This is a genomic window from Cobetia sp. Ld8 (assembly GCF_045066615.1).
Lineage (GTDB): Bacteria > Pseudomonadota > Gammaproteobacteria > Pseudomonadales > Halomonadaceae > Cobetia > Cobetia amphilecti.
The window spans coordinates 572,835-629,835 of sequence record NZ_JBISHF010000008.1; the positions used below are offsets into that span (position 1 = coordinate 572,835).

Genomic DNA, 57,001 nt, shown 5'->3' on the forward strand with positions numbered 1-57,001 from the left:
TCGGCAGTTCACTGACCGCCTCGACATCGCTCAGCGCGCGCGACAACACGGCCTGCTTGTCGGTCCCCGTGAGATGAAGCACGGTACGACGCGTCTGGCGCAGACGCTCGAGAGACAGCGTGATACGCGCCTGCGGCACGCTGGGTGCACGCATCGGCACACAACAATCCGCACTGGTCAGCGCTTCCTGCAGGCGGTCGCCATCCGGGAACAGCGAGGCCGTATGGCCATCGCCGCCCATGCCGAGAATCAGCGCGGAAGCCGGCCAGGGGAGCGCCGCGATGCGAGCACTCACTTCTGCGCAACCGTCTTCCGGCTCTGCCTCGGCATTGGTCAGCGGATGGAAGGTGGCGGCACTGGCCGCACCGCTCAGCAGGTGCTCACGCACGAAGCGTGCATTGCTGTCATCGGCGTCTTCGCTCACCCAACGCTCATCGGCGAGGGTGATATCGACCCGCGACCAATCCAGCGGCTTGTCGCGCAGCGCGGCAAACAGCGGCTTGGGCGTGGAGCCGCCGGAAACCACCAGCAGCGCACGCGCTGACGGATCAACGTCGAGATCAGCACGCAAGGCGGCGGCCAGATACTCGGCGAGAGAGTGTGCGGTCTGTACGCGCGGGTCCTGCTCAGTCACGGTGGCGCTCATCTCAATACTCCTCATACCAGCTGCGACCGTCGCGCGTGATCATCGCGATCGAGGAGACGGGCCCCCAGGAGCCGGCCGGATAACGGCGCGGCGTGGCGGCGCGGGATTCCCAACCATCGATGAGGGTATCGACCCAACGCCAGGCGTGTTCGATCTCGTCACGACGCACGAACAGATACTGCTGGCCCTTGATGACCTCCAGCAGCAGACGTTCGTAAGCTTCCGGAATACGGCGCTTGGGGAAGGCGCTGTTGAAGTCGAGATCCAGCGGGCCCGGGCGCAGACGCATGCCCTTGTCGAGACCGGAGTCCTTGGTCAGCACCTGCAGGGAGATACCCTCGGACGGCTGAAGACGAATGATCAGCTTGTTGGCCGCCAGCGAGCGCTGGTCCGGATCGAAGATGTAGTGCGGCTGCTGACGGAAGTGGATCACGATCTGTGACAGCTTCTCCGGCATGCGCTTGCCGGTCCGCAGGTAGAACGGCACACCGGCCCAGCGCCAGTTGGAGACTTCGGTCTTGAAGGCCACGAAGGTCTCGGTCTGGGATTCCGTGTTGGCCCCTTCTTCCTCGAGGTAGCCCGGCACGTGCTGACCGTCGACGGCGCCCGCGATGTACTGACCACGCACCAGATCCGTGTTGAGACGCTCGCCGGTGATCGGGCGCAACGCCTTGAGCACCTTGACCTTCTCGTCACGAATGGCGTCCGCGTCCAGGTTGGACGGCGGATCCATCGCGATCAGACACAGCAGCTGCAGCAGGTGGTTCTGCACCATGTCACGCAGCTGACCAGCCTGATCGAAGTAACCCCAGCGGCCTTCGATGCCGACCTTCTCCGCCACGGTGATCTCGACGTGGGAAATCTGGTTCTGATTCCACTGGTTGCCGAACATCGGATTGGCGAAGCGCAGCGCGATCAGGTTCTGGACGGTTTCCTTGCCCAGATAGTGATCGATACGGTAGATCTGGGATTCGTGGAAGACGGCGCCGATCGCGTCGTTGACGACGCGCGAGCTCTCCAGATCAGAACCGATCGGCTTCTCGACCACGACACGCGAGTGCTCGTCGAGGCAGCCAGCCGCCTGCAGATTGCTGCTGATGTCGCCGTAGATACGCGACGGTACGGAGAGATAGATCATCAGCGGGCGCGGCGACGGCTTGCCCTTTTCATCCACACGCCAATCGGCAACTGCGGAATAGCCTTCCACGGTGCTGAAGTCCAGCGCCGCATAGCTGATGCGAGAGAGGAAGCGCTCGATGCATTCCTTCTCGAGGTGTTCCGGCTTGACGCGCTCCTTGAGCGCCGCCTGCACGGTGTCCTTGAAGGATTCGAGGCTGACATCCTGACGCGCCAGACCGATCAGGCGGGTTGCCTTCTCGAGCAGACCGTCACGGTCGAGGTGATAGAGGGCTGGATATAGCTTGCGCTTGGCGAGGTCGCCCAAGGCGCCGAACAGGGCAATATCCACGCCCGGAATGATGTCGGAACTCATGCCGCCGATTTCTCCCGTCGAAACTGCCCTGTATGCCGAAATGACCGACAAGGTGGGCGACTTCGAACCCGCTTCCTGGAAGGCTGCGCAGGCTGGCGCGGCGAGGAGAGGCTCGAATGACACACGGCACCGGGAAGGCGTTGGCGATACATGGCTGGTTATATTAACAACAAATGTAGCGATAACGCCGCTGTCACTCAAGACAATTCGCCCCACAAATAGGTAAACTTACCTAAAAGTGGTAGTCAGCGGCGCTTCCGCTTTCACCTCGTCCTTCGCGCCCCTGGATCAGCAAGTGACCCAAAGAGATGCTTGGCCTACCAGACGAGTGAGGCTAGGATGCCCAGATTACGTAGTTATTTCACTACACAATGGCAGGGTAACAGGCGAATGGCAGTACACGACCTCATCAATCGCATCCGTGAACGTCTCGACGAGCTCAATCGCTCCGAGCGCAAGGTCGCCGACGTCATTCTGGCGGACCCGGCTGCGGCCACCGGCATGAGCATCGCGGCGCTCGCTCAGGCCTCACTGGTCAGTGAGCCGACCGTCAACCGCTTCTGTCGCAACTTCGATGCCAAGGGCTTCCCCGACTTCAAGATCAAGCTGGCCCAGAGTCTGGCCGGCGGCACGCCCTATGTGTCACGCAGTGTCGATCAGAACGATGATGCCGCGGCCTATGGCGACAAGATTCTCGGTGCTACCGTGGCCGCGCTCGACGATGCCCGTCGCGCACTGGACCCCAGACGCATCGAACGCGCCGTCGACTACCTGAGCCAGGCCAAGCAGATCTGCTTCTTCGGCCTTGGCGCTTCAGGCCCGGTCGCGGCGGATGCCCAGCACAAGTTCTTCCGCTTCAACCTGCCGGTCATGGCCTATGAAGACGTGCTCATGCAGCGCATGGTGGCCGCCGCCTGCCATACCGGCGACGTGATCGTGATCATCTCCTACACCGGACGCACCCGCGAGCTGGTCGATATCGCCAAGCTCGCACGCAGCAATGGCGCCGCGGTACTGGGCATCACCGCACCGGACTCTCCGCTGGCACGCGAGTGCACCGAAGTGCTGGAAGTCATGGCCCCCGAAGACACCGATATCTATATGCCGATGACCTCACGCATGATCCACCTGGCCCTGATCGACGTGCTGGCCACCGGCGTGACGCTGCGCCGTGGAGAAGACTTCCAACAGCACCTCAAGAAGATCAAGGACAGCTTGAAGGACACCCGTTTCCCACCGGAGTCTTGAGCACTCGCCATCAAGTCATCAGCCCCAGCCACGGCAATGAGCTCTTCCTGCGCAGCCATTCAACGCGCTACTGACTCTTCAGCGTCACTTGAGCGATCCTTCAGGCATGGCGCGGGGCTTGCACCCGCGTGATCAAGACACAACAATACGCGCCATACCCCCTGACATGCGGTGCTCGCCGCATGATGTCTCATGTCGTGAATGCTGAGGATGCTTCCCATGCGCTGGCTGGCCACTGCTGCTCTGACCCTGATTTCCGCCCTTCCCGTGACCATGAGTCTGGCTCAGGCCGACACCTTCAAGTTCACGGCGATTCCGGATGAAGACGAGTCACGCCTGGTCGAGCGTTTCGACAAGGTCGCCGACTATCTGGAAGAGAAGCTGGGCGTCGATGTCGAGTATGTGCCGGTCAAATCCTACAGCGCCGCCGTCAGCGCCTTCCGCAATGATCAGATCCAGATGGCCTGGTTCGGCGGCCTGACAGGCGTTCAGGCACGTCAGATGGTGCCGGGCTCCGTCGCCATCGCCCAGGGCGTGGAAGACGCTGCCTTCCGCAGCTACTTCATCGCGCGTCGCGACCTCAAGCTGGCCGGCGATGCCGCCGAGCCGCTGGACGCCTTGCCCGACTCCGTCGAAGGCCACTCCTTCACCTTCGGCGCCAAGACCTCCACTTCGGGCCGCCTGATGCCGGAATACTATCTGCGCGAGCAGTTCCAGCAGGCGCCGGACGCCCTGTTCAGCCGCGTCGGTTTCTCCGGCGACCACTCACGCACCATCGCACTGGTCGCGGCCGGCACCTATGACGTGGGCGCGGTCAACTTCGCGGTGTGGGAAGCGGCCGTCAAGGACGGCAAGGTCGACCCGAGCAAGGTGCAGGTGCTGTGGCAGACGCCGGCCTACCCGGATTATCAATGGACCATTCGTGGCGATGCCGACAGCCACTTCGGCGCGGACTTCACCGCCCATGTCACCACGGCTCTGCTGGACATGAAGGACCCGGACCTGCTCGAGAGCTTCCCGCGCTCCGGCTTCATTCCGGCCAGCAACGATGACTACGCGCCGATCAAGACCGTCGGTGAACAGCTCGGTCTGCTGCGCTGAGCTCATGACCCAGGAAACACCCTCTCCACTGCTGCACCTTTCGCAGGACCACCTCGGCCATGGAGCCGAGGTGGTCCTGCGTGATCTGGATATTCGCTTCCTGCCGGGCGAGCGCATCGCCCTGCTCGGCGCCAGTGGCGCAGGCAAGTCCACGCTGCTGGAAGCCCTGCGCGCCGCGCTGCAACAGCGCGACGTAGCGGCCGCCTGGTGCCCTCAACGCCAGGGGCTGGTACCGCAATTGTCGGTCTACCACAACATCTTCATGGGCCGGTTGGACCAGCACTCACGGCTGACCAACCTGCTCAATCTGCTGCGCCCGAAACCGGCTCATTGGCAGGCGGTTGCCACATTGTGCGAACCGCTGGGTATCGCCGGCCTGATGGAGCGCTCCGTCGAGGCGCTTTCCGGCGGTCAGCGCCAGCGTGTCGCCATCGCACGTGCGCTCTATCAGGGTCATGATCTGTTCCTCGGTGACGAGCCCGTCGCAAGCGTGGATCCGCATCAGGCCAGCCAGTTGATCCAGCTGATTCATGCCCGTCACGCCACCAGCGTGGTAGCGCTTCATCAGCGCGAGTTGGCGCTCACTTACTTCACGCGTGTGATCGGGCTTGGCAAACAGGCTGACGGTCAGGGGCACGTGCTGCTGGATGTCGCGACCGACGGACTGACACCCGCCGACCTGGACTTCCTGTACCCCGCAGCGGCGACCCGCGAGTCATCCGATGTCAGCTGACCCCTCCACCATGACGGCAGAGCTGCGCCATCCTCCTCGCTGGTGGCAGGCACGCAGTGACGGTGCGCGCCTGTTGCACCTCGGTGGTGGTCTGGTCATCGCCATGCTGGTACTGGTGCCCTTCGCCGATCTCTCCGTTACCTCGCGCGATCCCTGGCAGGAACTGGGCCGCATGCTGACGGGTCTGGCGTCGCCGGCTCCCGGCGCGCTGGAATCCCCGCTGCACGCTCTGATCCTGACCATCGCTTTTGCGCTGTGGGGCACCCTGCTGGGTGCGCTGATCGGGCTGCCATTGGCATTGATCTACTCTCGCTCGCGCCTGCTGCGGGGTGTCTGCGCCGGGCTGCGTGCGGTGCATGAGCTGTTCTGGGCGCTGCTGTTGCTGCAGGTGTTCGGGCTTTCGGCCGCCACGGCGCTGGCGGCGATCACGATTCCCTATGCGGCGACCTTCGCCAAGGTCTATGCCGAGATTCTCGAACAACTGCCGCAGGCGCCTCTCAAGGCACTGCCCTGGGCCAGCTCGCGCGCGATGCGCTTTGTGTATGCAGAACTGCCGATGGCGTGGCGACGCATGGCCAGCTATACCCGCTATCGCTTCGAATGCGGACTGCGCGCCAGCGTCCTGCTCGGTTTCGTCGGCTTGCCCACGTTGGGCTTCTATCTGGAAAGCGCCTTTCGCGAGGGCCGTTACGCCGAGGCGGGCGCCCTGCTGTGGATCTTCTATCTGCTGATCGCCACGCTCCCATGGTGGGGGCACCGTCGAGCATTGCCGGTACTGGCCATCGCCAGCCTCTGGTGGCTGGGGCCATGGCCCGATGTCAGCCCGACCCTGCTGTGGCGCTTCATCAGCCATGACATCTGGCCGGCGCCGCTGGTCAATGCATCATTCGAGTCACTGACCTCGGGCGAGCTTGCGACAGGCCTGCTGCAGTGGGCCAGCCACCTGCCCGACCTGCTGCCCGCCATCGGCAATACCTTGCTGCTCGGCCTGCTGGGCACCGCCGGTAGTCTGCTGATCGCCATGCTGCTATGGCCACTGGCCAGCCGCCATGTGGGCAACCGCCTCTCGCAACGCTCGACCAACGGCCTGCTGATCTTCCTGCGCACCACGCCGGAGCTGATTCTGGCCTTCATCCTGTTGCTGCTGCTGGGGCCCTCTCTGCTGCCCGCCTGGCTGGCGCTGGCACTGCACAACGGCGCAATAATCGCCTTCCTGTGTGCTCGCCATGCCAACCAGATTCAGCTGCCGCCCAGCCGCCCGCAGGGCAAGTTCGAATGCTGGCTCTATGAGCTCAACCCGCGTGTCGCTCCCGGCATGTTCGCGCTGCTGCTCTACCGCGCCGAGACCATCATTCGCGAGACAGCCATTCTCGGCATGCTGGGGGTGGTAACACTGGGCTTCCATATCGACTCGAGCTTCGAATACCTGATGTTTGATCAGGCATTTGCCTTGCTGGTGCTCACCGCCATACTCAATATTTGCGTTGACAGCCTCGCGCGGCGCCTGCGCCCCAGCGGCGAGATCTCTGAAGACAGCTGCGTGCGCTGACTCCTGCCCTGCCTGCGCAGGAGTAGGCGCTGACTTCATGACGCCCCCGACTCCCCTTTGAGCGAGCCTTCCCATGCCTCAATCGTCACCCGCAGATACCGCCAGCACGGCAAGCGCCAAGCGTGAAGCGCAGCGCATCACCTTGATCGGCGCGGCGCTGGATGGCGTGCTGGGTGTCGCGAAGCTCGTCATCGGCAAGCTAGTCGGCTCGCAGGCACTGATCGCCGATGGCATCCATTCCCTGTCAGACCTCGTGACGGATGCCTTCGTGTTGGTGGCGACTCACTACGGCCGCCAGGCGCCGGATCGCTCACATCCGTGGGGGCATGAGCGCATCGAGACGCTCGGCACCCTGGTGCTTGGCAGCCTGCTGCTGGCCGTGGCGGGCGCCATTGGCTGGGAGGGCATCCTGCGCAGCGGGGAGCTGATGTTCGGCTCACTGACCATCCCGCTACCCGGCGCGCTGGGCATCGGCATCGCGATCATCTCGCTGCTCGGCAAGGAAGGTATCTTTCGCGCCACGCTCAAGATCGCGCGCAAGCAGAAATCCAAGCTGCTGGAAGCCAATGCCTGGCACTCGCGCAGTGATGCGCTCTCCACTGTGGCGGTGCTGATAGGTCTGATCGGTACCCAGCTGGGGGCCAGCTGGCTGGATGGCATCGCGGCGGTCGTCGTTGGCGTGATGGTGGGCAAGATCGGCGCCTCATTGGCCTGGGAGGCCTCACGCGAACTGATCGACACCGCCCTGCCACGTGAACAACAACACGCCATGCGTGAGTGCTTGCTGTCACTGCCGGAGGTGCGTGGCGCACATGACCTGCGCAGCCGCACGCTGGCCGGCCGTATCGTGCTGGAAGTCCACTTGCTGGTCGCGCCACGCATCAGCGTCTCGGAAGGCCATGCCATCGGTCATCATGCCGTGGCTCGCCTCAAGGCCGAATTCCCCCAGCTCAGTGATGTGCTCTATCACATCGATCCTGAAGACGACTCGCATCTCGGCCAGGCCAGCCTGGCGCAGCCCACGCTGAAGCAGCCCCTGCCCCTGCGTAGTGACATCATCGTCGCACTCGATGAATGCTGGCAGCAGTCGCCTCTCTGGCAGGCGCGCAGCGGCCTCACCCTGCATTACGTCAACCATGTCGCTACATCTGCTGGCACCGACTCGTCAGCCCCGCATGTGGATATCCTGCTGGAGTTGCCGGGTTGTGCTACGCAAGCCATCTCGGAAACGGCTCAGCAATGTAACCACGACGCTGACTCACGCAACACATCAATCGCCGAGATGGAACGCCTCGCAGCGGGTATTGAGTGGTTTGGCCAGCTGGAGATTAGCGTGATGTCACATATCCACCAGCGCTGACGTGTGGGTTACACTGCAGGCAAAGGCAGGCATGGCATCCTGCACTTCAGAGGCAGGCTTGGGTTGATCCCACATCGTTCAAAAGCGCTCAAAGGCGTTCCAGGTATCGTCATCAAGACCAGAATTCACCCTCGAACTCAAAGACAGACATCCACCAGACAAGGAGCACGCCATGAGCAACGCATCCGGCGAAATGCACAAGACACGTATCATCAGTGAGCTGAAAGGTTTCATCCGCAAGCTGCTGCAAGACCCGAAGATTCTCGAGCAGTCACTGGTCGTGGCGCGAGCGCGCCTCAAGGAAGGGGCAGAACAAGGAAAGAATGAGCAAGCGGTGCTGGCCATCATCGCCAACGAGATTTCTGACACTACCAGCATCCATATCCCGGAAGATCCCACAGAGCACTCCGATGCAGACAAGCTGTTCCTGGAGCTGCTGAAGGATGTGGTTGAGGAAGAAGAAGCTCTTTATTAAATAACCAAGCAATAAAGCCACCCAGGGGTGGCTTTATTTAACTACTTATGTCTTAACCGCGGCAATTTTGGGGCAGATACTGATCTTCAACAGTAGAAGCTGTGCAGTTCCATGTAATAGACCCCAGCTCTGCACCAGCAGCGTCGGTAACTACAGGCGTAAGTACCACAGTATCTGCGTCGACGGCAGCACTAGCATCAACACCCATAGTAGCAGTAATAACGCCTTCATCTACTGCAACCTGTGAGACATAAGCACCATTAACAGTAGCAGCTGCTGGAATGCCATTAGTTTCGCTATCAATACCAGCCAAATCACCGGTATTAGCGTAAATTTCAGCGACAGCTGTCTTCAAGCCACTTGCCAAATTGAATGCTTCAGTAACCTGTGAGCGCGCCACGTAATCTTGGTAACGTGGAATTGCGATGGCCGCCAGAATACCGATAATCGCCACAACGATCATCAGCTCGATCAATGTAAAACCAGATTGCTTGCGTGTCATGGTGTGACTCCCTTGCATTTGCGTAGTGAGATCAGGTCGTACGTCCTGAAACCCCGGTTACCTTCCCTGACCAGCAGGATGTTACAGAAGAATGTCAGTATGGGCGTTTGTTTCTAATATTCCCAACAACATTTTCATCAGCATAACATCTTGATATCACGGGGTGTCGACCGGACGGGACGAGTGATACCACAGCCACAGTTCAGGTGCCATTGCCATGTCGCAAGACGCTTGCTTGGCGGCGCTGACGGCTGCTTGTTTGTTACAATAGATTACACTCGGTGACATTGCAAGCAACGAACACAAAAACTTTGTGATCGAGATTCAGGCTCTCTTCAACGTTACTCCCGACCCAACAGTGTTTGGCCAGCTCCTTCCACTCACTCTATCCCCTTCTCATGTCACGAATGCGCCATTCCTAGCGCTGGGCAATCCAGCTACACTCTTCTGCAAGACGATGTTTGTAATACGATGGCTGCCGCACCACAGTTCACGCACAGCGCATCAGTGCCTGCTTCATGTTTGAAGCAGCGAGAGTAGCCCCATCGGCAACTGCAACAGGAAGAGTGTCATGCCCCAGTCAGAACACACGCTAAAAGGATTTGCCGCCCGACTGGTCGACTCTGGCCTGCTCGAACCACAGGCAGCACAGCTGGCTGAACAGGAAGCCAATGAGGCCGGGGAAAGCCTGTTGCTGCATATTATCGCGCATGGCCTGGTGACGGCACGTGACGCGACATTGGCAGCCGCTTGGGAATACGGCCTACCGTATGTGGATCTCGATGCCCTTCGTATCGACTCGCTGCCCTCCATTGATGAGCTGCCCGAGAAGGTCCTGCGCAAGCTGGGGGTATTGCCACTCTATCGTCGCGAGCATCGCTTGACCGTCGGCGTGCCCTCCCCATCGACGCTCACGCATCTTGATGAACTGCAATTTGCCACCGGCTTGTCGATCGAGAGTGTCCTGGTCGCTGCCGACCAGCTGACGCCAGCACTGGAGCAATACCTGGAAGCCGGCGAAGAAAGCGCCATGGACATGCTGAGCGAAGATGGCGAAGCACTCGATGGGCTGGATTTCGAAGGCGAAGAAGATAACAACAACGATCTGGCCATCACGGCCAGCAGTGATGATGCGCCAGTGGTGCGCTTTGTTCACAAGGTGCTACTGGATGCCATCAAGCGCGGCGCATCGGATATCCACTTCGAGCCCTACGAATCCACCTATCGTATTCGTTTTCGTATCGATGGCATGTTGGTCGAGAATACCCGCCCGCCCTTCAATATGCGCAACCGGATCTCGGCGCGCCTGAAAGTCATGTCGCGCATGGATATTTCCGAGCGCCGTTTGCCGCAGGACGGCGCGATCAAACTGCGTCTGTCCAAGTCCCGCTCCATCGACTTCCGTGTCAACACTCTACCCACTGTGTACGGCGAGAAGCTGGTGCTGCGTATCCTTGATCCCAGCTCTGCCAAGATGGGCATCGAGGCGTTGGGTTTCGAACCTGAACAGCGCGCCATGTTCGAGAAGACGCTGGATCAGCCGCAGGGCATGATTCTGGTCACTGGGCCTACCGGTAGCGGCAAGACCGTAACGCTCTACACCGGGCTGAATATCCTCAATACTCCGGAGCGCAATATCTCGACGGCGGAAGACCCGGTCGAACTCAAGGTAGAAGGCGTCAATCAGGTCAACGTGCTGCCCAAGATAGGCCTGGATTTCGCCTCGGCCCTGCGCGCCTTCCTGCGCCAGGATCCCGATGTGGTAATGGTGGGGGAAATTCGTGACAAGGAAACCGCCGAGATCGCCGTCAAGGCAGCCCAGACCGGTCACCTGGTGCTTTCTACCTTGCACACCAATTCTGCCCCCGAGACACTGACACGCCTGAGCAACATGGGGATTGCCCCTTTCAACATCGCGAGCTCCGTTTCGTTGATCATCGCTCAGCGCCTTGCTCGCCGCCTGTGTACCCACTGCCGCCAGCCCGCGGAGATTCCACCTGAGGCGATGGCCTCGATGGGCTTCAGTGAAGACAATGGCTTCAGCGCAGCAGAACTCGAGGCGGCGACCATATTCCGTCCCGTCGGTTGCAGCCAGTGCACGCTGGGTTACAAGGGGCGAGTCGGCATCTATGAAGTCATGCCGATCTCGGATGAGATGAGCCGCTTGATCATGCGTGAGGGCACCGCCATCGAGCTGGCAGACCAGGCGCGCAAGGAAGGGCTTTCAGACCTGAGGCGTAGCGGCTTGCGCAAGGTGATGTCGGGCATGACCTCGCTGGAAGAAGTCAATCGCATCACCAAGGACTGAGCCACTGCAACTGACCGAGCATGTAATGGTTGTCCATGCTGGCGACAGCGATCAATACGCCAGATAGCTGACTTTTGCTCAGTCATCAGGCACATTGAAGACAAGATGACCCAGGCATTGATCATGGCTCGACCTTCAATGCCTGCTCCCCATTTATCAGGGAACGATAACTGACATGGCAACTCCCAGAACTGCCAAGAAAGACAAGAAAAAAGCGGGCATTGAAACTTGGCAATGGTCGGGCAAGAACTCGCGCGGTGAAAACGTCAAGGGCGAGCTGATGTCGGCCAACGTCGATCAGGTCAAGAACACGCTGGTCAGCCAGGGGATCGTGCTCAAGCGCCTGCGCAAGAAGTCCTCCCTGTTTGGCGGCAGCAAGAAGGTCAGTGGCAAGGATGTCACCATGTTCGCCCGTCAGATGGCGACCATGATCCGTGCTGGCGTACCGGTACTTCAGGCATTTGGCATCGTGGCTGAGAGCATGAAGAGTCCAGGCATGCGTCATCTGGTCGAAGACATGATGAATCAGGTGGGAGCAGGCGCCAGCTTTTCGGAAGCCTTGCGCAAACACCCCCAGCATTTTGATAACCTGTTTGCCAATCTTGTCGAAGCCGGCGAACAAGCTGGCGCCTTGGACAAGATGCTTGACCGTGTCGCGACTTATAAAGAAAAGATTGATTCTCTCAAGGCGCGCGTCAAGAAAGCCCTTTATTACCCTATCGCCGTGATCGGTGTCGGGATCGGGGTAACAGCGATCCTGTTGATCAAGGTAGTTCCGCAATTTGAAAGCCTTTTCCAAGGCTTCGGCGCAGAGCTGCCAGCATTCACCCAGCTGACGATTACCTTATCCGAGTATGCACAGAATTATTGGTATGTGGCATTAGGCGCGATAATCCTGACCGTCGTTCTTATTGCACAGGGAATCAAGCGCTCTGAGAAGTTTGCCTACGCCAGTCACCGCTTCATGCTCAAGGTACCGGTGCTCGGCGATATTCTGGATAAATCGTCTGTCGCTCGTTATTCACGCACATTGGCTACGACCTTCCAGGCAGGTGTGCCCTTAGTGGAATCACTTGATACTGCCGCCGGCGCCTCAGGCAACAAGGTCTACGAGCGCGCCATTGCCCAGATCAAGGAAGATGTCTCTACTGGCCAGCAGCTGAACTTTGCCATGCGCAATACCCAGTTATTCCCGACACTGGCAGTACAGATGGTGGCGATTGGCGAGGAATCCGGCTCACTGGATGCCATGCTCAACAAGGTTGCGGATTTCTACGAAGAAGATGTCGACAACAAGGTAGATGCCCTGACCTCACTGCTGGAGCCCTTGATCATCGTGGTACTAGGCACCCTGGTGGGCGGGCTTGTAGTCTCGATGTATCTTCCCATCTTCGAGCTGGGCAACGCGATCTAGAACGCCGCCTGTATCTCGAAAGAAGCTTTCATGCCAAGCGGCCGCGCCACCAAAAGGACGCGGCCGTGTCATTTACTGACAAGGACGACTCGTGGAATCACTCGCCCAACTCTCCCCCACACTGCAAGCCTGCCTGGCCGGTATATTCGGTTTGCTGGTCGGCAGCTTTCTAAATGTCGTCATCACCCGCCTGCCAGTGATGATGATGCGCCAATGGCGCGCCGAGGCCCGCGAGGCATTGGAGCTGGAAGCCGAAGACACACCGCGCTTCAATCTACTGGTGCCAGCATCACGCTGCCCGGGCTGTGACACGCCGATCAAGTGGCACGATAACCTCCCTATTCTCGGCTGGCTGAAGCGGCGTGGTCGCTGCGCCAGCTGCAATACGCGCATCAGCGCGCAGTACCCGCTGGTGGAACTGGCCGGTGGCGCGCTTGGCGCTTCCATCGCGTTGATCTACGGCCTGGAGGCACAGAGCCTGTGGATCTTCGGCGCCTGCCTGACCCTGCTGGTGCTATCGGTCATCGACTTCCGCACCCAGCTGCTGCCAGATGCCATCACATTGCCACTGCTGTGGGCAGGCCTCGCCTATCAGTTGCTGTTTCAGCCTCTGATGCTACCCAGTGCCGTCATCGGCGCGATGGCGGGCTATCTGGTGCTGTGGAGCTTCTACTGGCTATTCAAGCTGGTCACCGGCAAGGAAGGCATGGGCTACGGTGACTTCAAGCTGCTCGCCGCTCTCGGCGCCTGGCTCGGCTGGCAGTGGTTGCCGCTGTTGCTGATTCTGTCCGCCGGTCTCGGGGCCATTCTGGGCATCCTGCTGCAACTGCTGGTACCGCGTCTGCGCGGCGCACCGATGCCCTTCGGGCCTTACCTGGCGGTTGCCGGCTGGATCGCTTTGCTGTTTGGCACGCCCTTGATGAGCCTCTACCTGAGCGTGATCGGCGCATGACGACGACTTCTTTGCCCCAAGGCCCCATCATCGGTGTCACCGGCGGCATCGGCAGCGGCAAATCGAGCGTCGCGCGGCTGTTCGGCGAGCTGGGCATCCAGTGGGTGGATGCCGATGATGTCTCGCGCGAGATCGTGCGTCCCGGCGAAACCGCACTGGCCGAGATCATCGCCCACTTCGGCGAGTCGATCGTCACGGCGCAGGGCGAGCTTGATCGCGCCGCGCTGCGCGAGCGGATCTTTGCTGCCCCCGAGGAGCGCCAGTGGCTGGAGCGCTGCACCCATCCGCGTATCCGGGAGCGGATCATGCAGCACCTAGCGGCCATGACTAGTCCCTATCGCCTGCTGGTCTCTCCTCTGCTGTTCGAGTCCGGCCAGGACAGCCTCGTCTCACGCACCCTGGTGGTGGATGTCAGCCAGGATATCCAGCTGGCGCGCACGCTGAGCCGCGATGGTGTCAGCGAAGCGCAGGTACGCGCCATTCTTGCGGCCCAACTGCCGCGCGAGACACGACTGGCCAAGGCCGACGATGTCATCGACAATGACGGAAGCCAGGCGCATCTTCGTGAACAGGTAGTGGCCATGGATGCCTACTATCGATCACTGAGCGCCCCCCACACACCGTTTCAGGACACCCCTCATGTCTGATGCCACCGCTCCCCACAATGGCAAGACACCATTGACCGTCGCTTGCCCGCAATGCCGTACCGACGTGGTATGGAGTGCCGCCAGCGAGTTTCGCCCCTTCTGCAGCAAGCGCTGCCAACTGCTCGATCTTGGCGCCTGGGCTGACGAATCCCACAGCATCGCCGGTGAGCCCGCCATGGATGAGACCAGCATCGATGAGATGGTGGCGCGCATGGAGCGCGACATGCATCAGCAGTAGCGCTCGAGAGAGCCCTGCTGGTTCAGACTGATGCAGAGCTAGACACTCAAGACGCTGGGCATAAAAAAGACCCTCGAGGCTAGCCTCGAGGGTCTTTTTCGTTCAGACAACTGCCATCAACGCGCGATCATCACTTCCAGAAATCACGGATCGATGCGATACCCTGGGCACCGACAGCGCGTGCGTGATCGCTGTCATAGCGGGACATGCCACCCAGCGCATAGACCGGCATGCACGCCTGCTCGACCAGCCCCTGGAAGTCATGCCAGCCCAGCGGCGGACGCTCCGGGTGCGACGGCGTCACACGCAGCGGCGACAGTGACACGAAGTCACACGCCACACGACCGGCCTGGTCCAGCTGCTGCTGATCATGGGTAGAGGCAGACAGCCACTTGTTGGCGGCAATCGGGCGCTCGCCCTTTTCCGCCAGCTCCGCCAGACGCACGCTGGTCAGGTGGATACCATCCGCATCGACCTTGCCGAGCATGGACGGTTCGGCGTTGAGCAGCAGACGAGCACCACGCGCATGACAGATCGCCAGCGCCTTCTCGGCACGCGCGATATAGGCCGCCTCATCCAGCTCCTTGGCGCGCAGCTGGACCAGACGCACCCCGTCCTCATCCAGCGCACGCGTCAGACGCGTCTCGAAGACGTTCTCATCGGCCTCTTCCGGCGTGATCAGGTACTCGCGCGGCAGCGAGACCGCCCGCAGAATCGGCAGATTCGCCGCCGGGAAGGCGTACTTGTAGAGATCCTCGATCTCGACCCAGCGCACTGCCTGCCCTTCACGGCCAAAGGGCTCGCCAGTGAACTGACGCGTTTCCCACACATCCAGCAGGATGTGCTTGTCCGGGTATTCGTGATGAATACGGATCAGCGGCTGAGCACGAATGATCTCGATGCCCAGCTCTTCGCACAGCTCACGCTTGAGCGCTTCCAGACCGGTTTCGTAAGGCGCCAGCTTGCCACCCGGAAACTCCCACAAGCCGCCCTGATCCACCGTCGAGGGACGACGTGCAATCAGGACCTGGCCCTGTTCGTTTAAGATGGCGGCAGCCGCCACGTGAACCCTTCGCTTCGGCATGATGCCTGTACCTTTGACTCGCGTTGTACATCCGACTCCGCCTCGAGAGGCGAAGCCTGCGGGAGATATTGCATTACCGTTTCAGCGTAAGCCTCCGCCCTGGGGCGTCAGCTACGATAATCAGCGTTGATCGAGACGTAATCGTGGGACAGATCCGATGTCCAGATGCGAGCTTCCTGCTGTCCACGTCCCAGGCGGATGCCGATCACCAGCTCTTCCTCGGCCATGGCGGCACTGCCGGCGGCTTCGGTGTAGCTGTCGGCACGGCCGCCCTGTTCGACGATGGTGACGCCATTGAGCGTGATCGCGACACCCGTGACGTCCAGCTCTTCCAGCGGCGCACGCCCGACGGCCGCCAGAATGCGACCCCAGTTGGCGTCGCTGGCATAGAGCGCTGTCTTGACCAGCGGCGAGTGCGCGACGGTAAAGCCGACGGCACGCGCCTCTTCCTGTGAACGTGCCTCGCTGACCTCGATGGTGACGAACTTGGTCGCCCCCTCGCCATCACGAATGATGGCCTGAGCCAGCTCGAGCATGACCTCCGCCAGGGCGGCCTCGAACGCGATCAGGTCTTCACCCTCGACACGCCCGGCCTGCCCCGTGACAGCCAGCACGCAGGCGTCATTGGTGGAGGTATCGGAATCGACGGTGATGCTGTTGAAGCTCTTGACCACCACCCGGCGCAGCATGGCATCGAGCGCCGCCTGATCGATGGCGAGATCAGCATCGGTGGCCACGAAGCCCAGCATGGTCGCCATGTTCGGGCAGATCATGCCGGAGCCCTTGGAGACACCCGCCAGCGTCACGCTCTCGCCATTGCTCAGCGTCAGTGTCCGCCAGCTGCCCTTGGGCCGCGTATCGGTGGTCATGATGCCATGCGCCGCAGCAGACCAGTCGCCCTCGCCCAGATTGGCAAAGGCTGTCGGCAACGCCGCCGTCAGGCGATCCATCGGCAGCGGTTCACCGATCACGCCGGTCGAGAACGGCAGCACTGCCTTTGCATCACAGCCGGCGATCTCCGCCAAGGCCTGACAGGTCGCGCGAGCATCGGTCATGCCCTGCTCGCCAGTTCCCGCATTGGCATTGCCGGTGTTGATCACCAGATAACGCGGCCCTTCGACGCCTGCCGTGAGGTGCTCACGTGCGACATGGACCGGCGCCGCACAGAAGGCGTTGCGGGTAAAAGTGCCTGCAAGACGCGACCCTGCCTCGAGGGCCATGATCACCAGATCACGACGACCCGGCTTCTTGATACCGGCTTCAGCAACCCCGATCTGAAAGCCGGCAATCGCCGGCATGTCAGCGGGAAAAGTGGAAGGCCCTACCGCCATCGCTCACGTCTCCAATCATGGTGTTCTGTGACAACTGCTCCCTGCGAGCCGAATCGACGTGACGCGCAGGGAGGCTGTTTGGCGCAGTGTCAGCTCAGCTTGCCGTGGCACTGCTTGTATTTCTTGCCGGAACCGCATGGGCACGGGTCGTTGCGACCGACCTTGGGCACATCGCGGCGCATCGGCTCGCCATCGCCCTGGGCCTGAGGCTGCGCGCCGTACTGTGCCTCGACGACCTCTTCGGCCGCCTGGACACCGTCTTCACTGACCGCATCGTCATCGACACGGCGCGTTTCGGCGCTGGCCTGCTCACGCTCGAGGTTGGCACGACGCTCTTCTTCCAGCGTGTCGACCTCTTCCTGGCGACGCACCTGCACGTGGCTGAGAATGCGCACCACGTCGGACTTGATGTTGACCAGCAGCGTCTGGAACTGCTCGAACGCTTCGCGCTTGTATTCCTGCTTCGGGTTCTTCTGGGCATAGCCGCGCAGGTGGATACCACGACGCAGGTTGTCCATCGCCTGCAGGTGCTCCTTCCAGCGCGTGTCCAGCACCTGAAGCATGACCTGCTTCTCGAAGCGGCGCATCAGCTCAGGGCCAACGGCCTCGACCTTGTCGGCGTAAAGCGCTTCATGGGCAGCCTGCAGACGTTCGCGCAGCGTTTCCTCATGGAAGTGCTCGTCCTCTTCCGCCCACTGCACCAGCGGCAGGTCGAGGTTGAAGTCGGTCTTGAGGTCGTTCTCGAGGCTCGGCAGGTCCCACTGTTCCGGCAGGCTCTGCGGCGGCACACGCAGGGAGATGGCGTCATCGAGCACTTCGCGACGGATGCCGGCGATGTTCTCGGCGATCTCGTCGGCTTCGAGGATGTCGTTGCGCTGCTCGTAGATCACGCTGCGCTGGTCGTTGGCGACATCATCGTACTCAAGCAGCTGCTTGCGCACGTCAAAGTTGCGACCCTCGACCTTCTTCTGCGCGCGCTCGACGGCATTGGAGACCATCTTGTGCTCGATGGCTTCGCCCTTCTCGAGCCCCAGCGCGCCCATCAGACGCTGAACACGGTCAGAACCGAACAAACGCATCAGGCTATCTTCCAGCGACAGGAAGAAGCGCGTGGAGCCCGGGTCACCCTGGCGACCGGCACGACCGCGCAGCTGGTTGTCGATACGGCGTGATTCGTGACGCTCGGAGCCGATCACGTGCAGACCACCCGCCGCCAGCACGGCTTCGTGACGCTCCTGCCAGCCATGCTTGATCTCGTTGATCTGCTCTTCGGTCGGCGCTTCCAGCTCGGCAAGCTCGGCTTCCCAGTTGCCGCCCAGCATGATGTCGGTACCACGACCGGCCATGTTGGTCGCGATGGTCACGGCGCCCGGACGACCCGCCTGGGCGATGATGGCAGCCTCGCTGACGTGCTGCTTGGCGTTCAGGACGTGATGCTTGACGCCCGCCTTGTGCATCATCTGCGACAGCAGCTCGGAGGTCTCGACCGAGGCGGTACCCACCAGCACCGGACGACCTTCCGCGACCTTCTCGCGGGCGTCCTCGATGATGGCGTTGAACTTCTCTTCCGCGGTCAGATAGACCAGATCATTCATGTCCTTGCGCGCGATGGGCTTGTTGGTCGGGATGACCATCACGTCGAGATTGTAGATCTGACGGAATTCAAAGGCCTCGGTATCGGCCGTACCGGTCATGCCGGACAGCTTGTCGTAGAGACGGAAGTAATTCTGGAAGGTCGTGGATGCCAGCGTCTGACTTTCCTTCTGGATGGCAACGCCTTCCTTGGCCTCGACCGCCTGGTGCAGGCCTTCAGACCAGCGACGACCGACCATGGTACGCCCGGTGTGCTCATCGACGATGACCACTTCGCCGTTGTTGACGATGTAATCCACGTCACGCACGAACAGGTTCTGGGCACGCAGCGCAGAGTGCACGTGGTGCAGCAGGCTCAGGTTCTGGGCCGCATACAGGGAATCCTCTTCCCCGAGCAGCTCCTGGGCACGCAGCAGCGCCTCGACCTTCTGGTGACCGAACTCGGTCAGTTCGACCTGCTTCTGCTTCTCATCGAGGGTGAAATCGCCGCTTTCCGGATCTTCCTCATCGCTGCACTGCTCGAGCTCGCGCGCCATGCGATCGATGATCTTGTAGAGGTCGGTATTCTCTTCCACCGGACCGGAGATGATCAGCGGCGTGCGCGCCTCATCGATCAGGATGGAGTCGACCTCATCGATGATGGCGAAGTGCAGCTTGCGCTGGACCTTGTCTTCCAGCGAGAAGGCCATGTTGTCGCGCAGGTAATCGAAACCGTATTCGTTGTTGGTGCCGTAGGTGATATCGGCCTGATAGGCGGCGCGCTTGTCTTCATTGGGCTGGCCGGAGTAGATGACACCGACACTCAGGCCGAGGAATTCATACAGCGGTCGCATCCAGTTGGCATCACGGGTGGCCAGATAATCGTTGACCGTCACCACGTGGACGCCTTCGCCGGTCAGTGCGTTCAGGTAGACCGCCAGCGTCCCCACCAGCGTCTTGCCCTCACCGGTCTTCATCTCGGCGATGCGACCTTCGTGCAGCGCCATGCCACCGACCATCTGGGTATCGAAGTGACGCATGCCCATGATGCGCTTGCTGGCCTCACGCACGGTCGCGAAGGCTTCCGGCAGCAGCTTGTCGAGGTGTTCCCCTTGCGCGAGACGCTCGCGGAATTCCGCGGTCTTGGCTGTCAGCGCCTCATCGGAGAGCGGTTCAAGCTCGCTCTCGAGCGCATTGATCGCGTTGACCCGCTTGCGCAGGCGCTTCACTTCGCGATCATTCTTGGAACCTACTACCTTGGTCAGGAATTTACCCAGCATATTCTGTCCTTGTACGTGACCCGGGGCCGGGTCACGCCTTCACATATCATGACACTCAAGCGCTGCCGCCAAACGCGATGACAGGCAGCTCGATGTGGCCCGGGGCCCATCAGGCATTACGCTCGAAAGAGAAAACGAACCTCATCATCCGCGGCGCGAACGATGAACGGGGTGTCAGGACAGAATGGGCGGCGCACGCGGCGCGATGGCATTGACGAGACCACGCAGCAGGACGCGTGTGCAGGAAACGAAGGAGCGCTGGCGCGGGAGGTTGGGACTGGCCTGGGGCGCACGACGCACCCGCTTGCGCAGGCAGCGTAGCCCCTGACGGCGACTCTCGGCACGAATCACCGCGGGTGCCAGCAACTGGATGCTGGCCAGCGTCAGATTGACGCGCTCGACCTGCGCCGCGCTCAGTCCAGCGGGGAACAGACAGCTGAGCAGCAGGCCTGCCAGCAGCCAGCGCGGCGCCGTGCGTACCGACCAGCGACGCGAAGCGCCGCTACCGGAATCCGGTAACGCACGAGGGCGTGCTGTGGCATCGACAGGGCTCATGCTGTTGCCGGACTCCCGCTCATGATAGATTGCCGGAAATCACTGAACCGGCATGCAAGCCCATGAGTATAAAGGCTAAGCGTTTCCGCGCCCAGCCCGCGGCGCGCCTGTTGAACGGCAAGGGGCAACTTGGCAGCGTCATGCGCCAGGCGCGCATGCTCGAGCAGGCCCAGCTACACCTGCGTGCTGCACTGCCCAAGGACATGCAGGAACAGGTCTTCGTCGGCGGCTATCACGATGACACCTTGACGTTGATCACCAGTCGCGCCTCTTGGCTGACCTGGCTGCGCTATGAACAGCGTCGCCTGATCAGTGTGCTGCGCGAGCTGCCAGAACTCGCCACCCTCGCCCGCCTGACCTTCAAGGTCCGCCCGATCCGCCCGGCCTTCGTGCCCGCACGCCAACCACGCCACCTGCCAGAGGCTGCCGCAGAACACCTGCTGGATTGCGCCTCACACACCCAGGACGAGCGTCTGCGACTCGCCCTGGAGCGACTGGCGGCCCACGCATCGGATTCGAGCGACGACACCGAGACGCCCTGAGCCAACTCAAGCATTTCTTGTCTTGCATGCAAACAGCCGCGCCGCCCTTTTGGGCGGCGCGGCTGTTGTCGTTTCCATCTCCGGCTGGCTAAGGCCGGAGCAGTGCTGTCAGGCTGGACGGGCTAGGTCACAGTGTTCTGCTCGTACTGTCTCTCTGAGTGCTTTTCTTCTGAAATACCTCGTCTTGCAGCTTTCGCAGATGTCATTGGCCTCGACTCAGACGGCAAGCGCCGGAGAGGCATAGGAAATCGGCATCGCATCGGAGTTCTCGAAGGTGACGATCTCGTAGCTGTCGGCATTTTCCAGCAGCGCGCGGCACAGCATGTTGTTGAGGCCATGACCGGACTTGTAGCCACGGAACTCACCGATGATGCTGTGACCCAGCTGGTAGAGGTCACCGATGGCGTCCAGCACCTTGTGCTTGACGAACTCATCGTCGTAACGCAGGCCTTCATCGTTGAGGATGCGATAGTCATCGACGACGATAGCATTGTCGAGGCTTCCGCCCAGCGCGAGGTTCTGGGAGCGCAGGAACTCGAGGTCACGCATGAAACCGAAGGTACGCGCGCGAGACACTTCCTTGACGAATGAGGTGGTAGAGAAGTCGACCGTGGTGGTCTGCTTCTGCTGCTCGAACACCGGGTGATCGAAGTCGATGGCGAAGGACACCTTGAAGCCGTTGTGCGGCAGGAAGGTCGCGACCTTGTCACCATCACGCACTTCGATCTCGCGCTTGATGCGGATGAATTTCTTGAGCGACGACTGCTCCTGGATACCAGCGGACTGGATCAGGAAGACGAACGGACCCGCACTGCCGTCCATGATCGGCACTTCCGGCGCGGACAGCTCGACGAAGCAGTTGTCGATGCCCAGGCCTGCAAAGGCGGACATCAGGTGCTCGACGGTCGTCACCTTGGCTTCACCGTTGGAAACGGCGGTGCACATGGTGGTGTCACGGACGCTCATCGCATCGGCACGGATATGAGCCTGCGGCTCGAGATCGGTACGGATGAAGACGATGCCGGTGTTGACCGGAGCAGGACGCAGCGTCAGGTAAACCTTGTCACCTGAGTGCAGACCAACGCCTGTGGCGCGGATCGTATTCTGGAGTGTTTTTTGTCGAATCATAGGGAGATAGCCAGTCAGCCTGAATTTGGAAACAGTGTTCATGATAACAGCAATGCAGGAATTCAACAAATTGTCACCTGCCGCTGTTAGGGAAATTCAACATTGCCTTTCGAGCACCATTGAGGCTGACCCGCGCGCCTGCTGGCCTCGTGCTGAGTATGAACACGCAATCACCAAACAGTTCTCACTCGCACTGCCATAAAACGATAATCAATGTGCAAGACAGCTTGAAGTACACCCTTCCTTACGCGCCCACGGCACTGCCGGATGCACCCGTGACGCACAGGCAGCGCCCCGCGCCGGCGGCGAAAGCCCCTTTTGTCTGCCCCGGAAACGACTTCACCCACCCGGGAAGCCCCGAATGGGTGAAGTCAGACTCACGATGAGCCGTGTCATCTCAGCCTCGTGCCGACTGGCACATGAGCGTCAATGACGTGTCAGTCAGTGCGCATCAGTCAGCCTGGCGACGCAGGAAGGCCGGGATATCGAGATAGTCATCCATATCACGCGACTTGCGCGGCTCCGACTTCTTGGCTGCCGCTTCCTGCTCTTCCTTGGCCTGACGGGTGACCGTCGGCGTCTGCAGGCTGCGGTAGTCCGCCGGCTTCTCGACGGTACGCTTGGCCGGTGCCGTTTCACGCGCCGCCGGCTTCTCGACGCGACCGTCGAGACCCGCCGCCACGACAGTGACACGCAGCTCGTCGGTCATGTCCATGTCGATGGACGTCCCGACCACGATGGTGGCATCCGGAGAAGCGAACTCCTGCACGGTGGCACCCACATCGTTGAATTCACCGATGGAGAGGTCCGGGCCTGCCGTGATGTTGACCAGGATACCGCGCGCGCCGTGCAGATCGATGTCTTCGAGCAGCGGGCTGCGAATGGCCTTCTCGGCGGCCTCACGAGCACGGTTCTCGCCGATGGCGTCACCGGTCCCCATCATCGCCATGCCCATCTCGGACATGACAGTGCGTACGTCGGCGAAATCGACGTTGATGATGCCCGGGCTGGTGATCAGCTCCGCGATCCCCTGCACGGCACCCAGCAACACGTCGTTGGCGGCGCTGAAGGCGCTCAGCAGGCTGGCGCTCTTGCCCAGCACAGACAGCAGCTTCTCGTTGGGGATGGTGATCAGGGAGTCGACGTGCTCGGAGAGCTCCTTCATGCCCTGCTCTGCCGCCTTCTGACGACGCGGCCCTTCGAACGGGAACGGACGCGTGACGACGGCCACGGTCAGGATACCCAGTTCCTTGGCGACCTGCGCCACGACAGGAGCACCGCCGGTACCGGTACCCCCCCCCATGCCAGCGGTGATGAAGACCATGTCGGCGCCTTGCAGCAGCTCGACGATACGCTCACGGTCTTCCATCGCCGCCTGGCGGCCCACTTCCGGGTTGGCGCCAGCGCCAAGCCCCTTGGTGATTTCACTGCCCAGCTGCAGGACAGTCTTGGCGGCCACGCGCTTGAGCGCCTGAGCATCGGTGTTGGCGCAGATGAACTCGACGCCTTCGATGTTGCTCTCGACCATGTGATTGACGGCGTTACCACCGCCGCCGCCAACACCGATCACCTTGATGACCGCGCTGCTGGAGGGTGCGTTATCTACCAGTTCGAACATATGCCCTGTCTCCTGGATCACAGTCTTTCTGTAATCCCTGTCAGAAATTTCCCTTGAACCAGCCCTTGATCCGCTCCAGCGTGGAGGTGTCGTGCTCTTGGCCGTGAACGCGTCGCGCGGCAGATTCCTCTCTGCGCACCGCGACGGTCGTCGACGATGGCGTGTGCCGCTCCTGTTTCATCCCATAATGTAGCAAACCCACACCCGTGGAATAAATCGGATTGCGGACCACATCCGCCAGTCCACGCACATTTTGCGGGCAAGCGATGCGAACCGGCATGTGGAAGATCTCCTCCGCCAGCTCAACGACACCTTCCATGCGTGACGTTCCACCCGTCAGAACCACGCCCGCAGCCACGAGATCTTCATAGCCACTGCGACGCAATTCATCGCGGACCAGGGTGAACAGTTCCTCATACCTGGGCTCGACCACTTCGGCCAACGCTTGACGGGACAGATCACGTGCCGGTCGGTCACCGACACTCGGCACCTTGATCGTCTCGTCGCTGGAGGCCAGCTGGGTCAGAGCACAGGCATACTTGACCTTGATTTCTTCTGCATATTGCGTCGGTGTGCGCAGCGCCATGGCGATGTCATTCGTGACCTGATCACCCGCGATGGGGATCACAGCCGTATGACGAATGGCACCTTCGGTGAAGACGGCGATATCCGTGGTACCACCGCCGATATCCACCATGCACACACCCAATTCACGCTCATCCTCGGTCAGAACCGCATGACTCGAGGCGAGCTGCTCGAGAATGATGTCGTCGACTTCGAGCCCGCAGCGACGCACGCACTTCTCGATATTCTGCACGGCATTCAGTGCGGCAGTGACCAGGTGAACGCGCGCCTCAAGACGCACCCCGGACATGCCCAACGGCTCGCGAATACCTTCCTGACGGTCAATGGCATATTCCTGCGGCAGCACGTGAAGAATGCGCTGACCTTCAGAAATCGCTCGAGCGCGCGCCGAGTCGATCACGCGTTCGATATCAGACGGCGTCACTTCGCGATCCTTGATCGCCACGACACCATCGGAATTCATCGAACTGATATGACTGCCGGCGATGCCCACATATACCGAGTGGATATCGCAGCCGGCCATCAACTCAGCCTCCTCCACTGCGCGCTGAATCGACTGTACGGTCGATTCGATGTTGATCACCACACCCTTCTTCATGCCACGTGAAGGGTGGGAGCCAATTCCCGCAATTTCGATACCGCCATCATCGGTCGGCTGACCCACGATCGCGACTACCTTGGAGGTTCCGATGTCCAGCCCGACCACCATATCCTGTGATTTGGAATGTCCTGCCATAGGTCGGGCCAGCTCCTTGATTCTGGTTCATCATGAAAATAATTGCGCGCTTTGACAGACAACATGTCTGCCGCACCACCCAAAACGGGTTTACGTTCCGTTTAACCCGTACAGAGGGATTTGACTTCCCAGTATAGGAGCAGCCACTTGGGGCATACCAGCCTAAAATACCGAGGGGCGCAAATCCCCGCTAGAATAGGCGGGATTGACGACAAATGAAACTGGCGATATCGCCATTTTGCTAATACTCACACGCAAATGAAGCATGTAGTGAGTGTCGCCATTTGCCTCAACTGTCCTTGCCTTCTTCGGGTGCCGTCGTCTCCCCATGCCACGCCACTGCCACTCCGTTGGGGTAACGCAGATCAATGTAGCGGATCTGCGACGCCTCATCGCCCAAGCGCCGTTGCCAGGCCGCCATGAAACGCGCCAGACGTGCCTCTCGATCATTGCGACCCAGCATCACCCACACCGAATCATTGACCTGAAAGCGCCAGGCGCCGCGTGGCTCCAATCGCAACTGGGAGACATTGAGCCCCAGCCCGCCCAACTGGCTCTGCAGCGCGTCAAGCTCGGCCAGCACTTCGGATCCACTGCCCTTGGGCCCCGCCAGATTGGGCAGATTGCCCAGCTGTGTGACCGGGCCCGCCTGGAAGGCATCACCGCGCACGTTGAGCAATTCGCCATCATTCCAATAGGCCACCGGCTGCTGTTCAAACAGCTCGAATTCGAGTGTATCCGGCCAGCGACGCGAGATGCTGACCTCACTCAGCCAATCGATCGCCAACGCGCGACGCCGAACCTCGCCCAATGGGACAGAGAGCCAGCTCTGGCCACGAATCAACGGCGCGATATGACGCTGAAGGTAGGCAGCACTGACATGATCGAAGTCACCCTTGATGGTGACCCGCTCAATGGGACGATCAAGCCAGGTCCACAATGCCTGTCCGCCCGCGACCAGCAGCGCAAGACCGAGAACGAGGCCGAAGATTGCGCCGGTAGTGCTACGCGCCGCCATCGATCAATGACCACTCTGCTGAGCGACTGACGCGTCGTTTGCGTCCCGCTCGGCGAGAGTCGTGTCGAGAATGCGCAGCACCAGGGTGGCGAAATCGAGCCCGACATGCGCCGCGGACTGCGGCACCAGGCTGTGATCGGTCATGCCCGGCGAGGTGTTGACTTCCAGCAGCCAGAAGGCGCCGTCCGCATCTTCCATCACATCGACACGACCCCAACCCTCGCAGCCCAGCACGTTGAATGCCTTGAGCGAGATATCGGCCAATTCCGCCTCGCGCGCAGCGCTCAGACCACAAGGCAGCAGATAGCGCGTGGTATTGGCGATGTATTTGGCATCGTAATCATAGAACCCGCTATCGGCTTCGATGCGAATGGCCGGCAGAACTTCGCCGTCCAATACCGACACCGTGTATTCCGGGCCCTTGATGAAACGCTCGGCCATCACCACCGCATCGAAGCGGCTGGCATCCGTCCAGGCATCCTGGAGCGCCTGGGCGTCCTCGACGATATGGATGCCGAGTGTCGAGCCCTCATGCACCGGCTTGACCACCACCGGCGTACCGAGCGTCTCGAGCACCGACTGCCAGTCCGTGTCCGCCGCCAGGCGACAGGAACGCGGCGTCGGCAAGCCCTCGATATCCCAGAGCTTCTTGGTGCGCAGCTTGTCCATGCCCAGTGCAGAGGCCAGCACGCCGCTGCCGGTGTAGGGGATGCCCAGCAATTCCAGCGCCCCCTGCAAGGTGCCATCTTCGCCGCCGCGACCATGCATGGCGATGAAGACACGGTCGGGGCGCAATGCCTCGAGACCGGCCAGCCCATGCGCCATGTCATAGCCCTGCACATCGACACCTGCGCCCTGCAGGGCCGCCAGTACCGCCGCGCCGCTCTTGAGCGACACCTCGCGCTCGGCGCTCAGGCCACCGAACAGCACCACGACACGTCCATAGCGCGTGGCCAGCTCAGGATTCACGCCTGTCGATCCATACGAGGAGGAAGAGACGGTCATAGCGTCACCTCGTCAAGCTTGAGGTCGGCCCCCGCCAGTGCCAGCGCAATGCCACCGACATCGCCCGCCCCCTGGGTAATCAGGATATCGCCCGGACGCAGCACGTTCTTGAGCAGGTCCGGCAAGGCACGCTTGTGCTCGACGAACAGCGGGTCCACCTGACCGCGCTGACGGATCGAGCCCGCCAGCGAGCGGCCATCGGCGCCCGGAATCATCGCTTCCCCGGCGCTGTAGACATCCAGCAGCAACAACGTGTCGACTTCGGACAGCACACGCACGAAGTCTTCATAGAGATCATGGGTGCGTGAATAACGGTGCGGCTGGTAGGCCATCACCAGACGGCGCTGCGGCCAGCCGGCGCGCACGGCGCGAATCACCATCTCCACTTCGCGCGGATGGTGGCCATAATCGTCCACCAGCATCACGCTCTGCTCACCATTGGGTGCCGCGAATTCTCCGTGCACCTGGAAGCGACGACCGACACCGGCAAAGCTTGCCAGTGCGCGGGCGATGGCTTCATCGCTGACACCGACATCGGTGGCGATGGCGATCGCCGCCAGGGCGTTGAGCGCATTGTGCTCACCCGGCATCGCCAGGGTGATCTCGAGCGGTGCATGGCCTTCCGGACGCAGCGCCGTGAAGCTGAGCTGACCGCCACCCTGGCGGAAATCGCTGATGCGGTAATCGGCATCGTCGCTGAAGCCGTAGGTCACGAACTGACGCTGAACACGCGGCAGCAGCTCACGCACGTTGGCATCATCGATACACAGCACCGCCAGACCGTAGAACGGCAGGTTGTGCAGGAATTCGATGAAGGTGTCCTTGAGGCGATTGAAGTCGCCCTCATAGGTGGCCATGTGATCGGCATCGACGTTGGTCACCACCGAGATCAACGGCTGCAGATGCAGGAAGGAGGCATCGGACTCGTCCGCCTCGGCGACCAGATACTCGCCCTCGCCCAGACGGGCATTGGTGCCCGCACTGGTCAGCTTGCCGCCGATGACGAAGGTCGGGTCCATGCCACCTTCCGCGAGCAGGGTCGCGGTCAGGCTGGTGGTGGTGGTCTTGCCGTGGGTACCGGCAATCGCGATGCCCTGGCGGAAGCGCATCAGCTCGGCAAGCATCTCGGCGCGACGCACGACGGGGATGCGATGCTCCCGCGCCCAGGCCACTTCCGGGTTGGTGGTGTCCACCGCGGTCGAGACCACGACCACATCCGCGCCTTCGGCATTGATGGCCGCATGACCGATGGCGACACGCACGCCGCACTCACGCAGGTGAGCCGTGACGGCGGATTCCTTGAGGTCACTGCCGCTGACCTCATAGCCCATGTTGCCCAGTACTTCGGCGATACCACACATGCCCACACCGCCGATGCCGACGAAATGGATACGACGGATGCGGCGCATACCTGCACCGCGATCAGAATTGCTAGCGTTCAAGGCGAGTCTCCATGCAGCCTGCCAGCATGGTCGCTACCGCATCGAGTTCCGCACTATTGCGGGCGCGAGCGGCCATGCCAGTGAGTATCTTGGGGTCGAGCAATTCTGCCAGCGTCTCGGCGAGGCGCTCGGCAGTCAACGTATTCTGGGGAATCAGGCGCGCGGCATCCGCCTTGACCAATACCGCGGCATTGACGGTCTGGTGGTCATCCACGGCGTGGGGGAACGGCACCAGCACCGCAGGCCGACCTGCCGCAGCCAGCTCGGCCACGGTCAGCGCGCCGGCGCGACAGACCACGAGGTCTGCCCAGGCGTAGGCCTCGGCCATGTCACCGATGAACTCGCTGACCTCAGCCGTGACGCCGGCTGCCTGATAGGCGGCGAGGGTCGCCTCCTGCTTGTCACGTCCGGCCTGATGGCGCACCACGGGGCGCGAGGCTTGCGGCAGCAGGGCCAGCGCCGGCGCGAGCGTCTCGTTGAGCGCCTGAGCGCCCAGCGAGCCACCCATCACCAGCAGATGCAACGCACGCGACTCGCCTGCCGCCTCGACAGCAGACTCGGACGCATGCCCGGCGGCACCGACATCAGCGATCTCATCACGCACCGGATTGCCCACCACCTGAGCCCCGAGGGCCGGCGGGAAGGCGCCCGGGAAGGCGGCGTAGACACGCGTTGCCATTCGCGCCAGCACCTTGTTGGTCAGGCCCGCGATGGCGTTCTGCTCATGAATGATCAGTGGAATGCCTTCAAGGCGCGCCGCGAGCCCGCCCGGACCACTGGCGAAGCCACCGAGGCCTACCACCAGCACCGGCTTGAGTTCACGGATCACGCGCCGTGCCTGCAGAACGGCACGCGCGAGACGAAACGGGATCGCCGCATAGCCCGCCAGCCCCTTGCCACGCAGGCCCGCGACCTCGACCCGATGCAGCGGGTAGCCGGCGTCGGGCACCAGACGGTTCTCGATGCCACGCGGGCTGCCCAGCCAATGAATCTCGTGACCGGCCGCCGCGAGGGCACGCGCCAGCGACAGCGCCGGGATCACATGCCCTCCCGTCCCGCCGGCCATCATCAGCACGACGCCCCTGGAGACAGTGTCTACCGAGTCAACCGCCCCCTCGGGAGCGATGGTAGAAGAAGATGACGTCATGCCTGTGCTCCTTGCGGTGTCTCGGTCGGCTTCTTGGCCTTGCGCCGGGGCGCGGCGGCATTTCCTGTCGGTGAGCGGGTCAGCTTGCGGGTCTCGGCATCGATACGCAGCAGTATCGCGATCTGCATGCAACTGACGATCAGGCTGGAACCGCCATAACTCATCAGGGGCAGGGTCAGCCCCTTGGTGGGCAGCAGTCCGCTGGCCACACCGATGTTGATGAAGGCCTGCGCCCCCAGCACGAGGGCGATACCGTAGCCGAGGTAGGCGCTGAACGGCAAGCCGGCGAGTTCAGCGCGGCGACCGATCTTGAAGGCGCGGTAGATCAGCAGTCCGAACAGCGCCACCACGGCCGTCGCCCCGATCAAGCCCAGCTCCTCGGCCAGCACGGCAAACACGAAATCGGTATGTGCTTCCGGCAGATAGAACAGCTTCTGCACGCTGTTGCCCAGCCCCATGCCGCTCAGGTGGCCACGACCGAAGGCGATCAACGCCTGGGTCAGCTGGTAGCCACTGTCATACATGTTGGCCCACGGGTCGGTATAGGTGGTCAGACGCTCCCAGCGATAGGGTTCGGCGATCGCCAACAGCCAACCACCGCCGCCGGCCAGGCCCAGCAAGACGATGAAGCCCCACCAGGCAACGCCCGCCATCAGCAGCATGCCCATCACGGCACCGCCCATGACCACGATGGAGCCAAAGTCAGGCTCCAGTGCCAGCAGCACGATCATCAGCAACAAGGGGACGCAGGGCAGAATGAGGCCGTTGACGACGCTGGCGCGCACCTTGTCGAGGCGGCGGTCCAGATAGCCGGCCAGCCAGATCATCAGACACAGCTTGGCGATCTCGGAGGCCTGCACCCCGCCGACCAATGGCAGCGGTATCCAGCGCTTGGCGCCGTTGATCTCGCGCCCGACCACCAACACGACCACCAGCAGCACGAAGCCCAGCATCAGCATCGCGAAGCTACGCTGCTGCCAGGCAGACATCGGCACGCGCAGCGTACAGATCGCGGCCACCAGGCCGATCACGATGAAGATGCCGTGGCGCATGCTGTAGTAGAAGGCATTGCCATCGAAGCGCTCGCTCGAGATCTCGCTGGAGGCAGACGTCACCATCACCCAACCGATACACAGGATCGCCAGCGCGCAGAACAGCAGCCAGCCGTCGACGGGCTGACGCTCTGCCGTCAGGGTGTCATGGACTCGCCGGGCCTTGTTACGCATCGCAGGCTTCCTTGTCGCTGCCGCCAGGGCCAGAATTGCAGTCAGCACCGGGCATGATGTGCTGCGTGACCCAGTCACGGAACGCGTCGCCGCGCGCCATGTAATTGGGGAACTGATCGAGACTGGCGCAGGCCGGTGACAGCAGCACGCAGTCCCCCGCCTGAGCGATCTGTCGAGCATGACGCATGGCCTCCAACAGCGTCATGACTGGCGTCACGGTAACGTCATCGGCCAGGGCTTGCGTCAATAGCGGCGCATCCTGTCCGAACACCACCGCCTCACGGGCGTAACGGGCCAATGGCGCCGCCAGCGGCGTGAAGTCCGCGCCCTTGCCCTGGCCGCCGGCCAGCAATATCAGCTTGCCCTCGAGCGTCGGGCCGAGACCGGCAATCGCCGCCAGCGTCGCCCCGACATTGGTGCCCTTGGAATCATTGATCCAGCGCACGCCCGCCACCTCGGCGATCAGCTCGCCGCGATGCGGCAGCCCCGCGAAGCTTGCTAGCTCGGCGACCATCGCCGTCTCGTCGAGACCGATCGCCGTGCCCATCGCGAGTGCCGCCAGCGCATTGGCCTGATTGTGGCGGCCTGCAAGACGCACCTCCGCAGCAGGCATCACGCCGCGCAGCTGGCCAGACTCGACATGACACAGCGACAGCGTGCCGCCCTGCTCCGCCAGGCGCCATTGCGCCTGCCTGGCAGCCTCATCGGTCGACTCATCGGCCGACTCACCGAGCTGCACGCTGAAGCTGACTCGCGCCACCGCATCATTCTCGGCCGGCCAGCTCCAGGCGTCATCGGCATTGATGACCGCAAGGCCTGCGCCGCGGAAGATGCCGCGCTTGGCGGCCTGATAGCCGCGCATGCCATCGTGGCGATCAAGATGATCTTCAGAGAGATTCAGGAAGCAGGCGACATCGGCCTTGAGCTCAGGTGTGGTCTCGAGCTGGAAGGAAGACAGCTCCAGCACGTAGAGTTCGGCATCAGGCTGCTCACGCAACAATGTCAGCGCGGCGGTGCCCAGATTGCCGCCGACCGCCACGTCACGACCGGCACGCGCGGCCATCTGCGCGATCAGCGTGGTCACGGTGGACTTGGCGTTCGAGCCGGTGATCGCGACCAGCGTGGGTCGCTTGCCCTGCGCGTCGCGGGCCTGACGCTCATCCAGCGCACGCACGAAGAGTGCGATCTCGCCGACCAGTCGCTCGCGGACCCCATCGAACACCGCCTGACGCGGGTCGATGCCCGGACTGAGCACCACCTCGCCGAAGCGTGACAGGTCCAGCGCTTCCAATAGACCGAGATGTACCTCGGCCTGCGGCGCATGCTCGCGCAGGCTCTCGAGGCCCGGCGGTGCGCTACGGGTATCGGCGACGGCAAAGTCGATGCCGCGATCACTCAGATGGCGAGCGATCGCCTGTCCGGAGACACCAAGACCGACCACCAGGGTCGGTCCTTTGGCAGGCACCGGCGGGGCCGGTGCTTGAGAGGTGACAGAGAGGGTCATCGCGAATGCGTCCTCAGCGAACCTTGAGTGTGGCCAGGCCAAGCAGCACCAGCACGACGGTGATGATCCAGAAGCGCACGATGACGCGCGGCTCCGGCCAGCCTTTCAGCTCGAAGTGGTGATGCAGCGGCGCCATGCGGAAGATGCGTCGCCCGGTCAGCTTGTAGGAGCCAACCTGCAGGATCACCGAGACGGTTTCCATCACGAAGACGCCACCCATGATGAACAGCACGATTTCCTGACGCACGATGACCGCCACGACCCCCAGTGCCGCGCCGAGTGCCAGCGCGCCCACATCGCCCATGAAGACCTGGGCGGGATAGGTGTTGAACCACAGGAAACCGAGGCCGGCACCCGCGATGGTGGCGCAGAACACGGCCAGCTCACCGGAACCGGCGATGAACGGAATGTGCAGATACTCGGCGAACTTCAGGTTGCCAGAGGCGTAGGCGAAGATGGCCAGGCCCATGGCGACCAGCACGGTCGGCATGATCGCCAGACCATCGAGGCCATCGGTCAGGTTGACCGCATTGGAGCTGCCGACGATCACGAAGTAGGTCAGCACCATGTAGAACACGCCCAGCGGGATGACGACGTCCTTGAAGAACGGCACCAGCAGGCCCGTCTCGGCCGGCGTGCTCGCCGTCAGGTACAGCACCACGGCGGCGCCGATGCCCACCACCGACTGCCAGAAGTACTTCCAGCGTGCCGGCAGGCCACGCGGATTCTTCTCCACCACCTTGCGGTAGTCATCGACCCAGCCGACGGCGCCGAAGCCCAGCGTGACGGCCAGCACCACCCAGACATACAGGTTGGTCAGATCGCCCCACAGCAAGGTGGAGACGGCCATCGACAGCAGGATCATCACGCCGCCCATGGTCGGAGTGCCGGCCTTGGAAAGGTGAGACTTGGGGCCATCGTCGCGCACGGCCTGGCCGATCTGGCCATCGACGAGCTTGCGTATGACCCAGGGACCCAGCCACAGACACAGCAACAGTGCCGTCAACGTGGCCAATACCACGCGCAGGGTCAGATAATTGAAAACCGTAAAGGCGCCATTGAATTGGGCCAGAAACTCAGCAAGCAGCAGCAGCATGACTCACATTCACCTTGATGCGTCGACCTTGAGCGCGGCAACGACATTCTCCATGCCAGCGCTGCGAGACCCCTTGACCAGAACACTGGCCCCGGTGGGTAGATGGTTACGGGCGTAAGCTTCCAGCTCTGCCCGCTCGATAAAGTGCTTGCCACCGGCCCCGAAGGCCTCGGCAGTCGCCTGAGCGCCCTCGCCGCAGGTGGCAATGAAATCTATGCCCAGCTTGCGGGCGTAATCGCCCACCTCGGCATGCAGACGTTCGGCGTCTGATCCGAGTTCGCCCATGGCGCCCATCAGGCACCAGCGCGGCGCAGGCAGTGTCGCCAGCAGATCCAGCGCCGCCAGCATGGCACCGGGGTTGGCGTTGTAGCTGTCATCCAGTAGACGCGAACCGTTGATGCCTGCCACGATGCCCAGCCTGCCGGGCACGCTCTCGGCGCTCTCGAGCCCGGCGATCACCAGATCACTGTCGATGCCCAGTGCCAGGCACGCCGCGGCAGCCGCCAGCGCATTGGCCACGTTGTGACGCCCCAGCAACGCCAGCTGGACACGACCGAGCGAGCGGCCATCAAACGTCAGTTCGAAAGCATAACGCCCGAGTTCATCCGCGCCTAGCTCACGCGCCTGCAGGCGTGCCGGGCGATCACCGCTATCCACGCTGCCATCCGCAACGCTGAAGTCGATGACATCGACCGCCTGGCCGGTTGCGGCCAGCGCCTGCCATAGCGAGAAGTAGGCGTCATCACGGTTGAGCACCGCGACCGGACGCCGCCCTCCCAACGGGCTCAAGCCCGCCAGAATCTCGCCCTTGGCCTGGGCGATCTGCCCCATGCCGCCGAATTCGCCGACATGGGCGCCGGTGACATTGGTGATCACCGCCACTTGCGGGCGCGCCAGGGCCGTCGTCCAGGCGATCTCGCCGAGATGATTGGCGCCCAGCTCGACCACGCCGTGCTGGTGGGCGTTGCTCAAGCGCAGCAACGTCATCGGCAGGCCGAAATCGTTGTTGAGATTGCCATGATTGGCGAGGCTTTCGGCCTCGAAACGCGCGGCATCCCGCACAAGGATGGCATGCACCAGGCCCTTGACGCTGGTCTTGCCGCTGTTGCCGGTCACCGCGATCAGCGGCTTCCCCCAGGCACGGCGACGCGCTGACGCCAGCAGCCCGAAGGCCAGGCGGGTATCCGCGACGACGATCTGCGGCAGCGGATCATCCACTGCCCGCTCGACCAGCGCCGCGACGGCGCCATTGGCACGAGCCTGGGCGAGGAAGTCATGGGCATCGAAGCGCTCACCCTTCAGCGCCACGAACAGCGGTGCGACCTGCTCGCCAAGCTTGCGGGTGTCCGTCTCGATGGCGCCCAGCGCTTGATCGCGCAATGCCTGTGGCAACTGCGCCCCGAGCACCGCGGCCACTTCCTCGAAGGTACTCAGACCGACGGGCTGTTCAGGCGCACTCATGCGTCACGCTCCTGACCTTCCAGCATCGAGAGCTCACGACGCTCCAGCGCCGCGACCGCATGGGCTACATCGGAAAACGGTAGTCGCTGACCGTCGATCTCCTGATAGTCCTCGTGCCCCTTGCCGGCGATCAGGATGACATCATGCTCGCCGGCATCGCGGATGACCTGGGCAATGGCTTCGCCACGCTCGGCGATATCCAGCACGCGCTCGCGGGCATGGATGCCGGTCATCATCTGCTGACGGATGGCGGCGGCATCCTCGCTACGCGGATTGTCATCGGTGATCACGACACGGTCGGCGCCCTGTTCGGCGGCCGTGGCCATCAGCGGGCGCTTGCCGCTGTCGCGATCGCCGCCACAGCCGAGCACACACCACAGCCGCGCATCATCCCGCGCCGGCAGGTGGGCGCGCAGCGCGGTCAGTGCCGTCTCGACGGCCTCCGGCGTGTGGGCGTAGTCAACCACCACCACCGGCGCGCCATCACGGCTCAGGCGCTGCATGCGACCCGGTACCGGCGTCAGACGCGGCGCGGCGGCAAACAGCCCCTCGAACGAATAGTCGAGGCCATGCAGGATCAGCATTGCCAGCAAGGCGTTGTCGAGATTGAAGCGCCCCATCAGATTGAGGCCCAGCTCGCGCTCGCCATCCGGCGTCGCGATCACGGCAACCTGGCCCAGCGGCTCGGGGAAGACATCCAGCACGCGCAGGGTCGCGACATCATCACGCCCCATCGCCAGCACGCGCACGCCGCGCTGCATGCCGGCCAGCATCAGACGCGCCAGCGCATCATCGGCATTGAGCACCGCAAGCTTGAGTTCGGGGCGCTTGAACAGCTTCGCCTTGGCCGCCGCATAGGCCGCCATGCTGCCGTGGTAGTCGAGGTGGTCCCGCGAAAGATTGGTATAGCCCGCGACGGTGAAGCGGCAACCATTGACGCGCCCCTGATCGAGCGCATGGGAAGAGACTTCCATCGCGATCAACTCGGCACCGGCCAGGCTCAGCCCCTTGAGCGCCGCCTGCACGGCCAGGGCGTCGGGCGTGGTGCGCTCGCCCGCGACCAGCGCGCCGGGACGCCCGATGCCGAGCGTGCCGATCATGCCGGCGGGCGTGCCCATCGCTTCGGCCAGCTCGGCGATGTAATGGGTGACGGAAGACTTGCCATTGGTGCCCGTGACCCCGACCAGCGTCAGCGACTCGGGCACGCGGAAGGCCTGGCGGCCCAGCTCACCGAGCTGCTCGCCCAGATTCTCGAGCCAGACGACTCTGGCATCGTCTGAATGCAGCGCGAGACGTGCATCCCCGTCGGCGGGTCTTTCGGCCAGCACCAGCTCGGCACCGCCCTCAAGCGCCGCGGCGATATAGTCGCGGCCATCGCTGGCGATGCCGGGAATGGCAATGAAGAGGGAGCCCTGCGCGGCACTGCGACTGTCGATCGTCAGGTGCCAGTCATCGCGCGCGGCAAGCCGTGCACGGCAATCGTCATTGAGGGCGCCTGGCCACAGCGCCAGCAACGCTGCCAGCATGTCTGTCGCCGTGGCCAACGGGCGCGCCAGAAACTCGCCCAGGCGCTTGGAATCGTGCGGTGAAGTCATGTCGGAAGACCTTCCTTGTTCCCGATGTCCCGGAACGTATTCACTACATGAGAAAAAAGACGCAGTCGCCCGCCTGAGGCCGACGACCGTGCCACATGAAAAGCGTTACTCACCGACCTTGCTGTCCGGCGGCACATCCAGCAGGCGCAATGCCTTGCCCACCACGCGCCCGAACACGGGCGCCGCCACCAGACCGCCGTAATATTCTTCCCCTTTGGGGTTCTCGATCATCACCACGGTCACGATACGCGGATCAGACACCGGTGCCACACCCGCGAACAACGAACGATACGCGGTCTTCTGATAGCCACCGGCCGTCACCTTGCGCACGGTGCCCGTCTTGCCGGCGATGCGATAGCCTTCGACCACCGCCCGCTTGGCAGGCCCGTTGGGCTGCACGATCTTCTCCATCATGCCGAGCAAGGCGTGCGCGTTGTCCGATGAGATCACCTGGTCACCCACCGGCGGCGTCTTGACCTTGAGCAGCGACGGCGGCACACGACGGCCGTCGTTGGCGAGCGCGGTGTAGGCACTGGCCAGCTGCAGCGCCGAGACACTGATACCGTAACCGTAGGAGATGGAGGCCCGCTTGCTGCGCGACCAGTTGGTCGGTGGCGGCAGCACGCCGGTCGTCTCGCCCGGGAAGCCGGTGCCCGGCGCCTGACCGAGGCCCAGCTCATAGTAGCGATTCCACACCGCATCATCCTCGAGACTCAGCGCCATGCGGCTCATGCCGATATTCGAGGAGTGATAGAGAATGCCGGCCATGTCGAGCTTGCCGTAGTTGCGGAAGTCACGAATGGTGAACTGATCAACCCGCATGTAACCCGGCGTGGTATCGATCACCGAGTCCGGCTGATACTTGCTGGAGGCAAGGCCAGCGCTCATCGACAGCGGCTTCATGACCGAGCCGGGCTCGAAGGCATCGGTGATCGCGCGGTTGCGCAGCCCGGCGGGATCAAGCCCGGCGCGGTTGTTCGGGTTATAGGACTTCTGATTGACCATCGCCAGCACTTCACCGGTGCGCGCATCCATCATCACCAGGGTGCCGCCATCGGCGCGGTGCTCCGCCACGGCCGCCTTGAGCTCACGGTAGGCCATGTATTGCAGACGCAGGTCGATGGAAAGGGTCAGGTCGCCACCGGGCTTGGCTTCGCTGATCAGATGCAGATCACGCACCAGGCGCCCCTTGCGGTCCTTGAGCACACGTCGCTTGCCCGGCGTACCGGAAAGGTAGGAATTGTAGGCAAGCTCAAGCCCCTCCTGGCCCTTGTCATCGACGTTGGTCACGCCGATCAACTGGGCGGAGACTTCTCCGGAGGGGTAATAGCGCTTGTATTCCTGCTTGTGGCTGACGCCCGGAATATCGAGGTCGATGGCAGGCTGGGCCTGCGGCGGGGTCATCTGGCGCTTGATGTACATGAAGCCCTTGCCGGCATCACGATAGCGGCGGACGCGTGCGATCAGATCATCCGGCTTCTGACCCAGCGCGCGCGCCAGCAATGACAGCCGCACGGGATCGTCGGGCACCTTGCGCGGGTCGGCCCACAGGGTGATGACCGGCGTGGAGATCGCCAGCGGCTCACCGGTGCGGTCGGTGATCATGCCGCGGTGAGCATTGATGCTGTCGACACGCAGGGTGCGTGCGTCGCCCTGATCCTGCAGGAACTGCTGATCGAAGAGCTGGAGATAGCCGATGCGGCCGACCAGAGCGACAAGCCCGGCCAGCACGATGAAGAGCATGATGCGATAGCGGGCTGGCCCCATGGCCGCGCGCGCGCTCTTGCGGGCACCGCTTGCGGCCTTGGGACGAGCGGGCGTCTCAGCGCCGGCGGCTTTGCGCGGGTTGCGCGGGCGAGACGAAGGCGGGCGACGCGTGGCCATCAGCGAATGACCTCGACATCGTGGACATCCGGGACGCGCATCTCGAGTCGCTCGATGCTGATGCTTTCGATACGCGCCGGTGCCGACCAGGCGCTTTCTTCCAGCAGCAGGCGCCCCCAGCGCGCACGCGCATCATCGCGCGCCGCTTCCAGCTTCTGCAGCTGGGCATATTGGCCGCGCGAGAGGTGGGAGCTGATCACGACAGCAGCGGCAGAGCCGAGCAGGCTGAGCATCAGCACCGCGAAACACAGGTGACGCCAACGCATCTGCACCTTGATCGGCCAGTTACCCGTCCAGCCATCCTGTCTCCGTCCCGCCATGCCGACTCCCTAATCACTCTGAACGTGATGCCCCGCATCACGAATATCCTTGCAGACTGCCAACGTGCAGGCGCGATGTTCGCTCACTTGTTTGAAGCGCCCGGCGCATTATGTCAGCAAGTGGCGTTAGCCGCTAAGAGTTGCAGCACGGCAACACTTGTGTCGTCCTTTCACCACAGCCCACTTGCGCGCGCGCCTGCCGGTAGGCAGGCGCAGAAAGAGGCACGATTCCCCAGAGGGAGCACTGACGCTATTTGAGCTTTTCGGCAATGCGCATCACGGCACTGCGCGAACGGACATTGGCATCGACTTCGCTTTGCGAGGCCTTCTGCGCCTTACCCACCAGCTTGAGACGCTTGTTGAGCTGGTCTTCGCGGATCGGCATGCCACGTGGCGCCTGATCCCCCCGCGCCTTGTCACGCATGAAGCGCTTGACGATGCGGTCTTCCAGCGAGTGGAAGCTGATCACGACCAGACGACCGCCGGGCTTGAGCGCCTCGAGACCGGCATCCAGCGCGCGGGTCAGCTCATCCAGCTCACCATTGATGTGAATGCGGATCGCCTGGAAGACACGCGTCGCCGGGTGCTTGTGCTTCTCCCAGTTGGGGTGGGCATCCTTGATCAGGCTGGCGAAGTCGCCGGTGCGCGTGATGGGTCGCTCGGCGCGACGCTCCACCACGGCACGCGCCAGACGCTTGGCATAACGCTCCTCGCCATAGGTCTTGAAGACCCAGGCCATGTCCTCGGCGCTGGCGCGCGACAGCCACTCGGCGGCGCTCTCGCCACTGGTGGGGTCCATGCGCATGTCCAACGGGCCATCATTCATGAAGCTGAAGCCACGCTCGGCATCATCCAGCTGCGGGGATGACACGCCGATGTCGAGCAGGATGCCATCCAGCTGACCCTGCACGCCCTCACGCTCGGCATATTCGCCAAGACGCGCGAATTCACCGGCATGGATACTGAAACGCTCGTCATCGATGGTCGCAGCTTCCGCCAGCGCCTGGGGGTCACGATCACAGGCGATCAGACGCCCCTCGGGCGCCAGACGCGACAGGATCAGACGCGAATGGCCACCGCGACCGAAGGTGCCGTCGAAGTAGACGCCGGCCGTGTCCTGAATCAGGCCATCGACCGCGCCATCGAGCATGACACTGACATGCGCGAAGCGATCAGCCACTTCGACGGACTCGGTATCGGCAGACTCGGTAACGGAAGGAGCGCTGGGCTTGGACATGACGAAACTCTGGACCTTGGCACGCGATGCGAGCAGTGAAAGCCGGTGGCAAAGGGCACCGACAGCATAAGAGCGGAGACAGCGCCTGCGTGCAGCAGGCAAGCGGCTGAAACACGAATTCAAGTGCCATAACCGACAACCGGCGCCTGTCACGGCAGCGTGTTCGTTGCCATCCAACTGCAATGGTCATTCACGAAACACGCAGCGGACGGCGCCGGTCATGCGAATTCAGGGTGTGCTGCCATCGCTCGCATCGCGAAGGCTGGCAGCACACTGACGTTATAAGGCGGGAGATGGCCGATAAGCCGGGTCTTGTCGTGGACAGTCATTCATCTAGGCCCTGAATCACTTCAGGGCTCAAGCAACCAACCCGCCCCCACTGCGGGCAGCAGCATAGGGGGCCTATTTGGTCTTGCTCCAGGTGGGGTTTACCTCGCCGCGAACTGTTACCAGCCGCGCGGTGCGCTCTTACCGCACCCTTTCACCCTTACCGGTCAGCCGAAGCTGACGTAGGCGGTCTTCTCTCTGCTGCACTTGCCGTCGGCTCGCGCCGCCCAGACGTTATCTGGCACCTTGCCCTATGGAGCCCGGACTTTCCTCCCCCAGCTTGCGCTGGCGGCGACTGTCTGGCCGTCTCCCAAGCGCGCAAGACTACCAGTGTCATGGGCCTTTCACAAGACGAAGCCCGCGCAGGCCGAACAATGGCAGCGGCAAAAAAGTCTGGCGTGACAGAGGTTTGCTTATTCCTCTGCCGCGTCCTTCATGGCTTGCGCCTTGGCATACCAGGCTTTCTTGCGCCCGCCCACCAGACGCGTGGCGATGGCGGCCATCTGCTTGACGCCGACACCCTCCTCGAACAGCACCTGCAACAGGGCGTCGCCTTCGACACTGGCCGCCTCATCGCCGTCACGTGCCGGCGCCCCTTCGATCATGACCACGAACTCGCCGCGGGTCTGATCACTGTCAGCGTCCATCTGCGCCAGCAGCTCGGCTGCCGTGCCATCGAGGAAGGTCTCGAAGGTCTTGGTCAGCTCACGGGCCAGCACGACCCGGCGCTCGCCCAGCACATCGCGGATATCGCCGAGCAGCGCCTGGATGCGGTGCGGAGACTCGTACAGCACATGGGTGGCGCTATCGTCGCGCAGCGCGGCAAGGCGCGCCTGACGCGGGCCACCCTTGTGGGCCAGAAAGCCTTCGAAGGTGAAGCGATCCGTCGGCAGGCCCGCCGCGCTGAGGGCGGTGATCAACGCGCACGGCCCCGGCAGTGGCACTACCTTGAAGCCACGCTCGCGCAGGGCGCGCACGACGATGAAGCCGGGGTCGGAGATCAGCGGCGTGCCGGCATCGGAGACCAGTGCGACGCGTCGGCCTGCCTCCAGCGCCTGACACAGCTGGTCGACACGGCCACGTTCGTTGTGATCGTGCAGGGACATCATGGGCACTTCCAGGCCCAGGTGACGCAGCAACCGCGCGCTGTGGCGGGTATCCTCGGCTGCGATCAGGTCCACTTCTCCCAGCACCCGCGCGGCGCGGGGACTGAGATCATCGAGGTTACCAATCGGCGTGGCGACCACGTACAATACGCCTTCAGAAGACTCGGACATTCAATGCTTCGACTCGTTGAACTCAATGGTAGAAATGGTCGTCAGACACAGGCAGATTGCCTTGGGACATTTCATCCGAAGGACGCTGCATGCGTGGCCCTGATCGACCGAGTGCCATGATGCCTTTCACCCTTCATCACAGTAGGCGGCGATGCAGTCCTGACCACATCGCCCATCAGCCAAGGGACCGTCGTACATGCGCCAGACATGGAATCGTGCATCAGCCAATACGCTGGGCACTTCGTCAGCCATCCGGCAGGAGGCCGCGCGCCGTTCACGTTCCGGCCTGCGCACGCTGGCGGGCCTCGCCGCCTCCGCCCTGCTGCTGGCAGGGTGTGCCGGACAGTCACCGCTTTCCAGTGGCCCCGGGGCCGATGCCCTGCTCGCTCAGGCCGAGCAGCAACAGGGTCAGCAAGCGGCCAGTACGCGCCTGCAAGCTGCGGACATCCTAGCACGCAGCGGCGACAACGCGCAGGCGATCACCATCGCATCCGACATCGACCCGACAAGCCTCGAGCCGCAGGAACGCGTGCAATGGGCCCTGCTGCTGTCGCGCATCGCGCTTGAGCAGCAGGACGGCTGGAACACGATCCTGGCCACCTCGGTGCTCGAGGACGGCATCCAGATGTCCAGCGATGACCAGCGCACGCTGCGCAAGCGTCGCGGCCTGGCACTCGGCATGGTCGGCGAACCCCTGGCCAGCGCCCAGACCCTGATCGCCCTGCAGGCCGACAGCGATGACCTGAGCATCAACGACACCCTGTGGGAGCAGCTCACGCGCCTCTCGCCCAGTCAGCTCAATGAGCTGGCCAGTGCCAGCCCCACCGCCAGTGGCTGGACGGACCTGCTGCGCCTGCAGCGTCGCTTCGGCGGCAACATCGACCAGATGTTCTCCGCCATCAACGACTGGTCGGACGCCAACCCGCAGCATCCCGCCGCACGCCAGATGCCGCAGGGCATTCTCGACCTGCGCGAGCTCTCCGGCCAGGAAGTACGCAAGATTGCCGTCTTCCTGCCCGAGTCCGGCTCGCTCAAGCGGATCGCCCAGGCCATCCGTGAAGGCATCGAGGCGCGCCATCGCAGCGCCATCGACAATGCCGAGGCCACGCCGCAGCTGAGCTTCTATGACACCTCGAGCGCGGACCTCAAGACCCTGTATGCCCGTGCCACCATGGATGGCGCCCAGGTCGTGCTCGGCCCGCTGGACAAGAAGCTGGTCAGTCAGCTCGAGACCCAGAACAGCCTGCCGCTGCCGACACTGGCCCTCAACTACGGCACCCATGACAACAACCGTGCCGACAACCTGTTCCAGTACGGCCTGTCCGCCGAGGACGAAGCCCGCCAGGTCGCCATGCGCGCCGCACTCGACGGCCATCGTGGCGCCGCCGCACTGGTACCCAACAATGCCTGGGGCCAGCGCGTCTACAGCGCCTTCCGCGACCGCTTCGAGCAGGAAGGTGGCGATGTCGTCTCCGTCGAGCGCTACAACCCCAAGGGCGCCGTCAGCTCAGCCGTCAAGGACCTGCTGTCGGTCTCGAGCCAGGATCAGGCGCGCATGAAGTCCGCCAAGAAATCCGGCAGCAAATACGGCCGCGCCCACTCCGGCAACATCGACATGATCTTCCTGCTGGCGCTGCCGAGCTATGCGCGTCAGGTGCCGCCGATGCTGGACTTCTACTATGCGGGCGACCTGCCGATCTACGGCACCTCCCATCTCTATGACGGCGCACCGCAGCCCGATCAGGATGGCGACCTCAATGGCGTCGACTTCGTGGACATTCCCTGGGAAGTGCCGGAGGCCTCCTCCGGCGGCAAGGCGTCCCTGCCGGAAGTCGACACCTACCGCGCTCTGTCCGATGCCTCACCGCGCATGCTCAAGCTCAACGCCATGGGGGTCGATGCCTATCGCCTGGCCCAGCGCGTACCGCTGATGCTGGCCGGTGCGGGCGGCGAACTCTTCGGCGCCACCGGCAGCCTCTTCCCGCGCCACGATGGCCGCATCGAGCGCACGCTGCCCTGGGCTGAATTCAGAGGTGGCGTACCGCGTCCGCCACTGAAAGGCGCCAACAGCCGCACCGTCGAAGCCTACACGCCCTGACATGGCACGCGCCGACTCGCCCTCTGGCAAGGCGCACCCGCCTCCCCAGCGTCGCGCCCGAGCGCGCGGCGCCGTCATCGAGGCGGAGGTAGAACAATGGCTGGCAGCGCGTGGCCTGACCCCCGTCACGCGCAACCAGCATGCCAAGGGCGGCGAGATCGACCTGATCATGCGTGACGCCGAGACCCTGGTCTTCATCGAGGTGCGCTACCGGGCCAACTCCCGCTTCGGCAGCGCGCTGGAAAGCGTGACCCATACCAAGCAACGCCGGCTGATCACTGCCGCGCGTTTTTATCTGGCCCAGCACGGGCTATCATGTTCCTGCCGCTTCGACGTGGTAGGCGTGGAGGGGACCTCCCCTCGTTCCATTCACTGGATTCGCCACGCCTTCGAAGCGTTCTGAAGCCAACGACCAAGAGCCATCATGGATTTCCAATCGCGTATTCTCGGCCACTTCAACGCCAGCATTGACACCAAGACCTACGCCAGCGAAGTGCTGCCGCCCTTCATCGAAGCGGCCAGCCAGATGATGGTCCAGAGCCTGGTCAATGACGGCAAGATCCTGGCCTGCGGCAACGGCGGCAGCGCCGGCGACAGCCAGCATTTCTCCTCCGAGCTGCTCAACCGCTTCGAGCGTGAGCGCCCGAGCCTGCCGGCCATCGCGCTGACCACCGACACCTCCACGCTGACGTCCATCGCCAACGACTACAGCTACAACGAGGTGTTCTCCAAGCAGATCCGCGCCCTGGGTCAGCCCGGCGACATCCTGCTCGCCATCTCCACCAGCGGCAACTCCGCCAACGTGGTGCAGGCCATCCAGGCGGCTCACGACCGCGACATGCGCGTCGTCGCCTTGACCGGCCGTGACGGTGGCGACATGGCGTCACTGCTGGGCAGCGAAGACTGCGAGATTCGTGTGCCCGCCACCTCTACGGCACGCATCCAGGAAGTCCATCTGCTGGCCATCCACTGCCTGTGCGACCTGATTGATCATCAGCTGTTCGGCAGCAACGAGTAATCCGCGCGCCCCACGGCATTCACCAGGAGAAAACGGCATGACGCCCAAGAATCTGCTTTCCCTCATGGCCACCGCCGGCTTCCTGACGCTAGCCGGCTGCACCACCGTCGCCGACCTGACCAACAGCGGCCCGATCGACGAAGACTATGGCGATCGCACCCTGGGCGCCCAGGTGGAAGACGAGAGCATCGAGACCAAGATCGAGGTCAATCTCGGCAAGACCGATGCCCGCTTCAATGATGCCCACGTCAACGTGAACTCCTACAACGGCATGGTGCTGCTGACCGGCCAGGTCGCCAGCGACGAGCTGAAACAGAAGGCCACGGACATCGCCAAGGACGTGCGTCGTGTGCGTCAGGTGCACAATGCGCTGGAAATCAGCGCCAATGCCCCGGCCAGCCAGCGCGTGCAGGACACCTGGCTGACCACGCGCGTCAAGGCCACGCTGGCGGCGGATGCCAACATCGACTCCGGTCGCATCCTGGTACTCACCGAGAATGCCAGCGTCTACCTGATGGGTATCGTGACCCGCGCCGAAGCCGACCAGATCGTCAGCAAGGTCTCTGAAGTCGGCGGCATCCAGCGTATCGCCAAGGTCTTCGAGTACCTCGACTGATGGAGGTGGCGCACCTTGCATGCCTGACATGCAACAAAGCGCCCTGAACGAAAAGTGCCCTGAACGAAACGTACCCTGATTAAATAGTGCCCAGAATGAAAAATGCCCCGCAGGCCGAAGCCTGCGGGGCATTTTTCATGACAGGAGCGACATCAGGCGGGCAATGGCCAACCCTCATCCATCGCCCCCACCTGCGACGTGATTACTTGATCACACGCAGCGAAGGACGCCCCTTGCGCGGCGGCTTGGGCTGATCATTGTCATCAGCCCCCTGCTCGTCGCTGGCCGAGTCCGACGCCTGCTCTTCATCGGCGGCTTCGGCATCAGCGCCTGAGCTTGTCTCGACGGACGCATCCGCTGATTCCGAGGCAGGCACCTCTTCCTCGACGGGCGCACTGCCGACACTGGCCAGCGTCGGGCGCGCTGCGGCGGCCGGCTCGGCATCTGGCGCGGCTTCACCGAATGTCATCTCATCGGCACCCGGCATCACCGGCTCGTGACCGAAGACCATACCGACACCGTTTTCACGCGAATACAGCGCGACCAGGGCCGCCGTCGGCACGCTGACGTGCATCGGCTGACCACCGAAGCGGGCATTGAAGCTGACCCCTTCATTGGCGATCAACAGATCACGCACCGCACCGGGTGCGATATTGAGCACGATCTGGCCGTTCTGGACGTGTTGACGCGGAACCTGGACACCTTCCTGTTCGGCGTCCACCACGATGTACGGCGTATTGTCGTTATCCAGCAGCCACTCGTAGAGTGCGCGTGCCAGATAAGGGCGACTGGAAAGCATGGGAGAACCTCTTGAACTGCAATGAGTGTCAGCGACGACCGAAGTCCATTCCGCCAACGGGCCAACGCCCCGCACATCGCTCACATCCATCATCCACAGACTGATGAGCGAGGGCGAAAGCCCGAATGCGTGACCGAAAGATCACGCACGGATCAGATGCGCATCTCGCGCTCGGCCTCGGACAGCGACGCCTTGAAGGCATCACGCCCGAACAACCGCTCCATGTAGGTCAGCAGCGGCTTGACCTGCTTCTCCGGCAGCTCGATTCCCAGTGTCGGCAAGCGCCACAGGATCGGGGCAATGCAGGTGTCCACCAGCGAGAACTCGTCGCTCATGAAGAACGGCATGTCGTCGAAGATCGGGGAAATGCCGATCAGGCTTTCACGCAATTCCTTGCGCGCCTTGTCGGCTTCCTTCTTGGTGCCTGTCTGGATGGTTTCCATCATCGGCACCCATTCGCGCTCGATGCGGTGCATCCACAGACGGCTCTGGGCGCGCGCCACCGGATACACCGGCAACAGCGGCGGATGCGGGAAACGCTCGTCCAGATATTCCATCATGACCTTGGACTCGTAGAGCACCAGGTCGCGATCCAGCAGCGTCGGCACACTGTTGTACGGGTTCAGGTCGGCCAGTTCGGCCGGACGGCTGTCATCATCCACATCAATGATATCGACTGCCACACCCTTCTCGGCCAGCACGATCCGTACACGGTGGCTGAAGTGGTCGTCACCACCGGAGTAGAAGGTCATCGATGAACGCTTGGCCACAACACCCATGAAACTGTCCTCGCATCTGTTCGAGACATGCCCGTGTCAGCTTTTGGCCTGACAAACGGGGATAAGTTTCCTCTGGCCTGCCCTTGTCACAACGGGCCCTGCCAGAGGGTCAGCCTGCGCCACCTCGAGGCGACGCAAGCGGGCGCGCGACTGATCAGCCGCGCGCCCGTCACTGCCGGCTCGCCATTATCACTGAGACCCCGCCCCGGGGGCCATCAATGAATGTCGCGCCAGTATTCCTTCTTGAGAAGATACGCCAGCAAGGTAAAGATCAGAATGAATATTAACACCTTGGGGGCCATGCTCTCAGCCTTGAGTCGCGAAGGCTCGCCGACATAGGCCAGAAAATTGGTCAGATCCCACATCGCTTGATCAAACTCCCCTGCCGTCATGCTGCCAGGCTGGGTGATCTCTAGGATATCACAGGAGGCATAACGCCCCGTGTCGGGATCGATCTCCGCCCCCGCTACCGCCAGGTCGCTCTGCCCACAGACTTTTTCCTGCACGCCCTGCAGCGACTCCAGCACATGCGGCATGCCGACCTGGGGGAAGACCGCATTGTTCACGCCCCACGGACGTGACGCATCGCGATAGAAGCTCTTCAGATAGGTGTAGATCCAGTCAGTGCCGCGCAGACGCGCCTCGAGCGACAGATCCGGTGGCGGCGTGCCGAACCAGCCGGCCGCGTCTTCTTTCTGCATACCCGTGCGCATGGTGTCATTGATCTTGAGCGCTGGCGAGAGAATCAGATATTGCTCGACCAGGTCCTCGGGCATCCCCAGGTCCTCTGCGGCACGCGAGTAACGCTGATACTGCAGGCTATGACAGCCGAGGCAGTAATTGGTGTAAAGCTGCATGCCTCGCTGCAGCGAGGACTGATCGTGCAGATCCGGCTCCATCGTCTCCAGCGGCACCGCGCTGCTCGCCGCGCTCACCATGCCCGACCCCATCAGGCTCACTACGGCCAGCAACCCTGCTGCCAGCCCGCGTTTGAACCACTCCCTTGACCCACCCATCAGCGCGCTCATCGGCCCGTCACCCTGTCAGGCACCGCTCGCGTCGTCTCGAAGCGCGTATACAGCGGCATCAGTATGAAGAAGGCGAAATATGCCACGGTCGCCAGCTGCGCGATGATCGTGCGCTCCTGCGTGGGCGGCATCACCCCCAGCACGCCCAGCGTCACAAAACTCACCACGAAGATGACGATGGCGATACGCGACAGCCAGCCCTTGTAGCGGATCGAGCGCACCGCCGAGCGATCCAGCCACGGCAGCACGAACAGGATGGCGATCGCCAGCCCCATGACCACCACACCCCAGAACTTGGCATCCACGCCGAACAGCGGGTAATTGACCGCGCGCAACATGGCGTAGAACGGCGTGAAGTACCACACCGGCGCGATGTGCTCGGGCGTCTTGAGCGAATTGGCCGGCTCGAAGTTCGGCGTCTCCAGGAAATAGCCGCCGCCTTCGGGGAAGTAGAAGATCACCGCACAGAACACGAACAGGAAGACACCGACGCCGACGAGGTCCTTCACCGTGTAATAGGGATGGAAGGGAATGCCATCCAGCGGCTGCCCCGCCTCATCCTTCCGGTCCTTGATCTCGATGCCATCGGGATTGTTGGAGCCCACCTCGTGCAGCGCCACCAGATGCAGCACCACCAGCCCGACAATCACCAGTGGCAAGGCGATGACATGCAGCGCAAAGAAGCGGTTCAGGGTGATTCCCGAGATCAGGTAGTCGCCACGAATCATCTGCGCCAGGTCTGCCCCGATGACAGGAATCGCCGTGAACAGCGAGATGATCACCTGCGCCCCCCAGTAGGACATCTGCCCCCAGGGCAGCAGATAGCCCATGAAGGCCTCGGCCATCAGCGCCAGATAGATGCACATGCCGAAGATCCATACCAGCTCGCGAGGCGCACGGTAGGAGCCATACAGCAGGCCACGGAACATGTGCAGATAGATGACAACAAAGAAGGCCGAGGCGCCGGTGGAATGCATGTAGCGGATCAGCCAGCCGTACTCCACATCGCGCATGATGTACTCGATGGAGGCAAAGGCCTCCTCGGCACTCGGCGTATAGCTCATCGTCAGCCAGATGCCGGTCAATATCTGATTGACCAGCACCAGCAAGGCCAGCGAGCCGAAGAAGTAGAAGAAGTTGAAGTTCTTCGGCGCGTAGTAGCCAGTCAGATGGTCCTGCAGAAACTGGGTGGCCGGCAGGCGATCATCGATCCAGCGCATGATGCCGCGCGGCGCCTTGGCACGGTTTGGATTCCCCATCAGGCAGCCTCCTCGTCGACACCCACCACCAGCACCTGCTCACTCTCATAGCGATGCGGCGGCACCTCCAGATTCGAAGGCGCCGGCACCCCGGTGAAGACTCGCCCGGCGAGATCGAACTTGGACCCATGACAGGCACACAGATAGCCGCCCGGCCAGTCCGCACCGAGATCCGCCGCGCCGATCTCGGGACGATAGCCAGGCGAGCAGCCCAGGTGCGTGCAGATACCCACCAACACCACATATTCCGGCTTGATGGAGCGCAGCACGGCATCGACATAAGGGGGCTGCTGGGGACGCAGTGACTCGGGGTCCTGCAGCTCTGCGGGGGGGATGGCGCGGATATCGGCGATCATCTCGGGGGTGCGACGCACCACCCACACCGGTTTGCCGCGCCATTCGATGGTCATCTGCTGGCCGGGTGCCAGCCGCGAGATATCCGCCGTGACAGGTGCGCCTGCCGCACGGGCACGCGCACTTGGCTGCCAGGACGCCAGGAAGGGCGTTGCGATACCGACCACCCCTACCGCCCCGACCACGGTGGTTGCGCTGACGAGGAAGCGGCGTCGCCCTCGGTTCACAGCTTGATCTGACATTTTATTGTTATCTCCCAAACACTACCGCTTGATGCTGGGCCATCCACTTGCCGAGCACTTGATGCTTGCTTGTATTAAAGGGCAAGAACAGAGCGCTCACAACTCAAGAAAGCCACCTTGACCAAAGCCGCTTTCGTCAATCGTGCAGCGAGACCGCAAAAAAAACGTCCAGCACCCTTGCGGGCACTGGACGTTCTTGTGGTCGACGCGAGTTCTCTTAACGCTTGGAGAACTGCGGACGACGACGGGCCTTGCGCAGGCCGACTTTCTTACGCTCGACTTCACGGGCGTCACGAGTGACGTACCCGGCGGCGCGGAGGGCCGGACGGAAGTCTTCGTTGTAAGCCATCAGGGCACGAGTGATGCCGTGACGGATAGCGCCGGCTTGAGCAGAACCACCACCACCAGCAACAGTGACGTAGACGTCGAACTGTTCGGTAGTTTCGGTCAGCTCGAGCGGCTGACGAACAACCATGCGGCCTGTCACACGACCGAAGTAGTCGTTCAGGTCACGCTGGTTGACGGTGATTTTGCCGGTGCCCGGCTTCAGGAAGACGCGCGCGGTAGAAGTCTTGCGGCGCCCGGTACCGTAGTGCTGCTGTGTCATGGCGATGCTTCCCTCAGATGTTCAGTTCTTGCGGCTGCTGCGCAGCGTGCGGATGCTCGGAGCCAGCATAGACTTTCAGCTTGGACTGCATGGCACGACCCAGCGGGCCCTTCGGCAGCATGCCCTTGACAGCCAGTTCGATCACGCGCTCAGGCTTGTGTTCGATCATCTGGTTGAAGTTCATGGAGCGCAGGCCGCCCGGGTAACCGGTGTGACGGTAGTAGGTCTTGGCTTCTGCCTTGCGACCAGTCACAGCGACTTTCTCGGCATTGATGACGACGATGTAATCGCCAGTATCAACGTGCGGAGTGTACTCGGCTTTATGCTTGCCGCGCAGGCGACGAGCAATTTCGGTAGCCATACGGCCCAGCGTCTTGCCGGCTGCGTCGACGACGAACCAGTCACGCTGGACGGACTGCGGCTTAGCAGTAAACGTCTTCATGGATGAATCACCTATAGTCGGGTCTTGCACTTGTGTGCGCGACCAATCCCTATTTTTCTTGGTTGTCCGACGTCTGGCAGCGAGCGGCGTGCTGCTTGCGCAGTCACTGTCCTCTCATCCCCAGACTGCCCTCGCCCATCAGGAGTGAATGACTCAGGATGGCTCGAGAACCGGTCAACAGTTCGAGCGAGCGCGCATTATACATGTCATGCCCGCCTACCACAAAGGCTATTTTGCCCTTGCCGCGGGTCTCACGGCTTGTGCGGTAGCGCGAGATACTCACGCGATTGCATTTCCTGCAGACGTGACAGCGTGCGCTGGAATTCGAAATCCAGATTACCGCCGGTATAGAGGTCCTCGACGGGCGTCGCGGCGCTCATCAGCAGCTTGACGCCACGGTCATAGAACTCATCGACCATGTTGATGAAACGACGCACCTGGTCGTCGCTGTCGCGCCCCATCTGCGGCACCTCGGACACCAGCACGGTGTGGAACTCACGCGCCAGCTCAATGTAGTCATTCTGGCTACGCGGGCCATCACACAGCTCATCGAAGTGGAACCACACCACGTCTTCATGGCGACGCAGGGCGTGCAGCACGCGATGATTGATGCTCAGACCTTCATCGGCATGGCCTTCGGCACCGGCGATGGAGCGGAATTCCCGCGCCAGCCGCGCGGCACTGTCGTCGCCCAGCGGGCTATGGAAGAGCTCGGCGTGCTCCAGCGCGCGCAGGCGGTAGTCGATGCCGGAATCGACGTTGACCACCGTGCAGTGACGCTTGACCAGGTCGATCGCCGGCAGGAAGCGCGCCCGCTGCAGGCCGTCCTTGTAGAGGTCATCCGGCACGATATTGGAGGTCGCGACCAGCACCACGCCCTGCTTGAACAGCTCTTCGAACAAGGTGGCGAGAATCATCGCATCAGTGATGTCCTTGACGAAGAATTCGTCAAAGCAGATCACGCGCGCCTCGACGGCGAACTTGGCCGCCACCAGGGTCAGCGGGTTCTTCTCGCCCTTGTAGTGGCCGAGTTCATTGTGGACACGCTGCATGAAGCGGTGGAAGTGCGTGCGCATCTTGTCGGCAAACGGCAGGCTCTCGTAGAAGGTATCGACGAGATAGGTCTTGCCGCGCCCCACGCCGCCCCAGAAGTAGAGGCCCATGATCTCGGGCGCTTCATCGACAGGCGCCGTGCGTGACGGCTTGCCGAACAGACGACGCACCTTGGAGCCCAGCCCGCCGCCACCCGTCGCGTCGGACACCTTGTCGGGCGTCTGGCGCGGCGTGCGCACGAGGTCGTCGTAGAGACGCTGCAGATGGCGAACCGCATCTTCCTGGGCGGCATCGTAGGCAAAGTCATCACGCTTGAGGTCTGCCTGGTACTTCTCGAGAGGCGTCGGTGCTGGCATTGAGAAACCCGCTGCAGGTCAGGCGCCACGCTCTGGCGCACGCCTGACATGAAAGGAACAAGATCACGCCTGACCCGACACGGCGGGCAGGCAAGGACGAAATTGCGCGGCATTATACGCCTTGATGGCCACTTTACCCACTCACCGGCCAGCAATCGGCTGCGCCGACAGGCGACCAAGGTCGCGCGCCGCGTGAATTGACGCATCGCTGCACCACACCGATATAATGGCGCGTGGACGCTTTTGAAACGCAAGCGGCACGAAAGACCGGGTCACGAAAGACCGAGTCACGAAAGACAGAGCAAAGAAAGAGACACGCAAGACTGACGCAAGAAGGACAGCGGCAAGCGGCGCTGACCTGCTGGACACCAGACCGATCCCGAGATCGGCGTGATGGAACATCATTGAATACCGGCATCGTATCTCAGCGCTACCATGCCCCAGCGGTGACGATCACCGCAGTCGTGACACAAGGAGAGCGACGTGAACGAGAGCAACATTGACTGGATCCTGGCCATTGCCTGTTTTCTGGCTGGCATCGGTATCGGCGCCTTGTGCTACCACCTGCTGAATGCCAACGTGGCCCGCAATCAGAAGACCCGCCAGAAGCTGGCTGAGCGCGAGCTGGAGCTGACCCAGTTCCGCGATGCCCTCAACGACCACTTCTCCAAGGCCGGCGACCTGACCGACCAGATCCAGCGCGCCGGCAATGAGCTGCGCCAGCATCTGGCCACTGGCGCCACCGCGCTGTGCGATGACAGCCAGCTCAAGCGCCGCCTGCTGGACACTGACACCACGCCGGACGACAGCGAGACCGACAAGGTCGACCTGCCGCGTGATTACGCCGACAACCGTGGCACCCTGTCAGAGGACTTCGGCCTCAAGCCACAACCGAGTGAAGGCGAGACACCGGCCACCAACCCGCCGCGTATCTGATCGCCCTGCTGTCGTGAACCTCTCACAGCATCTGAAAACGACAGCGACAACGACAACGGCCACCTCTCGAGGTGGCCGTTGTCGTTTCCGGCATCAGATGTCACGCCGGGTTGTCGATATCCACGAAGCGGTGCTCCACACCATGTTCGGTGGCCAGCCACTCGCCGAGAGCCCGCACACCGTCACGCTCGGTTGCATGATGGCCCGCCGCGAAGTAGGTCACTCCCTCTTCACGGGCGCTATGGGTGGTGCGCTCGGAGATCTCGCCCGAGAGGAAGGCATCGACACCGGCCTCGATGGCCAGACCGATATAGTCCTGAGCGCCGCCGGTGCACCAGGCAATGCGCTTGATGGGGCGATCATGGCCGGCCACGACCAGCACCTCACGCCCGAGACGCCGGCTGAACTCGGCCCCCAGCGCGGTGCTGTCCAGCCCTTCCACCTCAGGGGCCAGACGCCCGACATGCACCAGGCCACGCCCGGGCACGCCATCCAGGCAGCCTTCACTGACCAGCCCCAGACGCTCGGCCAGCTGAGCATTGTTGCCAAGTGTCGGGTGCGCATCCAACGGCAGGTGATAGGCCGCCAGATTGATGTCATTGGCCAGCAAGGTCTTGAGGCGCCGACGTTTCATGCCGGTGATCTGGGCCGGCTCGTTCTTCCAGAAGTAGCCGTGATGCACCAGCACCAGGTCCGCCTGCCAGACGAGCGCCTCATCAAGCAGCGCCTGACTGGCCGTCACGCCGGTCATCACGCGGCGCACCTCACGGCGCCCCTCCACCTGCAAGCCATTGACGGTATAGTCCTTGAAGGCCTGCGCCTCCAGACAGCCATCCAGCGCCTTCATCAGCGTGTCACGATCAGCCATTGGGCCTCCAGCAGTCAGAGTCATCGAGTGTTACACTGGCGAGCATTGTAACGGCGCATCGGCGCCATGTAAGCGTGTCGCGCCTTGACCGGGGCCATCCCTTCGCGTGGCACGTGGATCTTCAGGCTATTCATCTTCATGTCCGCAGCATCGCGTCGGTGCGCGGACTTTTTATCAGGTAATCCGATGCCCCGTTCTCTTCGCAGCACACTGCTCCCGCTACTGTGGCCCGTCGTCACCGGCGTCCTGCTGGCCGTCGTCGTGCTGGATCGCTTTCCGACGCTGGGCCTGGGCGAGCCCGCCCCGCAGCAGAACGAGCAGGCAGGCAACACCCCCTACCCGAGCCCGTCACAGAACCCTGCCGCCAATCAGCAGGTGCTGCCGCCTCCGAGCCTGACACTGTCAGCGGCTCAGCGCGAGGAATCGGCAGACCCGGTACTGCGTGAAGCACCGCCGCTGCAGCGCAACAGCGGCCCGGCCAGCTATCAGGCCGCGGTGGACGCCGCCGCACCGGCGGTGGTCAACATCTACTCCTCGCGCGAGATCAAGGACGACAGCAAGCATCCGCTGATGTCCGACCCCTTCTTCAATCAGTTCTACGGGGAAGACGCCCTGCGCAGCCAGCGCATGCTGTCGAGCCTGGGCTCCGGCGTCATTCTCTCCAGTGACGGCTATATCCTGACCAACAACCACGTCATCCAGGGCGCCGACCAGATTCAGGTCGCCTTGCGCGATGGCCGCGAGACATTCGCCAAGGTCGTGGGTGTGGACCCGGAATCTGACCTTGCGGCGCTCAAGATCGACCTCGACAACCTGCCCACCGTGGCGATCGCCGATTCCACCCAGGTCCACGTCGGCGATGTCTCGCTGGCGATCGGCAACCCCTTCGGGGTCGGCCAGACGGTCACCATGGGCATCATCTCGGCCACCGGACGCAATCATCTTGGCCTCAACGCCTATGAAGACTTCATCCAGACCGATGCCGCGATCAACCCCGGCAACTCCGGCGGCGCGCTGATCAACACCGACGGCTCACTGGTCGGCATCAATACCGCCATCTATTCGCGCTCCGGCGGCTCGCAGGGCATCGGCTTCGCCATCCCCGCCAACCTGGCGCGCGACATTCTCGAATCACTGGTCGACCACGGGCGCGTGATTCGTGGCTGGCTGGGACTGGAAGTGCAGGAGCTGACGCCGTCGCTGGCGCACTCCTTCGGCCTGAGCGCCCCGCAAGGCGTGGTGGTGGCCGCCGTGCTGCGTGACGGCCCTGCCGCGCGTGCCGGCCTGCGTCCGGGCGATATCCTGACTGCCATCGGCGGCAAGCGCCTGCTGGATGCTCGCCTGGCGATGGCCGACATCGCCGCCGTCAAACCCGGCAATGCGCTGGAGTTGCGCCTGCTGCGTGACGGCAAAACGCTGGACATCGACGTCAAGGTCGGCGAGCGCCCGATTCCCGACAACACACCGGCGGCCGTCGAGCCGTCCCTGCAGGACAAGGGCTGAAGCGGAGCATCGGCGCAGCGCCTTGGGCAGAACACCCGCCCCATGATGACAAGAAGCCCCGCGACGGAGACCGTCGCGGGGCTTTTTTACTGACCAGACAAGGCTCAGCCTCAGTCTCAGTTTCAGGCTCAGCCTCAGTCGAGAATACGATTCTCGGCACTGCGCGCATGCGCCGTCAGTGACTCGCCACGCGCCAGTACCGAGGCAGTACGCCCAAGCACTGACGCGCCCTCTGGCGAGCACTGAATCAGTGAGGAGCGCTTCTGGAAGTCATAGACGCCCAGCGGCGAGGAGAAGCGCGCGGTGCCGGAGGTCGGCAGCACGTGATTCGGCCCGGCGCAGTAATCGCCCAGCGCCTCGGAGGTGTGCGAGCCCATGAAGATGGCGCCGGCGTGACGCACGCCCTCGACCCACTCCTCGGGATTCGCCACCGAGAGCTCCAGGTGCTCCGGCGCGATGCGGTTGGTCAGCTCCAGTGCCTGCTCCGGTCCGCTGACGCGAATCAGGGCACCGCGCTCACGCAGCGAGGTCAGGATGATCTCGGCACGCTCCATGGTCGGCGCCAGGCGCTCGATGGAGGCCTCGACGGCGGCCAGATGCTCGTCATCCCACCCGATCAGGATCGCCTGGGCATCTTCGTCGTGCTCAGCCTGGGAGAACAGGTCCATCGCCAGCCAGTCCGGGTCGGTCACGCCATCGCTGACCACCAGAATCTCGGACGGCCCGGCGATCATGTCGATACCGACCTGACCGAACACCGCACGCTTGGCAGTCGCCACGTAGATGTTGCCGGGGCCGACGATCTTGTCAACGCGCGGCACGGTCTCGGTGCCATAGGCCAGTGCCGCCACGGCCTGGGCGCCGCCGATGGTGAAGACACGATCGATGCCCGCCAGGTGCGCCGCGGCCAGCACCAGCTCATTGACCACGCCGTCCGGCGTCGGCACGACCATGATGATCTCGCGCACGCCCGCGACATGCGCCGGAATCGCGTTCATCAGCACGGAAGACGGATAGGCCGCCTTGCCGCCCGGCACGTAGATCCCGGCGCGGTCCAGCGGCGTGACCTTCTGACCCAGCAGGCTGCCGTGCTCGTCCTTGAAGGACCAGCTTTCCGGCTTCTGATGCTCGTGATAGACACGCACACGCTCGGCAGCCACGGCCAGCGCCTCGCGCTGATCCGCCGGCAGGTCGGCATAGGCCTGGGCCAGACGCTCGGCACCGATGACCAGCTCGGCCATGCTCGAGACATTCAGGCGGTCGAAGCGGTTGGAGAACTCCACCAGCGCCGCATCGCCTTCCTGCTTGACGCGCGCGAGGATGTCGGTGACACGATGCTGAACCTCGGCATCGGACACGCCCTCCCATGACAGCAAGCGGTCCAGGCGGGCAGTAAAATCGGTATCAC

At 62.7% G+C, this 57,001-nt stretch carries 51 protein-coding genes and 1 other RNA gene (2 of these 52 only partly in view); 18 read left to right on the plus strand and 34 right to left on the minus strand.

All coding sequences use genetic code 11. The annotated features are described in order from the left end of the window. Positions 1-646, minus strand: the 5' portion of a protein-coding gene (gene pgl / locus ACJJV2_RS13385; protein WP_054555072.1) for a 6-phosphogluconolactonase. 47 nt of this gene lie to the left of the window's left edge; the window shows 646 of its 693 coding nt (coding positions 1-646); its start codon is at positions 644-646; its stop codon lies beyond the left edge, outside the window. Between the two features lies 1 nt (position 647). Next, positions 648-2,138, minus strand: coding sequence for a glucose-6-phosphate dehydrogenase (gene zwf, locus ACJJV2_RS13390; RefSeq protein ID WP_405281612.1), 1,491 nt, complete (start codon positions 2,136-2,138; stop codon positions 648-650). A 390-nt stretch (positions 2,139-2,528) separates the two neighbouring features. On the opposite strand from zwf, the gene ACJJV2_RS13395 reads away from it, so the two are divergent. From ACJJV2_RS13395 to ACJJV2_RS13420, 6 genes are all read left to right on the plus strand, one after another. Further along, positions 2,529-3,386, plus strand: coding sequence for a MurR/RpiR family transcriptional regulator (locus ACJJV2_RS13395; protein ID WP_043332471.1), 858 nt, complete (start codon positions 2,529-2,531; stop codon positions 3,384-3,386). Positions 3,387-3,605: 219 nt separating this feature from the next. Beyond that, complete coding sequence (locus ACJJV2_RS13400) at positions 3,606-4,487, plus strand: putative selenate ABC transporter substrate-binding protein (protein ID WP_279836464.1); 882 nt, start codon at positions 3,606-3,608, stop codon at positions 4,485-4,487. Positions 4,488-4,491: 4 nt separating this feature from the next. Continuing rightward, positions 4,492-5,220 carry an ATP-binding cassette domain-containing protein gene (locus ACJJV2_RS13405; protein ID WP_405281616.1) on the plus strand — a complete coding sequence of 243 codons (729 nt, stop codon included), beginning with the start codon at positions 4,492-4,494 and terminating at the stop codon, positions 5,218-5,220. Beyond that, positions 5,210-6,769, plus strand: a complete 1,560-nt coding sequence (locus ACJJV2_RS13410) for an ABC transporter permease (protein WP_405281619.1) — start codon at positions 5,210-5,212, stop codon at positions 6,767-6,769. Before ACJJV2_RS13405 ends, ACJJV2_RS13410 begins: the two co-directional genes overlap by 11 nt. A gap of 73 nt (positions 6,770-6,842) precedes the next feature. Further along, positions 6,843-8,129 (plus strand): cation diffusion facilitator family transporter, encoded by a 1,287-nt coding sequence (locus tag ACJJV2_RS13415; RefSeq protein WP_405281622.1) that lies wholly within the window; start codon positions 6,843-6,845, stop codon positions 8,127-8,129. Between the two features lie 172 nt (positions 8,130-8,301). Beyond that, positions 8,302-8,604, plus strand: a complete 303-nt coding sequence (locus ACJJV2_RS13420) for a hypothetical protein (protein ID WP_405281625.1) — start codon at positions 8,302-8,304, stop codon at positions 8,602-8,604. 52 nt (positions 8,605-8,656) lie between these two features. On the opposite strand, the gene ACJJV2_RS13425 is transcribed toward ACJJV2_RS13420, so the two are convergent. Beyond that, positions 8,657-9,106, minus strand: coding sequence for a pilin (locus tag ACJJV2_RS13425; protein ID WP_405281628.1), 450 nt, complete (start codon positions 9,104-9,106; stop codon positions 8,657-8,659). A gap of 571 nt (positions 9,107-9,677) precedes the next feature. Here ACJJV2_RS13425 and pilB point away from each other — a divergent pair. The 5 genes from pilB to yacG all read left to right on the plus strand — a co-directional run bounded on the left by pilB (position 9,678) and on the right by yacG (position 14,665). Then, positions 9,678-11,414, plus strand: a complete 1,737-nt coding sequence (pilB, locus tag ACJJV2_RS13430; RefSeq protein ID WP_225347624.1) for a type IV-A pilus assembly ATPase PilB — start codon at positions 9,678-9,680, stop codon at positions 11,412-11,414. A 175-nt stretch (positions 11,415-11,589) separates the two neighbouring features. Beyond that, positions 11,590-12,828 carry a type II secretion system F family protein gene (locus ACJJV2_RS13435; RefSeq protein ID WP_225347623.1) on the plus strand — a complete coding sequence of 413 codons (1,239 nt, stop codon included), beginning with the start codon at positions 11,590-11,592 and terminating at the stop codon, positions 12,826-12,828. 91 nt (positions 12,829-12,919) lie between these two features. Next, on the plus strand, positions 12,920-13,780 hold the full coding sequence (locus ACJJV2_RS13440) for an A24 family peptidase (protein WP_240548701.1): 861 nt from the start codon (positions 12,920-12,922) through the stop codon (positions 13,778-13,780). Continuing rightward, a complete protein-coding gene (gene coaE / locus ACJJV2_RS13445) occupies positions 13,777-14,427 on the plus strand; it encodes a dephospho-CoA kinase (RefSeq protein ID WP_405281633.1) in 651 nt (216 codons plus the stop codon). Before ACJJV2_RS13440 ends, coaE begins: the two co-directional genes overlap by 4 nt. Continuing rightward, the gene (gene yacG / locus ACJJV2_RS13450; RefSeq protein WP_153635187.1) at positions 14,420-14,665 is read left to right on the plus strand and encodes a DNA gyrase inhibitor YacG; all 246 of its coding nucleotides are present in this window, start codon (positions 14,420-14,422) and stop codon (positions 14,663-14,665) included. Before coaE ends, yacG begins: the two co-directional genes overlap by 8 nt. A 130-nt stretch (positions 14,666-14,795) precedes the next feature. On the opposite strand, the gene ACJJV2_RS13455 is transcribed toward yacG, so the two are convergent. The 4 genes from ACJJV2_RS13455 to ACJJV2_RS13470 all read right to left on the minus strand — a co-directional run bounded on the left by ACJJV2_RS13455 (position 14,796) and on the right by ACJJV2_RS13470 (position 20,487). After that, the gene (locus tag ACJJV2_RS13455; protein WP_405281636.1) at positions 14,796-15,749 is read right to left on the minus strand and encodes a Nudix family hydrolase; all 954 of its coding nucleotides are present in this window, start codon (positions 15,747-15,749) and stop codon (positions 14,796-14,798) included. A gap of 107 nt (positions 15,750-15,856) precedes the next feature. Then, entirely contained in the window at positions 15,857-17,080 is a 1,224-nt protein-coding gene (argJ, locus tag ACJJV2_RS13460; protein ID WP_405281639.1) for a bifunctional glutamate N-acetyltransferase/amino-acid acetyltransferase ArgJ, read from the minus strand. An 89-nt stretch (positions 17,081-17,169) separates the two neighbouring features. Continuing rightward, positions 17,170-19,932, minus strand: a complete 2,763-nt coding sequence (secA, locus tag ACJJV2_RS13465) for a preprotein translocase subunit SecA (RefSeq protein ID WP_405281642.1) — start codon at positions 19,930-19,932, stop codon at positions 17,170-17,172. Positions 19,933-20,106: 174 nt separating this feature from the next. After that, a complete protein-coding gene (locus ACJJV2_RS13470; RefSeq protein WP_043332488.1) occupies positions 20,107-20,487 on the minus strand; it encodes a hypothetical protein in 381 nt (126 codons plus the stop codon). A gap of 62 nt (positions 20,488-20,549) precedes the next feature. Here ACJJV2_RS13470 and ACJJV2_RS13475 point away from each other — a divergent pair, with 62 nt between their 5' ends. Beyond that, complete coding sequence (locus ACJJV2_RS13475) at positions 20,550-21,029, plus strand: DUF721 domain-containing protein (protein WP_405281646.1); 480 nt, start codon at positions 20,550-20,552, stop codon at positions 21,027-21,029. Positions 21,030-21,245: 216 nt separating this feature from the next. Here the strand turns inward: ACJJV2_RS13475 and lpxC are convergent, their stop codons facing one another. The 17 genes from lpxC to rsmI form a co-directional block, all read right to left on the minus strand. After that, complete coding sequence (lpxC, locus tag ACJJV2_RS13480) at positions 21,246-22,157, minus strand: UDP-3-O-acyl-N-acetylglucosamine deacetylase (protein ID WP_054555085.1); 912 nt, start codon at positions 22,155-22,157, stop codon at positions 21,246-21,248. 451 nt (positions 22,158-22,608) lie between these two features. Further along, on the minus strand, positions 22,609-23,775 hold the full coding sequence (gene ftsZ / locus ACJJV2_RS13485) for a cell division protein FtsZ (RefSeq protein WP_043332494.1): 1,167 nt from the start codon (positions 23,773-23,775) through the stop codon (positions 22,609-22,611). 40 nt (positions 23,776-23,815) lie between these two features. Then, positions 23,816-25,096, minus strand: a complete 1,281-nt coding sequence (gene ftsA / locus ACJJV2_RS13490; RefSeq protein ID WP_043332496.1) for a cell division protein FtsA — start codon at positions 25,094-25,096, stop codon at positions 23,816-23,818. 289 nt (positions 25,097-25,385) lie between these two features. Beyond that, entirely contained in the window at positions 25,386-26,114 is a 729-nt protein-coding gene (locus ACJJV2_RS13495) for a cell division protein FtsQ/DivIB (protein WP_043332498.1), read from the minus strand. A gap of 3 nt (positions 26,115-26,117) precedes the next feature. Next, complete coding sequence (locus ACJJV2_RS13500; protein WP_240548700.1) at positions 26,118-27,083, minus strand: D-alanine--D-alanine ligase; 966 nt, start codon at positions 27,081-27,083, stop codon at positions 26,118-26,120. A 32-nt stretch (positions 27,084-27,115) separates the two neighbouring features. Continuing rightward, the gene (murC, locus tag ACJJV2_RS13505; protein ID WP_216059803.1) at positions 27,116-28,528 is read right to left on the minus strand and encodes a UDP-N-acetylmuramate--L-alanine ligase; all 1,413 of its coding nucleotides are present in this window, start codon (positions 28,526-28,528) and stop codon (positions 27,116-27,118) included. A 22-nt stretch (positions 28,529-28,550) separates the two neighbouring features. Next, positions 28,551-29,627 carry an undecaprenyldiphospho-muramoylpentapeptide beta-N-acetylglucosaminyltransferase gene (gene murG, locus ACJJV2_RS13510; protein WP_405282227.1) on the minus strand — a complete coding sequence of 359 codons (1,077 nt, stop codon included), beginning with the start codon at positions 29,625-29,627 and terminating at the stop codon, positions 28,551-28,553. Between the two features lie 77 nt (positions 29,628-29,704). Then, a complete protein-coding gene (gene ftsW, locus ACJJV2_RS13515; protein WP_405281653.1) occupies positions 29,705-30,934 on the minus strand; it encodes a putative lipid II flippase FtsW in 1,230 nt (409 codons plus the stop codon). Beyond that, the gene (gene murD / locus ACJJV2_RS13520; RefSeq protein ID WP_405281656.1) at positions 30,927-32,438 is read right to left on the minus strand and encodes a UDP-N-acetylmuramoyl-L-alanine--D-glutamate ligase; all 1,512 of its coding nucleotides are present in this window, start codon (positions 32,436-32,438) and stop codon (positions 30,927-30,929) included. The genes ftsW and murD overlap by 8 nt, the downstream gene beginning before the upstream one ends. Before the next feature lie 13 nt (positions 32,439-32,451). Continuing rightward, positions 32,452-33,534: a phospho-N-acetylmuramoyl-pentapeptide-transferase gene (gene mraY, locus ACJJV2_RS13525; RefSeq protein WP_043332504.1), complete on the minus strand. Its 1,083-nt coding sequence runs from the start codon at positions 33,532-33,534 to the stop codon at positions 32,452-32,454. Between the two features lie 9 nt (positions 33,535-33,543). Beyond that, positions 33,544-34,995 carry a UDP-N-acetylmuramoyl-tripeptide--D-alanyl-D-alanine ligase gene (gene murF, locus ACJJV2_RS13530; protein WP_405281658.1) on the minus strand — a complete coding sequence of 484 codons (1,452 nt, stop codon included), beginning with the start codon at positions 34,993-34,995 and terminating at the stop codon, positions 33,544-33,546. After that, positions 34,992-36,590: a UDP-N-acetylmuramoyl-L-alanyl-D-glutamate--2,6-diaminopimelate ligase gene (locus tag ACJJV2_RS13535; RefSeq protein ID WP_405281660.1), complete on the minus strand. Its 1,599-nt coding sequence runs from the start codon at positions 36,588-36,590 to the stop codon at positions 34,992-34,994. The genes murF and ACJJV2_RS13535 overlap by 4 nt, the downstream gene beginning before the upstream one ends. Positions 36,591-36,695: 105 nt before the next feature. Then, positions 36,696-38,357, minus strand: coding sequence for a penicillin-binding protein 2 (locus ACJJV2_RS13540; RefSeq protein ID WP_054555193.1), 1,662 nt, complete (start codon positions 38,355-38,357; stop codon positions 36,696-36,698). Positions 38,358-38,473: 116 nt separating this feature from the next. Beyond that, positions 38,474-38,794 carry a cell division protein FtsL gene (gene ftsL, locus ACJJV2_RS13545; protein ID WP_043332508.1) on the minus strand — a complete coding sequence of 107 codons (321 nt, stop codon included), beginning with the start codon at positions 38,792-38,794 and terminating at the stop codon, positions 38,474-38,476. A 250-nt stretch (positions 38,795-39,044) separates the two neighbouring features. Further along, entirely contained in the window at positions 39,045-40,031 is a 987-nt protein-coding gene (gene rsmH, locus ACJJV2_RS13550; protein ID WP_288990396.1) for a 16S rRNA (cytosine(1402)-N(4))-methyltransferase RsmH, read from the minus strand. A gap of 285 nt (positions 40,032-40,316) precedes the next feature. Then, an RNA gene (gene rnpB, locus ACJJV2_RS13555) (RNase P RNA component class A) lies at positions 40,317-40,669 on the minus strand. Between the two features lie 102 nt (positions 40,670-40,771). Then, entirely contained in the window at positions 40,772-41,635 is an 864-nt protein-coding gene (gene rsmI, locus ACJJV2_RS13560) for a 16S rRNA (cytidine(1402)-2'-O)-methyltransferase (protein ID WP_405281664.1), read from the minus strand. A 196-nt stretch (positions 41,636-41,831) separates the two neighbouring features. Between rsmI and ACJJV2_RS13565 the strand changes: the two genes are divergently transcribed. From ACJJV2_RS13565 to ACJJV2_RS13580, 4 genes are read left to right on the plus strand one after another with little or no spacing between them, the layout of a single operon-like run. Further along, positions 41,832-43,733 carry a penicillin-binding protein activator gene (locus ACJJV2_RS13565; protein ID WP_405281667.1) on the plus strand — a complete coding sequence of 634 codons (1,902 nt, stop codon included), beginning with the start codon at positions 41,832-41,834 and terminating at the stop codon, positions 43,731-43,733. A gap of 1 nt (position 43,734) precedes the next feature. Beyond that, entirely contained in the window at positions 43,735-44,136 is a 402-nt protein-coding gene (locus tag ACJJV2_RS13570) for a YraN family protein (RefSeq protein ID WP_248379495.1), read from the plus strand. 21 nt (positions 44,137-44,157) lie between these two features. Then, a complete protein-coding gene (locus tag ACJJV2_RS13575) occupies positions 44,158-44,751 on the plus strand; it encodes a phosphoheptose isomerase (RefSeq protein ID WP_043332512.1) in 594 nt (197 codons plus the stop codon). Between the two features lie 37 nt (positions 44,752-44,788). Further along, positions 44,789-45,367 (plus strand): BON domain-containing protein, encoded by a 579-nt coding sequence (locus ACJJV2_RS13580; protein WP_054555092.1) that lies wholly within the window; start codon positions 44,789-44,791, stop codon positions 45,365-45,367. Between the two features lie 202 nt (positions 45,368-45,569). On the opposite strand, the gene ACJJV2_RS13585 is transcribed toward ACJJV2_RS13580, so the two are convergent. The 8 genes from ACJJV2_RS13585 to zapE all read right to left on the minus strand — a co-directional run bounded on the left by ACJJV2_RS13585 (position 45,570) and on the right by zapE (position 52,286). Beyond that, the gene (locus ACJJV2_RS13585) at positions 45,570-46,166 is read right to left on the minus strand and encodes a ClpXP protease specificity-enhancing factor (protein WP_131431375.1); all 597 of its coding nucleotides are present in this window, start codon (positions 46,164-46,166) and stop codon (positions 45,570-45,572) included. A gap of 152 nt (positions 46,167-46,318) precedes the next feature. Next, positions 46,319-46,945 (minus strand): stringent starvation protein SspA, encoded by a 627-nt coding sequence (sspA, locus tag ACJJV2_RS13590; protein ID WP_043332516.1) that lies wholly within the window; start codon positions 46,943-46,945, stop codon positions 46,319-46,321. A gap of 215 nt (positions 46,946-47,160) precedes the next feature. Then, positions 47,161-47,961: a cytochrome c1 gene (locus ACJJV2_RS13595; protein ID WP_405281674.1), complete on the minus strand. Its 801-nt coding sequence runs from the start codon at positions 47,959-47,961 to the stop codon at positions 47,161-47,163. An 8-nt stretch (positions 47,962-47,969) separates the two neighbouring features. After that, the gene (locus ACJJV2_RS13600; RefSeq protein ID WP_107335416.1) at positions 47,970-49,232 is read right to left on the minus strand and encodes a cytochrome bc complex cytochrome b subunit; all 1,263 of its coding nucleotides are present in this window, start codon (positions 49,230-49,232) and stop codon (positions 47,970-47,972) included. Beyond that, on the minus strand, positions 49,232-49,828 hold the full coding sequence (gene petA / locus ACJJV2_RS13605) for a ubiquinol-cytochrome c reductase iron-sulfur subunit (RefSeq protein WP_043332520.1): 597 nt from the start codon (positions 49,826-49,828) through the stop codon (positions 49,232-49,234). Before petA ends, ACJJV2_RS13600 begins: the two co-directional genes overlap by 1 nt. A 217-nt stretch (positions 49,829-50,045) precedes the next feature. After that, complete coding sequence (rpsI, locus tag ACJJV2_RS13610) at positions 50,046-50,435, minus strand: 30S ribosomal protein S9 (protein ID WP_043332522.1); 390 nt, start codon at positions 50,433-50,435, stop codon at positions 50,046-50,048. A 13-nt stretch (positions 50,436-50,448) separates the two neighbouring features. Then, a complete protein-coding gene (gene rplM, locus ACJJV2_RS13615; RefSeq protein ID WP_043332524.1) occupies positions 50,449-50,877 on the minus strand; it encodes a 50S ribosomal protein L13 in 429 nt (142 codons plus the stop codon). 251 nt (positions 50,878-51,128) lie between these two features. Beyond that, the gene (zapE, locus tag ACJJV2_RS13620) at positions 51,129-52,286 is read right to left on the minus strand and encodes a cell division protein ZapE (RefSeq protein ID WP_043332526.1); all 1,158 of its coding nucleotides are present in this window, start codon (positions 52,284-52,286) and stop codon (positions 51,129-51,131) included. A gap of 483 nt (positions 52,287-52,769) precedes the next feature. Here zapE and ACJJV2_RS13625 point away from each other — a divergent pair, with 483 nt between their 5' ends. After that, positions 52,770-53,222: a YhcB family protein gene (locus ACJJV2_RS13625; protein ID WP_405281678.1), complete on the plus strand. Its 453-nt coding sequence runs from the start codon at positions 52,770-52,772 to the stop codon at positions 53,220-53,222. Between the two features lie 100 nt (positions 53,223-53,322). Here the strand turns inward: ACJJV2_RS13625 and ACJJV2_RS13630 are convergent, their stop codons facing one another. After that, positions 53,323-54,090, minus strand: a complete 768-nt coding sequence (locus ACJJV2_RS13630) for a Nif3-like dinuclear metal center hexameric protein (protein ID WP_405281681.1) — start codon at positions 54,088-54,090, stop codon at positions 53,323-53,325. A gap of 186 nt (positions 54,091-54,276) precedes the next feature. On the opposite strand from ACJJV2_RS13630, the gene ACJJV2_RS13635 reads away from it, so the two are divergent. Beyond that, complete coding sequence (locus tag ACJJV2_RS13635) at positions 54,277-55,593, plus strand: S1C family serine protease (protein ID WP_405281684.1); 1,317 nt, start codon at positions 54,277-54,279, stop codon at positions 55,591-55,593. Between the two features lie 134 nt (positions 55,594-55,727). Here the strand turns inward: ACJJV2_RS13635 and hisD are convergent, their stop codons facing one another. Beyond that, positions 55,728-57,001: the 3' portion of a histidinol dehydrogenase gene (gene hisD, locus ACJJV2_RS13640; RefSeq protein ID WP_107335420.1), read on the minus strand. The gene runs 31 nt beyond the window's last position; 1,274 of the gene's 1,305 nt are visible here — the last part of the coding sequence; the start codon falls outside the window, past its right edge — the gene reads right to left on this strand; the stop codon is at positions 55,728-55,730.

What these genes read in the sequence shown, in the direction of transcription:
- ACJJV2_RS13535 (WP_405281660.1), bottom strand. Translation starts at nt 36,590, where the DNA reads ATGACTTCACCGCACGATTCCAAGCGCCTGGGCGAGTTTCTGGCGCGC.
- rsmH (WP_288990396.1), bottom strand. Translation starts at nt 40,031, where the DNA reads ATGTCCAAGCCCAGCGCTCCTTCCGTTACCGAGTCTGCCGATACCGAG.
- ACJJV2_RS13565 (WP_405281667.1), top strand. Translation starts at nt 41,832, where the DNA reads ATGCGCCAGACATGGAATCGTGCATCAGCCAATACGCTGGGCACTTCG.
- ACJJV2_RS13570 (WP_248379495.1), top strand. Translation starts at nt 43,735, where the DNA reads ATGGCACGCGCCGACTCGCCCTCTGGCAAGGCGCACCCGCCTCCCCAG.
- ACJJV2_RS13635 (WP_405281684.1), top strand. Translation starts at nt 54,277, where the DNA reads ATGCCCCGTTCTCTTCGCAGCACACTGCTCCCGCTACTGTGGCCCGTC.
- zapE (WP_043332526.1), bottom strand. Translation starts at nt 52,286, where the DNA reads ATGCCAGCACCGACGCCTCTCGAGAAGTACCAGGCAGACCTCAAGCGT.
- ACJJV2_RS13600 (WP_107335416.1), bottom strand. Translation starts at nt 49,232, where the DNA reads ATGGGGAATCCAAACCGTGCCAAGGCGCCGCGCGGCATCATGCGCTGG.
- ACJJV2_RS13575 (WP_043332512.1), top strand. Translation starts at nt 44,158, where the DNA reads ATGGATTTCCAATCGCGTATTCTCGGCCACTTCAACGCCAGCATTGAC.
- rsmI (WP_405281664.1), bottom strand. Translation starts at nt 41,635, where the DNA reads ATGTCCGAGTCTTCTGAAGGCGTATTGTACGTGGTCGCCACGCCGATT.
- ACJJV2_RS13630 (WP_405281681.1), bottom strand. Translation starts at nt 54,090, where the DNA reads ATGGCTGATCGTGACACGCTGATGAAGGCGCTGGATGGCTGTCTGGAG.
- ACJJV2_RS13395 (WP_043332471.1), top strand. Translation starts at nt 2,529, where the DNA reads ATGGCAGTACACGACCTCATCAATCGCATCCGTGAACGTCTCGACGAG.
- pilB (WP_225347624.1), top strand. Translation starts at nt 9,678, where the DNA reads ATGCCCCAGTCAGAACACACGCTAAAAGGATTTGCCGCCCGACTGGTC.
- ACJJV2_RS13495 (WP_043332498.1), bottom strand. Translation starts at nt 26,114, where the DNA reads ATGGCGGCGCGTAGCACTACCGGCGCAATCTTCGGCCTCGTTCTCGGT.
- ACJJV2_RS13585 (WP_131431375.1), bottom strand. Translation starts at nt 46,166, where the DNA reads ATGCTTTCCAGTCGCCCTTATCTGGCACGCGCACTCTACGAGTGGCTG.
- zwf (WP_405281612.1), bottom strand. Translation starts at nt 2,138, where the DNA reads ATGAGTTCCGACATCATTCCGGGCGTGGATATTGCCCTGTTCGGCGCC.
- ftsA (WP_043332496.1), bottom strand. Translation starts at nt 25,096, where the DNA reads ATGGCAGGACATTCCAAATCACAGGATATGGTGGTCGGGCTGGACATC.
- rpsI (WP_043332522.1), bottom strand. Translation starts at nt 50,435, where the DNA reads ATGACACAGCAGCACTACGGTACCGGGCGCCGCAAGACTTCTACCGCG.
- murD (WP_405281656.1), bottom strand. Translation starts at nt 32,438, where the DNA reads ATGACCCTCTCTGTCACCTCTCAAGCACCGGCCCCGCCGGTGCCTGCC.
- murC (WP_216059803.1), bottom strand. Translation starts at nt 28,528, where the DNA reads ATGCGCCGCATCCGTCGTATCCATTTCGTCGGCATCGGCGGTGTGGGC.
- mraY (WP_043332504.1), bottom strand. Translation starts at nt 33,534, where the DNA reads ATGCTGCTGCTGCTTGCTGAGTTTCTGGCCCAATTCAATGGCGCCTTT.
- yacG (WP_153635187.1), top strand. Translation starts at nt 14,420, where the DNA reads ATGTCTGATGCCACCGCTCCCCACAATGGCAAGACACCATTGACCGTC.
- ACJJV2_RS13455 (WP_405281636.1), bottom strand. Translation starts at nt 15,749, where the DNA reads ATGCCGAAGCGAAGGGTTCACGTGGCGGCTGCCGCCATCTTAAACGAA.
- ftsW (WP_405281653.1), bottom strand. Translation starts at nt 30,934, where the DNA reads ATGCGTAACAAGGCCCGGCGAGTCCATGACACCCTGACGGCAGAGCGT.
- murF (WP_405281658.1), bottom strand. Translation starts at nt 34,995, where the DNA reads ATGAGTGCGCCTGAACAGCCCGTCGGTCTGAGTACCTTCGAGGAAGTG.
- lpxC (WP_054555085.1), bottom strand. Translation starts at nt 22,157, where the DNA reads ATGATTCGACAAAAAACACTCCAGAATACGATCCGCGCCACAGGCGTT.
- rplM (WP_043332524.1), bottom strand. Translation starts at nt 50,877, where the DNA reads ATGAAGACGTTTACTGCTAAGCCGCAGTCCGTCCAGCGTGACTGGTTC.
- ACJJV2_RS13400 (WP_279836464.1), top strand. Translation starts at nt 3,606, where the DNA reads ATGCGCTGGCTGGCCACTGCTGCTCTGACCCTGATTTCCGCCCTTCCC.
- argJ (WP_405281639.1), bottom strand. Translation starts at nt 17,080, where the DNA reads ATGGCGGTAGGGCCTTCCACTTTTCCCGCTGACATGCCGGCGATTGCC.
- ACJJV2_RS13595 (WP_405281674.1), bottom strand. Translation starts at nt 47,961, where the DNA reads ATGGGTGGGTCAAGGGAGTGGTTCAAACGCGGGCTGGCAGCAGGGTTG.
- ACJJV2_RS13410 (WP_405281619.1), top strand. Translation starts at nt 5,210, where the DNA reads ATGTCAGCTGACCCCTCCACCATGACGGCAGAGCTGCGCCATCCTCCT.
- ACJJV2_RS13470 (WP_043332488.1), bottom strand. Translation starts at nt 20,487, where the DNA reads ATGAGCCCTGTCGATGCCACAGCACGCCCTCGTGCGTTACCGGATTCC.
- ACJJV2_RS13540 (WP_054555193.1), bottom strand. Translation starts at nt 38,357, where the DNA reads ATGGGGCCAGCCCGCTATCGCATCATGCTCTTCATCGTGCTGGCCGGG.
- sspA (WP_043332516.1), bottom strand. Translation starts at nt 46,945, where the DNA reads ATGGGTGTTGTGGCCAAGCGTTCATCGATGACCTTCTACTCCGGTGGT.
- coaE (WP_405281633.1), top strand. Translation starts at nt 13,777, where the DNA reads ATGACGACGACTTCTTTGCCCCAAGGCCCCATCATCGGTGTCACCGGC.
- ACJJV2_RS13405 (WP_405281616.1), top strand. Translation starts at nt 4,492, where the DNA reads ATGACCCAGGAAACACCCTCTCCACTGCTGCACCTTTCGCAGGACCAC.
- petA (WP_043332520.1), bottom strand. Translation starts at nt 49,828, where the DNA reads ATGTCAGATCAAGCTGTGAACCGAGGGCGACGCCGCTTCCTCGTCAGC.
- ACJJV2_RS13435 (WP_225347623.1), top strand. Translation starts at nt 11,590, where the DNA reads ATGGCAACTCCCAGAACTGCCAAGAAAGACAAGAAAAAAGCGGGCATT.
- ACJJV2_RS13425 (WP_405281628.1), bottom strand. Translation starts at nt 9,106, where the DNA reads ATGACACGCAAGCAATCTGGTTTTACATTGATCGAGCTGATGATCGTT.
- ftsL (WP_043332508.1), bottom strand. Translation starts at nt 38,794, where the DNA reads ATGGCGGGACGGAGACAGGATGGCTGGACGGGTAACTGGCCGATCAAG.
- ACJJV2_RS13420 (WP_405281625.1), top strand. Translation starts at nt 8,302, where the DNA reads ATGAGCAACGCATCCGGCGAAATGCACAAGACACGTATCATCAGTGAG.
- murG (WP_405282227.1), bottom strand. Translation starts at nt 29,627, where the DNA reads ATGGCCGGCGGGACGGGAGGGCATGTGATCCCGGCGCTGTCGCTGGCG.
- ftsZ (WP_043332494.1), bottom strand. Translation starts at nt 23,775, where the DNA reads ATGTTCGAACTGGTAGATAACGCACCCTCCAGCAGCGCGGTCATCAAG.
- ACJJV2_RS13475 (WP_405281646.1), top strand. Translation starts at nt 20,550, where the DNA reads ATGAGTATAAAGGCTAAGCGTTTCCGCGCCCAGCCCGCGGCGCGCCTG.
- ACJJV2_RS13580 (WP_054555092.1), top strand. Translation starts at nt 44,789, where the DNA reads ATGACGCCCAAGAATCTGCTTTCCCTCATGGCCACCGCCGGCTTCCTG.
- secA (WP_405281642.1), bottom strand. Translation starts at nt 19,932, where the DNA reads ATGCTGGGTAAATTCCTGACCAAGGTAGTAGGTTCCAAGAATGATCGC.
- ACJJV2_RS13415 (WP_405281622.1), top strand. Translation starts at nt 6,843, where the DNA reads ATGCCTCAATCGTCACCCGCAGATACCGCCAGCACGGCAAGCGCCAAG.